Here is a 44,839-nt window from a genome sequence, read left to right as displayed (position 1 = left end):
TTTTATGGCTGTGATGGGTTCATTTGAAGCCAGCTACAAATAAATTCTGCAATTTGTTCAGGTTGATTAATATCTAATTGCTCCACAGTGATATCTATCGGTTTATCACTTGCCAAAGCAATAACATATTTATCAATCAAATCTGCGTAAGGCTTACCTACTGCCTCTCTATAAAGGGCAATTTTATTGATTGGTTCGTGCTTAAAACCCTCAACCAAAATCAGATCGATAGTTGAAGCGTCTAACCTGCTGGCAAGATAGTGAAGATCCAACGGTTTTTGCTCTGGCGTTTCTGTCATTAATGCCCAGCGGTAATCGCTAGCAACCAGGGTTTGGTGTGCACCCGCCTTACGCAACTCATAACTATCCTTACCTGGCGTATCAATATCCATATTGTGATGGGTATGCTTGATGAGGCCGACTCGAATTTGGCGCTGCTGTAATAAGGGGATCAGACTTTTGAGTAGTGTGGTTTTTCCTGTACCGCTATAGGCCGCTATCCCTAATAGCGGTGGTGTTTTACGGCTCATAACTCCCCTCTTTTACTCTGTTCCCATAAGTCACAGTCTGCAGGAGTATTCAGGTTACTGAATTGGTCTTTTTGCCCGCGAAACATTACGGGCTGAGCATTGATTCTCTCCATAAATATCATTAGCTTGCGATCGCCTTTTGCCAAATATTCTGCCAGAAGTGGTTTCAGACTAACATGCATGAGTACCAGTGTAGGGTGTGCCCGCTCACCATCGTAAACATAAGCTGCCAGAGCTTGCTGTTTTCCTTGCCAAAGTTGGGACACTAAATTGTCTGGCAGCGTAGGGACGTCGCAGGGAGCAAAAATAACCCATTCTGTAGCTGAATGGCTTAACCCTGAATGTATGCCTGCCAGTGGGCCGACAAAGCCGGTAATGATGTCGCTGATGACTGGAATGCCACTGTGTTGATAGAGAGCTTGGTTACGATTAGCATTAATCAGTAAATCTTCAACTTGAGGTTTTAGTTTATCGATTACATGTTGATACAGCGGTTTTCCATGAAGATATATTAATCCTTTATCATTTCCGCCCATTCTAGATGAACGGCCTCCCGCAAGAATAACGCCTGTAATATTAGGCCGCATTTCTATCACTCTCCTGTATTAAGCTAGCCTTAGAATTGTATCTTCAAATAGGTAAAGGGGTCAGGATTTACTTTTATTGACAATAGGCTCTCTTTCCCTAGGTGAGTATCCCTGTTACTTTACTTGCATATTTTTTGAATAGGATAACGTTGCTATGAAATGTCATCGTGTTAATGAACTGATTGAGCTTTTACATCCAGCCTGGCAGCAAGAACCCGATTTAAATCTGGTACAGTTTTTACAAAAGCTGTCAGATGAGGCTGGTTTTGAAGGTGAATTCTCAGATCTCACGGACGATATTCTTATTTATCATCTGAAAATGCGTGGTTCAGAATCAACAGAAGTGATACCTGGCCTCAAAAAAGATTATGAAGAGGATTTCAAAACAGCACTATTGCGTGCCCGTGGCATTATTAAAGATTAGTCATACTCCTGTCTGCGTAGATAGGGGCTTTAATGATACTATTTCTTATTCCCAGCAAGCCGCTGTCACTTATATAGACTGAATGTTGTTATGAACAGCTCTGCTTTTAATTTTCAGACATTGTCTCCAGACCTGATTATGGATGCCCTTGAAGCGGTTGGGTTACGAGTGGATTCAGGGTTAACTGCGCTTAACAGTTACGAGAACCGCGTCTACCAGTTTATGGATGAAGACCGTAGACGGTATGTGGTGAAGTTTTATCGCCCTGAGCGTTGGAGCCGTGAGCAAATTGTCGAGGAGCAGCGCTTCTCGCTTGATTTGGCTGAGTCGGAGATCCCCGTCGTCGCCCCATTGCAGTTAAATGGTGAAGCTTTGCATAATCATGGTGGTTTTTTCTTTGCCGTGTTCCCAAGTGTGGGTGGACGCCAGTATGAAATAGATAACCTTGATCAATTGGAGTGGGTCGGGCGCTTTCTCGGCAGAATCCATCAGGTGGGGAGTGATGGGATTTTTATTGCCCGTCCAACGATGGGGGTTGAAGAATATCTGACCGAACCTCGTGAGTTGCTGGCCAATAGTGTATTAGTGCCGGCGAAACAGAAAAATAAATTTCTGGCTGCAACTGATTTATTGATTGCTACCATTAAGCAGTATTGGCATACCGATTGGCAGTCTTTGCGGTTACATGGTGATTGCCACCCCGGTAATATTTTGTGGCGTGACGGGCCAATGTTTGTCGATTTAGATGACGCCAGAAATGGCCCGGCGGTTCAGGATTTATGGATGTTATTACACGGTGAGCGCCGCGAGCAATTAATCCAGTTGGATATCTTGCTGGAAGCTTATGGCGAGTTTGCTGATTTTGATCAGCGTGAGCTTGCACTGATTGAACCTTTACGCGCGATGCGGATGGTTTATTACCTTGCATGGGTCGCCAGACGTTGGCAGGATCCGGCATTTCCTAAGAGTTTTCCGTGGATGGCGGAGTCTGATTTTTGGTTACAACAGACTGCACTTTTCACTGAACAGGTTAAGCTGTTGCAGGCACCCCCTTTGCAGCTGATGCCAATGTACTAAAGCTAAGATAATGGAGATTTTTATTGTATGAAAAATGTATGGTTAGCGCTTGTTGGCATGGTGATGGCATTCAGTGTCTCTGCCGGACAATTTAAAGATGGCACCCAGTACCAGACGTTAAATAAACCCATCACAGGTGAGCCTCAGGTTTTAGAGTTTTTCTCTTTCTATTGCCCACACTGCTATCAGTTTGAGGAAGTTTATCATGTACCTCAGGCGGTAAAAAAAGCGTTGCCAGAAGGGACTAAGATGACTCGCTATCATGTTGAGTTCCTGGGGCCGCTAGGTAAGCAGCTGACCCAAGCCTGGGCTGTTGCGATGGCATTGGGTGTTGAGGAAAAAGTGACGCCACTGATGTTTGAAGGCGTACAGAAAACACAAACCATACAAACCCCTGATGATATTCGTAATGTCTTCATCAAGGCGGGTATTAGTGGTGAGGACTATGATTCAGCATTGAATAGCTTTGTGGTTAAATCATTGGTTGTTCAACAAGTAAAAGCGGCTGAAGATCTGCAATTACGTGGCGTTCCAGCGATGTTTGTTAATGGCAAATATATGATTAAAAATGATGGCATGGATACCAGCTCAATGGATGCTTATGTCAAACAGTATGCGGACGTTGTTAAGTTCCTGCTAACTCAGAAATAATGATATGAAAGAGGAGCTGGTTTTTTGCCTGCTCCTCTTTGTCTTATCTTAATCCGTTCCCGATATTTCAATTCACCTATTCTCCTTACTATCAAATCATCATCTTATCTAATGTGACAGTAATGCCTCGTGTGCCGATTAGATATTTATTTCAGAGCTATTTTTGGTGAAACCATCTATTTAAGTGATAGGTAAATGGTGTTATTTGTGTCGCTAAAATGACAAATAAGGGTCGTAGAAAGTAATAAAAAGGTGGGTGATTTTTCTCTGCCTTAAAGTAAATTTATTAACCTTATTGTAGTAACTGAATAAGTAATATCCACAAATCAGATAAAGAAATAATGACAAAGAAATAAAGAAACAATAATCGTAACACCATGATTAAACTAATTTAAAATATTGCATTATAGGAAATAACTTAGAAGATATAAATTCTACACGTTTTTACACACAAAGTTATCCACAGGTTAGATCTTAGGGGTCTTCATGTAAAATGTTCTCTTTTGCACAAGAATGGACGCTAAGATTCGTCTCTTGGCGTCAGCTATGGCATTCTTAGCGTCAGACCTTGCTGAATAAAGATGAAGAAACTCTATGGCCCAGATTGCAGAAAACCCATTGATCCTTGTTGACGGTTCCTCTTACCTCTACCGCGCTTACCATGCTTTTCCACCACTGACCAACAGCAGTGGCGAGCCAACGGGTGCGATGTATGGTGTATTGAACATGTTGCGCAGTTTGCTGCTGCAATATCGTCCAAGCCATGTGGCCGTGGTATTTGATGCTAAAGGCAAAACGTTTCGTGATGAACTTTTCGCGGAATATAAGTCCCATCGCCCACCGATGCCGGATGATTTGCGTGCGCAGATTGAGCCTCTTCATCAAATGGTTAAAGCAATGGGGCTACCTTTATTAGTGGTTTCCGGCGTTGAGGCCGACGACGTTATTGGTACGCTGGCGCAAGAAGCTGAAAAAGCAGGTCATGCGGTATTAATCAGTACCGGTGATAAAGATATGGCGCAATTAGTTACGCCAAATATCACTCTAATCAATACGATGAATAACGCCATTTTGGGGCCGCAGGAAGTGTGCGATAAATATGGCGTTCCTCCTGAACTGATTATTGATTTTCTCGCCTTGATGGGGGACTCATCCGATAATATTCCGGGTGTTCCGGGGGTCGGTGAAAAGACAGCTCAGGCTTTATTACAAGGTTTGGGTGGGCTGGATACGTTGTTCAGTCATTTAGATAAAATATCTACATTGACATTCCGTGGCGCTAAAACGATGTCCGCTAAATTGGAGCAGAATAAAGATGTAGCTTATCTCTCCTACCAATTAGCAACCATCAAAACGGATGTTGAACTGGATATTACCTGTGACCAGCTAACGGTTTCATCACCCGATAATGAACAACTGCTTCAGTTATTTAGCCGTTATGAGTTCAAACGCTGGTTAGTGGATGTGGAAGCCGGTAAGTGGCTGGACGGCAAAAAGGAGCGACCAACGGGTCAAACCAGCAATAAGTCGTTTGTTGCTGCGGAATCTGCCCCTGCGGTGGAAGTGACAGCGGTGTTATCACAAGAGAACTACCACACTATTTTGGATGAAAAATCCTTAATGGAGTGGATTGAGCGGCTTAAAAAAGCAGAGGTTTTCGCTTTTGATACTGAAACTGACGGTCTTGACACCCTCAGCAGCAATTTGATTGGTATGTCATTTGCTGTTGCACCAGGTGAGGCGGCTTATTTGCCATTGGCTCATGATTATCTGGATGCGCCAGCACAGCTTGATAGAAACTGGGTTTTAGCCACCTTAAAACCCCTGTTGGAAAATGAGAAAGCCTTAAAAGTCGGGCAGAACCTCAAGTTTGATCAAAGTATGTTGGCACGTTATGGCATTGAGCTGCGCGGTATCGCTTTCGATACCATGTTGGAGTCTTATGTTTTAGACAGTGTTGCTGGCCGCCATGATATGGACAGCCTTGCTGAACGTTACCTCAACCATAAAACCATTACTTTTGAAGAGATCGCCGGTAAAGGCAAAAACCAGCTAACCTTCAATCAGATAGCCTTAGAACAAGCTGGCCCGTATGCCGCAGAAGACGCGGACGTTACGCTTCAATTGCATCTGGTATTGTGGCCGAAGTTACAGCAGAGTGAAGGGCTGAAGCGGGTATTTCAGGAAATCGAAATGCCGCTGTTACCAATATTGTCGCGTATCGAGCGAACCGGTGTATTGATTGACCAGAATATATTGGCTGCACATTCAAAAGAGCTGACTATCCGCCTGGATGAGTTAGAAAAGCAAGCTCATGAATTGGCTGAAGAGCCATTCAATCTCGCCTCGCCAAAGCAGTTACAGGTCATTTTGTATGAAAAACAAAAACTGCCTATTTTGAAAAAAACCCCAGGTGGTGCGGCTTCAACCAACGAAGAAGTGCTGGCTGAGCTGGCGCTGGATTACCCTTTACCGAAAGTGATTCTTGAATATCGCGGTTTGGCTAAACTGAAAAGTACCTATACCGACAAGCTACCGCTGATGATTAACCCGGTTTCAGGGCGAGTCCATACCTCGTATCATCAGGCAGTTACTGCTACCGGGCGTTTATCTTCCCGAGATCCTAACCTGCAAAATATTCCTGTACGTAATGAAGAAGGGCGTCGTATTCGTCAGGCTTTTATTGCGCCCAAAGGTTATCGCATTATGGCGGCTGACTATTCGCAGATTGAACTGCGTATCATGGCGCACCTGTCGCAGGATAAAGGGTTATTGGCGGCATTTGCCGCTGGCAAGGATATCCACCGCGCAACTGCGGCTGAAGTCTTCGGGATGCCGTTAGAGAGTGTGACCAACGAACAGCGTCGCAGTGCTAAAGCGATTAACTTTGGCCTAATTTATGGCATGAGTGCATTTGGTTTGGCGCGGCAGTTGAATATCCCGCGTGGCGAAGCACAGCGCTATATGGATCTCTACTTTGAACGCTATCCGGGGGGGCTGGAATATATGGAGCGCACTCGCAAGCAAGCTGCTGAGCAGGGTTATGTCACCACACTGGATGGTCGCCGCCTCTATCTGCCTGATATTCACTCACGAAATGCTAACCGCCGCAAAGCCGCTGAGCGCGAAGCGATCAATGCCCCGATGCAAGGGACGGCTGCTGATATTATCAAGCGAGCGATGATTGCAGTCGATGCCTGGTTACAACAGGAACCGGAGCCGTTGGTGCGGGTTATCATGCAGGTACACGATGAACTGGTATTTGAAGTTCATGAAAGTGTGTTGGAAAGCGCTGAACAGAAAATCCGTGATTTGATGGAGCAGAGTATGCAATTGGCGGTGCCATTAAAGGTTGATGTCGGTGTGGGTTATAACTGGGATCAAGCTCACTAGTTGTATGGGTAAGTGGCGATAATTAAAGCATTTTATGTAATTAAGCTACATTTTAACGCGATTGTGGTGGGAAGATGGGCGCTGAATCGTGACAACTTGTGTAACTATACAACAAAAAATTCTTTTGCCCTGCGAAAAAATGATGTAGAGTTACAGATGTAGGGTACAGAGGTAAGATGTTCTATCTTTCAAACCTTTTACTTCACGTAATCGGATTTGGCTATATATTAGCCGCCCCAGTCATTTATTGACTGGGGCGTTTTTTATTGGGCTTTTGCGGGCAAGATATGCGTGAGACAGCCCTTGCGGGCTGCTGATTACAATGAACTACTCGCCTTCGTCGTCATGCTCATCAGCCATGACTTCCGGTGGGATCTCGCTAAACCAGGTATCCAGTTTTTCCCGCAATTTATCGACACCAATCTTTTTCGGTGATGAGAATGCTTCCACCTGAATATCGCCCATAAAAGGAATAATGGCTTCTCGCACCATGTTCAATTGTGCCTTGCGGGCACCAGAGGCCAGCTTATCGGCTTTGGTCAGTAAGAGAAGAACCGGCGTGCCGACCGCGACCGCCCAGGTAATCATCTGCTGGTCTAAATCTTTCAGCGGATGGCGAATATCCATCAATACAACCAAACCTTTCAGGCAGTTACGCTTTTGCAAATACTCACCCAAGGCACGCTGCCACTTGAGTTTCATCTCTTCCGGAACTTCGGCATAACCGTATCCTGGTAAGTCGACCAGACGGATACCATCAACCACTTCAAATAAGTTGATCAGCTGAGTACGGCCAGGAGTCTTACTGGTTCTGGCCAGACCTTTCTGGTTAGTTAACGTATTGAGTGCGCTCGACTTACCGGCGTTTGAACGGCCAGCGAATGCCACCTCAATACCTTCATCGCGTGGCAAATGACGGATGTCCGGAGCACTGATGACGAAGTGGGTCATATGATAGTTATAGTTTCTGATAGTCAAAATTTGTCGTCTCCGTGAGAGATAGCTTACATCCGGCGATTATAACTGCATCAGGGTCAAAAAAGGGGGTTTATCTTTTCGCGAATTTTTGATGGCTTTTCTGCGTCAAATTACAGTTTTGTGAGTTGGCGGTCATTGTAGAGCAAAGGAATGTCCTATTATTGAATAATTGTTAAGGAAAGCTTTATATAATTTAGTTGTTATTCTTAACCCTTATTGTTGTTTTTTGTTTTATTTTTTTAAATAAAAACAACATGATATATAGGTTTCTATCAGTGCGGGATGTGCTGGCAAGGAGCGCTATCACTTAGGATGAGGGGCTTATGCTTAAGAAGCGTGATGGATTACGATGAGTCAGGGACAACGGTCGGAGTGCTGTGCGAATCGCCTTCAGGGTAGGAGGGATGGCAAGGATGACGTATTGCAGGAGGGAGAAACCAGGATGTTACGTAAGTGCAGGGAGTGCGCTGTAAGGATATCCTTCCGCAGAAGGTGCGAAAAAAGGCGACAGGTTAATCTGCCGCCTTTTTTCTTTCTCTTCTTTCTGCTAGATTCCGGCCCAATCCTATACTCAAAAAATTTCAAGATGCAGAACGGCGGCAAGCGAGAGAGAAATCCTGCCAGGAGCAGAGATTTGAACGCTGCTTGTGGCGACCTCGTAGAGGTATCGCCAACACATCTGCAACTTGAAAGATGACAGGTATATACTAAATCCGATCCCACACTCATTTACCCATTTAAGAGCACAGGTTATGAAGCAGCCAAACAAAGCACCACACGCCAATATTGCGGCCCCGAAGAAAGGTACCGCGACACCAAAGCGTATTAAAAAGACCCGTGTAGAGCTTGATATTGAAGCCCGTGAGCGTAAACGTCAGAAGAAACACAGTGGTAATCGCTCAGGTGCCAGAACTAACGTCGATGAGAGTAATAAGAAGGGCCAGAACCAGACTCAAGAAAAAGATCCACGTATTGGTAGTAAAGTGCCTGTACCACTGGTGGTTGAGAGTAAGGTTAAAGCTAAGCCAACCCCTAAGCCGGTAGCTAAAGTTGAAGCCAAGCCACGTCTGACACCGGAAGAAGAGTTGTCCAAGCTAGAAAACGATGAGCGTCTGGATGGATTGCTGGATAAGCTTGATAATGACGAAGTCTTGAGCAAAGAAGATCAGGCGTATGTTGATTCGACATTGGATCGTATTGATACCCTGATGGAGAAATTGGGTATTGAGTTGGGCGACGATGAAGACGACGAAAAGCCAGAAGAGAAACAGGAAGATATCTTACAGTTACTGAAACGCGGTAATCCAAAAGACGCATTCTAAGTTATGGATTGGGTGATCCCGATAATAGCCTTACTACTTACATGTTATCTAGTGTGGTTATTGGGTAAACTATGGCGGCTGTCGCAACGGAAATCACGGTTGCGCGGTGCTACTGCGGCCAGACAACGAAAACTTCTGCCCTTTCACCGGCCGGGTAGGCGAAAAAATCGGAAGGAATGAGTATGTCTGAGCACGCTATGTCTGAAAACGCGATAGTTTGGGATCTGTCCCTGATTCAAAAGTATAATTATTCAGGGCCGCGTTACACTTCGTATCCAACAGCCCTTGAATTTAGTGAAAATTACAACGAAACCGCTTTTCAGCAGGCGGTGAAGTGCTACCCGCTGCGGCCATTGTCGCTGTATGTGCATATCCCGTTTTGCCATAAGCTTTGCTACTTCTGCGGTTGTAATAAGCTGGTGACGCGTCAGCAACATAAAGCAGATGAATATCTGGCGGTTCTGGAAAAAGAGATCCGTCAGCGTGCGGCATTATTTGTCGGGCGTCAGGTCAGCCAGATGCACTGGGGTGGCGGTACGCCCACCTATCTGAATAAAACACAAATTACTCATTTGATGAATCTGCTGCGTGAGAACTTTGATTTTCTGCCCGGTGCGGAGCAGTCAATTGAGGTCGATCCGCGTGAAATTGAGCTGGATGTGCTGGATCATCTACATGCTGAAGGGTTTAACCGCCTGAGCATGGGAGTGCAGGATTTCAATAAAGAGGTCCAGCGCTTGGTGAATCGCGAGCAGGATGAAGACTTTATCTTCGCCTTAATTGCGCGTGCCAAAGCCCTTGGCTTTAATTCAACTAATATTGATTTGATTTATGGTTTGCCAAAACAGACGCCAGAGAGCTTTGCTTTTACCCTAAAGCGGGTAGCCGAGTTAAATCCTGATCGCCTGAGCGTGTTTAATTACGCCCATTTGCCAAGCTTGTTTGCCGCTCAACGTAAAATTAAAGATGCGGATCTGCCGAGCGCTGAACAGCGGCTGGATATTTTGCAGCATACCATCAGCTTCTTAACCGAATCCGGCTATCAGTTTATCGGGATGGATCACTTCGCTCGGCCAGATGATGAGCTAGCTGTTGCCCAGCGGGAAGGGAAATTACACCGTAATTTCCAAGGCTATACCACGCAGGGCGAGAGCGATCTGCTCGGTTTGGGTGTTTCTGCTATCAGTATGTTGGGTGACAGTTACGCGCAGAATGAAAAAGATCTGAAAACCTACTATACCTGCGTGGAACAACGTGGCAATGCGTTGTGGCGTGGCCTGGCGATGACCGAAGATGATTGCTTGCGCCGTGATGTGATTAAAACACTGATTTGTAATTTCCAAATCAGCTATCAGCCGGTTGAACAGCAGTATGGTATTAATTTCGCGGATTATTTTGTTGAAGATTTTGCGCTGTTAGCGCCATTCGAACAAGACGGGCTGGTGGTGCGGGATGATAAGGGCATTCGGGTGACACCGCGTGGGCGCTTACTCATTCGTAATATCTGTATGTGCTTTGATATCTATTTACGCAAACAGGCGCGTAAGCAGCAATTTTCCCGCGTGATCTGATCATGCTCCCCTCAGCGGTGATAATCGCCGTGAGGGGAATTCTAATGTCAGAATTACTCCATTCCTAACTCTTTTAGCTTTCGAGTCAACGTGTTCCGGCCCCAACCTAACAAGCGCGCAGCTTCCTGCTTATGGCCCTGAGTATGGCGCAATGCGGTGGTTAGCAGCGTGCGCTCCATCTCGGGCTGGGCTTCAGACAACAAATCCTGATGACCTGACCGTAATGCGTGATCCGCCCATTGTGCCAACAGTGTGGCCCAGCTGTCTGGTGTGCGTTGGCCAGCAACCTCTGGGGCACTGGTTTCAAACAGTTCGGAAGGCAGATCCTGCACCAGCACTTCTTGCCCTGCCGCCATCACAGTTAGCCAGCGGCAGGTATTTTCCAACTGGCGCACGTTACCCTGCCAGGGCAGGCGGGTTAATGCGACTTCAGTGTCAGGATGCAGGATTTTGGCCTCCACCCCCAGCTCTTTGGCGGCCACTTGCAAGAAGTAACGCGCCAGACGCGGAATATCTTCACGGCGTTCACGCAGTGGCGGCAAATGCACCCGAATCACATTCAGACGATGGAATAAATCCTCGCGGAATTTCCCCTCCTGAACCCGAAGCTCCAGATTCTGGTGGGTCGCGGCAATGATGCGCACATCCACCTTGACTGGCGCATAACCGCCAACCCGATAAAACTGCCCATCCGCCAGCACCCGTAGCAGACGGGTTTGCACATCCAGCGGCATATCACCGATTTCATCCAAAAACAGTGTGCCGCCGTCAGCTTGTTCAAAGCGGCCCTGACGCACCTGATTGGCCCCGGTAAACGCGCCTTTTTCATGGCCGAACAGCTCAGATTCAATCAAATCTTTTGGAATAGCCGCCATATTCAGCGCGATAAACGGCGCTTTGGCCCGCGGGCTATGGCGATGTAAGGCATGTGCGACCAACTCTTTACCGGTACCGGATTCGCCATTAATCAGTACGCTGATCGAGGAGCGTGACAAGCGGCCAATGATGCGAAAAACATCCTGCATTGCCGGTGCTTCGCCGATGATATCCGCAGTTGGGCCGCTGGCCGGTTGTGTGCGTGCCGGTTGCTGTTGTTCCTGATAATGACTGATAGCCCGCTCAACCAGCGCGACCGCCTCGTCAATATCAAAAGGTTTAGGCAGATAATCAAACGCCCCCTGTTGATAGGCGCTGACCGCAGCATCCAAATCAGAATGGGCGGTCATTATGATGACCGGGAGCATCGGATGGCGCTGTTTGATCTGCTTGAGCAGGGCTAATCCATCCATGCCGGGCATGCGAATATCGGATAACAATACATCCGGCGTTTGCGTCGCCAGTGCATCCAACACCTGATTGCCACTCTCGAATGTTGTACAGTTCAGGCCCGCTCCAGTCAGTGCGCGTTCAAGCACCCAGCGGATGGAGCTATCGTCATCGACGATCCAGACTATCCCTCGTTGCATAGAAACCTCACTGGCGAATAGGCAGGTAGACCGAGAATTCGGTGTGCCCTGGCCAACTGTTAAATTCAATTTTACCCGAATGCTGATCGATAAGACTGCGGGCAATCGACAGGCCAAGGCCGGTGCCACCTTCGCGACCACTGACCATCGGATAGAACACGGTATCTTGTAATTGCGTCGGTACACCAGGGCCGTTATCTTCAATATCGATGCGGGCGCTCAAACGGTAGCGCAGACCGTGCAGTGTTATCTGAAAAGCAGTACGGGTACGCAGTGTAATGGTGCCGCCAGCGTCACCCAGAGCCTGTAATGCATTGCGGGTGATATTGAGCAGCACTTGTTCAATTTGGTCGGGGTCGTGCGCCAGCTCTGGCAGGCTGGGGTCGTAATCACGGATTAATATCACGTTATCCGGTTTTTCCAGCGAGACTAATTGGCAAACTCGCTCCGCCACCTGATGAATACTTTGCGTAACATGCAAACCGGGGCGCTGTGGCCCTAACAGGCGATCAACCAGATTCCGCAGGCGATCGGCTTGCTCGATGATCACTTTGGTATATTCCAGCAATGCCGGATCAGGCAGTGCTTTTGACAATAATTGTGCCGCACCACGCAGGCCGCCAAGCGGGTTTTTAATCTCATGAGCCAGCCCTCGCACCAAGTCACGCGCGGCAACTTGCTGAGCATGTTGCAACTGCTCTTGGCTTAATCGGCGTTGATTATCCATCGGTGCCATTTCCATCAGCACAAACCCCTCCGGCAGCGACTGCGCCGTCAGAGAGAGAATATGTGCGCGACCATCAACGACTAATGTCACTTCATTATCGGTAAAACCTTGCCCCGCAATCAGGCTTTCCCGCATTAAGTCAATATTGAGGGAAAAATAACCTAATAAATCGGGCAGGGGTGTACCAAAAAGTTTACGGGAACTTTGCGCCAGAAGTTGCTGCGCAGCGGGATTGGCATAATGTATAGCCAAATCATCATCTAATAGAAGAATACTATTGATGAGAGAATTAAGTATCTGCCCAGCATCGGGCAGCGTGCCTGTTGCCATTACGCAGACTCCTGCACATGTTTGGTGCAATTATGCCCTTTTTACTTGAATTATTTAGGGCACATACTTGTGGGCATATCCTAATCGGTTCAGTTGTAACTGAGCCAGAGGAATGATGACGAAAACGAAATGTGGGGAAAAAAGCCCATCCGGAGATGGGCCAAAAGTTTCCACGGCAACAACCCGTCATCTTTCAAGTTGTAGGTGTGTTGGCTGCTCTTACTCACCCTGCGGGTCAGCGCTTACCGCCTTCCTATACCTTGAAATCTATTGGGTAAAATACAATTAAACGCTGTAGTACAGTTCGAACTCCACTGGGTGCGGAGTCATACGAACGCGGTCCATTTCTTCTTTACGCAGTTCAATATAAGCATCGATAGCGTCGTCAGTGAACACGCCACCACGGGTCAGGAACTCGCGGTCTTCGTTCAGTGCAGCCATAGCTTCGTCCAGTGAACCTGCAACTTTTGGAATTTCAGCTTCTTCTTCCGGTGGCAAGTCATACAGGTTTTTGTCCATCGCATCACCAGGGTGAATCTTGTTGATGATGCCATCAAGGCCAGCCATCAGCAGTGCGGCGAAGCACAGGTATGGGTTAGCCGCAGGGTCTGGGAAGCGCGCTTCAATACGACGCGCTTTCGGGCTGGCAACCACAGGGATACGGATAGAAGCTGAACGGTTACGGGCAGAATAAGCCAGCATGACCGGTGCTTCATAACCTGGGACCAAACGCTTGTAAGAGTTGGTGGTTGGGTTGGCTAAGGCATTGATTGCTTTAGCATGTTTGATGATGCCACCGATGTAGAATAGTGCCATTTCAGACAGGCCAGCGTATTTATCGCCGGCGAACAAGTTAGTGCCATTTTTGGACAAAGACATATGGCAGTGCATACCTGAACCGTTATCACCGAACATCGGTTTTGGCATGAAAGTCGCCGTTTTACCGAATGCGTGTGCCACGTTGTGCACTACATATTTGTAAATCTGAATTTCATCGGCTTTTTTGGTCATGGTATTGAAGCGAGTAGCCACTTCGTTCTGACCGGCGGTTGCCACTTCGTGGTGATGCGCTTCGACGACCAGGCCCATTTCTTCCATAGTCAGACACATGGTAGAACGCAAGTCCTGTGAAGAATCGACCGGAGGAACCGGGAAGTAACCGCCTTTCACTGCCGGACGGTGGCCTTTGTTGCCGCCTTCGTATTTGGTGCTGGAGTTCCATGCGCCTTCGATGTCATCGATAGAGACGTGGGAGCCACGGATGCTGCTACCAAAACGAACATCGTCAAACAGGAAGAATTCTGGTTCTGGCCCAAACAGCACGGTATCTGCGATACCTGAAGATTTCAGGAACTCTTCTGCGCGTTTTGAGATTGAACGTGGGTCGCGATCATAGCCTTGCAGGGTACCTGGCTCAAGAATGTCACAACGGATAATCAGTGTGGAGTCTTCGAAGAACGGATCCATAACCGCGGTGCTGGCATCTGGCATCAGTACCATGTCGGATTCGTTAATGCCTTTCCAGCCACCAATCGAGGAGCCATCAAACATTTTGCCTTCTTCAAAGAAGTCAGCGTTGACCTGATGAGCAGGAATAGTGATGTGCTGCTCTTTCCCTTTGGTATCGGTAAAGCGCAAATCAACAAATTTCACTTCGTGCTCATTCAGCATCGTCAAAACATGTTCAGCGGACATACTTATATCTCCTGGATTTGTCATAGTCGTCGTGGAACGATTATCGTTTTATCCCCTTCGAACTTAAAGTTGCAGGGTTGTTAGCTGCGTTCACTCACCCAAATCACTTACCTAAGTAAGCTCATTGGGATTCATTCATTTGCTGCCTACCTGCAACACCAATTTCTTTGGGTATATATATAGTGTTCAGTTATTCATGCTAAACTGCGTCATAAAATCTATTGCGAAATCTATGCCAACTTTCCAAACGCCCCGTTTATGCCATATCATAGGGGTCTGCTGATAGTCAGTATGCACCAGGATAGTTATATTGCACTATTTTGGTGCTTCATTTGCGCCGTTGGGCACTGTATTGGTGCAAAAGTGGGCCAAGAGGCTGTTTTTGCACCGTGAAAGGGATCACAAACACACCGCCGTCAGGTTGTTTATAAGAGAAGTTTGTGATCTTGTTTAGTCCCTCGCTTAATACGTGTACAATAGCGCGCTATTTCTAAATGCCTGAGGCAAAAAAGCTGTGATCGAGAATCTGCGTAACATCGCCATTATTGCGCACGTTGACCATGGGAAAACTACCCTGGTCGATAAGTTGCTACAACAATCTGGTACGTTCGGTGAACGTGCTGAAGCAACTGAACGTGTAATGGACTCCAACGATTTGGAGAAAGAGCGTGGGATAACCATCCTCGCGAAAAATACCGCCATTAACTGGAAAGACTACCGCATCAACATCGTGGATACCCCAGGACACGCCGATTTCGGTGGTGAGGTTGAGCGTGTAATGTCTATGGTTGACTCTGTGCTGCTGGTCGTCGACGCAATGGATGGCCCGATGCCGCAGACCCGTTTCGTGACCAAAAAAGCCTTTGCTCATGGTCTGAAACCAATCGTGGTTATCAACAAAGTTGACCGTCCGGGCGCGCGTCCTGATTGGGTTGTCGATCAGGTGTTCGACCTGTTCGTAAACCTGGATGCAACCGACGAACAACTGGACTTCCCTATCATTTACGCATCAGCATTGATGGGTATTGCGGGTGAAGATCACAATGATATGTCGGCAGACATGACTCCGCTGTATCAGGCAATTGTCGACCATGTGCCTGCGCCAGACGTAGACAGCTCTGGTCCGTTGCAGATGCAAATCTCCCAGTTGGATTACAACAACTACGTAGGCGTAATCGGCATTGGCCGTATCAAACGTGGTGTTGTGAAACCTAACCAACAAGTGACCGTTATCGATAGCGAAGGCAAGACCCGCAACGGTAAAGTCGCTAAAGTGCTGGGCCACATGGGTCTGGAGCGTATCGAAGCGACTATGGCTGAAGCTGGCGACATCGTGGCTATCACCGGTCTGGGCGAGTTGAACATCTCTGACACTATCTGCGATGTTAATGCTGTTGAAGCTTTACCAGCACTGTCTGTAGATGAACCAACCGTTACCATGTATTTCTGCGTTAACACCTCTCCGTTCTGTGGTAAAGAAGGCAAGTACGTGACTTCACGTCAGATCCTTGACCGCCTGAACAAAGAGTTGATCCATAACGTAGCACTGCGTGTTGAAGAAACTGAAGATGCTGATGCATTCCGCGTATCTGGCCGTGGTGAACTTCACCTGTCGGTTCTGATCGAAAACATGCGTCGCGAAGGTTTCGAACTGGCTGTATCTCGCCCTAAAGTTATCAACCGTGTTATTGACGGTCGCAATCAAGAACCGTTTGAAAGCGTAACTTTGGATATCGAAGAGCAGCACCAGGGCGCAGTAATGCAAGCTATGGGCGAGCGTAAAGGTGACGTGAAGGACATGGTTCCAGACGGCAAAGGTCGTATCCGTCTGGATTATATGATCCCAAGCCGTGGCTTGATTGGCTTCCGTACTGAATTCATGACTATGACTTCTGGTACTGGCCTGCTGTACTCCACATTCAGTCACTACGATGATGTGCGTCCGGGCGAGATCGGTCAACGTCAAAACGGCGTACTGATCTCTAACGGTCAGGGCAAAGCTGTCGCATTCGCATTGTACAAACTGCAAGACCGCGGCAAGCTGTTTATTGGTCACGCGACTGAAGTGTATGAAGGCCAGATCATCGGTATTCACTCACGTTCTAACGACCTGACTGTAAACTGCCTGACCGGTAAGCAACTGACCAACATGCGTGCATCCGGTACTGACGAAGCAACCACTCTGGTTCCTTTCTTGAAGAAAACGCTGGAACAGGCACTGGAATTCATCGATGACGATGAATTGGTAGAAGTTACCCCGCAATCAATTCGTATCCGTAAGCGTCACCTGACGGAAAACGATCGTAAGCGTGCAGGTCGTGGTCCTAAAGAAGGTTAATTCTTCTTGGTACTGCTGATACTTAGGGCGCGAAAAGCGCCCTGAGTTCTATCCCCTTCGTCCTTGAAGCTGCAACTGTGTTAGCTTCGCTCACTCACCCGAATCACTTACCTGTGTAAGCTCATCGGGATGAATTCACTTGCCGCCTTGTTGCAACTCCAATGTCTTTGGGGATACTTTTTATTTTTTTCCGCTGCGGTAAAATATTATTTTTCCTGACTGACCCCTCCTTTTTCTTCCTCTCTCTGTTCAGCTTTCTTTTTTCCCGTTACAGTGAAACTCACCATCTAATTGGGAGAGCGCTATGCTGTATATCTTTGATCTAGGGAATGTGATTGTTGATATCGACTTTAAACGCGTTTTGGGTGTCTGGAGTAAGTTAAGCAGTGTTCCGCTGGCGACATTGAGCGAACGCTTTACTATGGGCGAAGTATTCCAGCAGCATGAACGAGGGGAAATCAGTGATGAGGACTTTGCGCGTCAGCTCAGTGATGAGATGGGGCTATCCCTAAGCTTTGAACAGTTTGCTGAAGGCTGGCAGGCGGTATTTGTCGCGTTGCGACCGGAAGTCGTCGCGATTATGCATAAACTGCGTGAGGAAGGGCATCGCGTTGTGGTGTTATCTAATACCAATCGCCTGCATTGCAATTACTGGCCACAGCACTTCCCTGAAGTTGCTGCCGCCGCTGACCACATGTATTTGTCGCAGGATTTGGGGATGCGTAAACCGGAAGCCAGAATCTATCAACATGTACTCCATGCTGAAAATGTTCCGCCAGAGCAGGCTGTATTCTTTGATGATATTGAAGCAAATATTGTTGCCGCCAGAATTGAAGGTATGACCGCTATTCATGTCACTGACCGAAAGGTTATTCCTGCTTATTTTTCCTGATAAGTTCTTTCTCCTGACGTTAATGGGTTAGCCTTAAACATCACGCTGGCCCATAACCGAGTCTAAACACCGGTATTGACTGAGAGATAAACATGGCGAGTTTTCTGCGTTTTCGCTTATCTGCGTCTTTAAAACCCTTCATTACGTTCGGACGAATGCTTTACACCCGAATTGATAAAGACGGGTTAACCATGCTGGCTGGGCATTTGGCCTATGTATCATTGCTTTCTTTGGTGCCATTGGTAACGGTGATCTTCGCCTTGTTCGCTGCTTTTCCAATGTTTGCTGATATCAGCATAAAATTGAAAGCCTTCATCTTTGCCAATTTTATGCCTGCTACCGGTGACATTATCCAAAATTATCTTGAGCAGTTTGTCGCAAACTCAAATCGGATGACCGTTGTGGGGACTTGCGGCCTGATTGTCACTGCGTTACTGCTGATTTACTCAGTGGACAGCGTGCTCAATATTATCTGGCGCAGTAAAACTCAGCGTTCACTGGTATTTTCATTTGCGGTTTACTGGATGGTTCTCACACTGGGGCCGATTCTGGTGGGGGCCAGCATGGTCATCAGCTCATATCTGTTGTCATTGCACTGGCTGGCTAATGCGCAAGTGGGTAGCATGATTGATGAGGTGTTGCGAGTATTCCCTCTGCTGATTTCCTGGCTCTCTTTTTGGTTGCTATATAGTGTGGTACCCACAGTGCGGGTGCCCGCACGCGATGCATTTATTGGGGCACTGGTTGCGGCGTTACTATTTGAATTGGGTAAGAAAGCGTTCACGATGTATATCACGTTGTTTCCCTCTTATCAGTTGATTTACGGGGTGTTGGCTGTTATCCCGATTTTATTCCTCTGGGTTTACTGGAGTTGGTGCATTGTGTTGTTGGGCGCGGAAATTACCGTAACGCTGAGTGAATATCGCACCGAACGCTATCAAGTAAAAACTGCGGAAAGCCGGAGTCAGGAGATATAAAGCATTATGATTGCATTGATTCAACGAGCGCTGAACGCAAGTGTCATGGTTGGCGGGAATGTCGTCGGTGAAATTGGCCCAGGATTGTTGATATTACTGGGTGTTGAGCAAGATGATACTGAGCAAAAAGCGCAGCGTTTATGTGATCGGGTGCTGGGGTATCGGATTTTTGGTGATGAGAATGACAAAATGAATCTCAACGTCCAGCAGGCTGGTGGGAGTGTGCTGGTGGTTTCGCAATTTACACTGGTGGCCGATACGCAAAAAGGTATGAGACCGAGCTTTTCTCGCGGTGCTATTCCCGCAGAAGCTGACAGACTTTATCAGTATTTTGTTGCTCAGTGCCGCGAGCGTGGTGTAAAAACGGAAACGGGATTATTTGCCGCAGACATGAAAGTTAGCCTGGTAAATGATGGTCCGGTGACGTTTTGGTTGCAGGTATAGGGATAAACTCAGTCACTTGGGCTATGAAATATCCCCATCGCCCTTCAATATTCCGGGGTGTTGACTGCTTTTGCTCATCTTCAGTTACTGAATTATCTAAGTTCCTGGGGATAGGCTTTATTGATAATTTTAAAGAGAGATCGCTTCTATGTATCACTTGCGTGTACCCACAACAGAACAAGAACTCAAAGATTATTATCAATTTCGTTGGGAAATGCTACGCAAGCCGCTACACCAACCGATTGGCTCCGAAAAGGATGCTTATGACGCAATGGCCCATCACCAAATGGTGGTAGATGAACAGGGTAAACCTGTTGCCATTGGCCGTTTATATATCAATGCTGATAATGAGGCCGCCATTCGCTTTCTGGCGGTGGATCCGTCTGTTCGTGATAAAGGGTTAGGGACGTTGGTCGCCATGACGTTAGAGTCGGTGGCGCGGCAGGAAGGCGTGAAGCGCGTAGTGTGTAGTGCGCGCGAAGATGCGGTAGATTTCTTCGCCAAGTTAGGTTTTGTGAGTCAGGGCGAGATTACGGCCCCGCAAACCACGCCAGTGCGCCACTTCCTAATGATCAAACCGGTAGTCACGATGGATGATATCTTGCATCGCCCTGATTGGTGTGGCCAGCTGCAGCAAGCCTGGTATGACCATATTCCGCTCAGTGAAAAAATGGGGGTGCGCATTAGCCAATATACCGGCCAGCGTTTCGTGACCACCATGCCGGAGGCGGGTAATCAGAATCCTCATCACACCTTATTCGCTGGCAGCCTTTTTTCCTTAGCTACCCTGACTGGCTGGGGGTTGATATGGTTATTGCTGCGCGAGCGTCACTTGGGGGGCACGATTATTCTTGCTGATGCCCATATTCGCTACAGCTCGCCAGTTACCGGGCGGCCAAGAGCCGTTGCCGAACTCAGTTCTTTAAGTGGCGATTTGGATCGTCTGGCCCGTGGCCGCCGTGCCCGCGTGCAGTTAGACGTTAACCTATTTGGGGATGAAAATCAGGGGGCTGTCTTTGAAGGTACTTATATGGTGCTGCCTGTTGCCGCCGAAGAGCATACGGTGAGTTAATTAAATCTCGCTTGTCTAGCCCGCTCTTATTATATAATATGAGCGGATGCCATTCCATTCTAGTTGTTATTTTAATAAATTTTAAAATTTTCTTTCTTAATTTTTTCTATAAACTGCATTTCAATGCTTAGATATTCTACAGACTATATGCAGTCTATGGCAGTAACTACTGGTTATATTAAATCTATTACATTTAAAATGAGTAATTAATGCACTGGACGATAGTGGGTAATCGTTATTTAATAAACTAACAGTTGCTGTTAATTACACAACACAATTAACGTTTGAATTTATTATTAAATGACTAACTATAAGTTAATCGGATTTTAGCTGATGTATCCAAGGCATAATAGATCATGCTATAACTTTATAGGAGTAAATTAAAATGAATAAGGATTGGCATAAACAAGATATTTTAGCGGCTATACGGAAAGAAAAAGGTTCTCTTTCAGCATTATCAAGAGAGAATGGGTTGTCGCCAAGTACATTATCAAATGCATTGACACGCCCGTGGCCAAAAGGTGAAATGATTATTGCAGATGCAATTGGAATATCTCCCCAAGAAATATGGCCAAGCCGGTTCACCGATTATAGAGGGCGTATAATCATCAGAAGATTAAGGAAAAACTAAACGTAATAAGGAGAATACAATGGAAAAATATTATTAGACTCGCTTGAAGCATTAATTCGGTTTTGGGATAACAGTTCAGAGCCTTGGGCGGTAAAAGATAATCAGTCAAAGTATATCTATGGTAATCCTAGATTATATAAATTATTAGCTTTACCTAATCAATATAGTTTGGAAGGGCGATTAGATGGTGAGTTACCTACACCAATATCAGAATTTCAGGCTGAGTTTCAACTGCATGACCGCAAGGTTGAACTATTACAGGATCGTATCACCTCAGTTGATATACAGTTATATGATGGGTGTTCATATTTCACACCTTTCTTTTTTGATAAATACCCATTAATAGATGAAAATGGCGTATCACAAGGTGTTATTTGTCATGGAAGGCCAGTGCAAGATATAGTGTTAGCCCGTATAAGTAAAATAAAAGTACCCACAACACTTCTTTTCACACCGCCATCAGATACATTCACAAACAGAGAGTGGGAGGTGTTGTTTTATATTTTACATGCCATCCCAAGCAGTGAAATTGCTAAAAATCTTCATTTATCATCACGTACAGTCTGTAATATAACTCAAAGCATCTATAGCAAGGCGGGTGTTACCAGTAAAAATCAGATCATAGAATATTGTTGTGAGAATAAAATCAATAATTATGTGCCACAAAGCTTTTTCGAGTATTCAGGTTCATTCCCACTTGCAGAATAAGTGCGGATAAAACTTAAGGAGGAAACAGCAATGGAGAAAACACTATCAAATTCACTTGAGGTATTAATCCGGTTTTGGGAGCACAGTTCAGAGCCTTGGGAGATAAAAGATAACCAATCACGATATGTTTACGCAAATCATAGATTCAACAAATTTTTAGACTTACCTGATAAATACAGTGTCGAAGGGCGGTTTGATGGTGAACTTCCCACCCCAATCGCAAAATTTCAGGATGAATTTCAGCGACAAGATCGTCAGGTGGAGCAATTACAAGACCGTATAACCTCGGTTGAGATACATTTACTTAATGGACTTTCCTATTTAACGGCTTATTTCTGCGATAAATATCCATTAATAGATGAAAACGGTGTGTCCCAAGGGGTGATTTGCCATGCCAGACCAGTGAACGATATAGTCTTAGCTCATTTGAATAAAATAAAAACCCCTGGCTCACTGGTCTTTACCCCGCCATCACAATTATTTACTAAAAGAGAGTGGGAAGTCTTGTTTTATATTTCACATCACTTCTCCAGCACTGAAATTTCTAAGAAGATACATTTATCACCTCGATCAGTCGATAATATAATCCAAAATATCTATAGGAAGGCCGGTGTTACCAGTAAAAAACAGGTTATCGAATATTGTTATGAGCAGAAAATTAATAATTATATACCACAAAGTTTTTTTGAATGTTCAGGTTCCTTTTCACTTATATGAGAGGGGGCGTTTAAGGAGAAAACGGCAATGGAAAAAAAACTATCAAATGCACTTGAAGTATTTATACATTTTTGGGAGCACAGTTCAGATCCTTGGGTGGTAAGAGATAACCAATCAAGATTTGTTTATTCGAATCCTAGAAATCATAAATTATTAGGCTTACCGGATAATTATAGTTTGGAAGGGCGGTTAGATGGAGAAATGCCTACACCAATGGCGGAATTTCAGGATGAGTGGCAAGAGCATGACCGTAAGGTGGAGTTATTACAAGACCGCATAACAACAGTTGAAATACATGTATGGGATGGGAGTTCTCACCTTCAGCCTTACTTTTGCGATAAGTATCCGTTAATCGATGAAAATGGTGTATCTCAGGGGGTTATTTGCCATGTTAGACCAATACAAGACATAATTTTAGCTCATTTGAATAAGATAAAAGTACCGACCTCACTTATCTTTACTCCGCCATCGGAGTTATTCACCCAAAGAGAATGGGAAGTCCTTTTTTATATATTACATGCTTTCTCAAGTTCAGATATTGCTAAAAAACTCCATTTATCACCCCGCTCAGTGTGCAATATCACCCAAAATATCTACCGGAAGGCCGATGTTACCAGTAAAAAACAGGTTATCGAATACTGTTATGAGAAAAAGATTAATAATTATATACCTCAAAGCTTTTTCGAATATTCAGGTTCTTTTCCCCTTGCTGGGTAAAAGAGTTTAAAATTAAGGAGAAAGTATCAATGGAAAAAACACTATCAAACTCACTTGAAATATTAATCCGGTTTTGGGAAAAAAGTTCAGAACCTTGGGGGATAAAAGATAATCAATCCAGGTTTATTTATGCAAACCATCGATTTAATAAATTTTTAGACCTACCTGACAAATACAACGTCGAAGGGCGATTTGATGGTGAACTTCCTACCCCAATCGCAGAGTTTCAGGATGAATTTCAGCGGCAAGATCGTCAGGTGGAGTTATTACAAGACTGTATGACCTCGGTTGAAATACATTTTCTTGATGGACTTTCCTATTGCACCGCTGCTTTCTGTGATAAATACCCTTTAATCGATGAGAGCGGCGTATCTCAAGGGGTTATGTGTCATAACAGACCGGTACACGATATAATGTTAACCCGATTAAATAAGATAAGCGTGCCCACCTCACTGGTATTTACTCCGCCATCACAGTTATTCACCAAAAGAGAGTGGGAAGTGTTATTTTATATTTTACATCACTTCTCCAGCAACGAAATTTCTAAGAAGGTTCATTTATCGTCCCGGTCTGTGTGCAATATCACCCAAAATATCTACCGGAAGGCCGATGTTACCAGTAAAAAACAGGTTATCGAATACTGTTATGAGAAAAAGATTCATAATTATATACCTCAAAGCTTTTTCGAATATTCAGGTTATTTTCCCCTTACTGGGTAAAAGAGTTTAAAATTAAGGAGAAAGTATCAATGGAAAAAACATTATCAAACTCACTTGAAGTATTAATCCGGTTTTGGGAAAAAAGTTCAGAACCTTGGGCAATAAAAGATAATCAATCAAGGTTTATTTATGCAAATAGTAGAGTTTATAAATTATTTAACTTACCTGATACATATAGCTTAGAAGGTCGGTTAGATGGTGAGATTCCTACACCATCAGCAGATTTCCAGGATGAGTTTCAACAACAGGATCGTCGAGTCGAACTATCACAAGATCGTATAACATCAGTAGATATTCAGTTATACGATGGACGTTCATATTTCACACCTTATTTAAGTGATAAATACCCTTTAATTGATGAGGATGGTATATCCCAAGGGGTAATTTGTCATAGCAGACCGCTGCACGATATAATTTTAACCCGATTAAATAAGATAAACGTGCCCACCTCACTGGTATTCACTCCCCCATCACAGCTATTCACCAAAAGAGAGTGGGAAGTGTTATTTTATATTTTACATCACTTCTCCAGTAACGAAATTGCTAAGAAGATTCATTTATCGTCCCGGTCTGTGTGCAATATAACCCAAAATATCTACCGGAAGGCCGGTGTTACCAGTAAAAAACAGATTATCGAATATTGTCATGAGCAGAAGATTCATAATTATGTACCACAAAGCTTTTTCGAATATTCAGGTTATTTTCCACTTGCAGGATGAAATAGTTTAAAGTTAAGGAGAAAGTAGCAATGGAAAAAAAATTATCAAACTCACTTGAGGTATTCATCCGGTTTTGGGAGCACAGTTCAGAACCTTGGGTAGTAAAAGACAATCAATCACGATATGTTTATGCAAACCATCGATTTAATCGATTATGCAACTTACCTGATAGATATTGTGTGGAAGGGTTATTGGATGGTGAAATACCCATGCCATCCGCAGAGTTTCAGGATGAATTTCAGCGGCAAGATCGGCTAGCGGAATTATTACAGGATCGAATAATGACACTTGAAATTAATGAATGGGATAGCCTTTCTTATCTTACCCCTTTTTTTGTCTGATAGGTATCCATTAATAGATGAGAACGGGGTGTCTCAGGGGGTTATTATTCATGGCAGACCAGTACACGATACAATGCTAACCCATTTAAATATAAAATCACCTATCTCAATTACATTTACTCCCCCATCACAGTTATTCACCAAAAGAGAGTGGGAAGTGTTATTTTATATTTTACATCACTTCTCCAGCAACGAAATTTCTAAGAAGGTTCATTTATCACCCCGGTCCGTGTGCAATATTACCCAAATATTTACCGGAAGGCCGGTGTTACCAGTAAAAAGCAGATTATCGAATATTGTCATGAGCAGAATATTCATAATTATATACCACAAAGCATTTTCGAATATTCAGGTTCTTTTCCCCTTGCTGGGTAAAAGTGTTTAAATTTAAGGAGAAAATAGCAATGGAAAAATCACTATCAAACTCACTTGAAGTATTCATCCGGTTTTGGGAGCACAGTTCAGAACCTTGGCTTGTGAAAGACAATCAATCACGATATGTTTATGCAAATAATCGAACTAATAAATTATTCAACTTACCTGATGGATATTGTGTAGAAGGGTTGTTGGATGGCGAGATACCCATGCCAGCCGCAGCGTTTCAGGATGAATTTCAGCGGCAAGATCGCCAGGTGGAGTTATTACAGGATCGTATAACAACGCTTGAAATTAATGAATGGGATGGTCTTTCTTATTTCACCCCTTATTTTGCTGATAAGTATCCATTAATTGATGAAAACGGCGTGTCTCAGGGGATTATTTGTCATGGTAGGCCAGTACACGATACAATACTCACCCGCTTAAATAAAATGAAAGCACCCGACTCACTTATATTTACACCCCCATCGCAGTTATTCACCCAAAGAGAATGGGAAGTGTTATTTTATATTTTACATCACTTATCCAGCAACGAAATTTCTAAGAAGATTCATTTATCGCCCCGGTCTGTTTGCAATATCACCCAAAATATCTACCGGAAGGCCGGTGTTACCAGTAAAAAGCAGGTTATCGAATATTGTCATGAGCATAAGATTAATAACTATGTACCACCAAGTTTTCTCGAATATTCAGGCTCCTTCCCTTCGGTGTAACCGATGCGGCTTGTGCCGATTACGCTAAATCTTACGTAATCGGCAGTTATTCTTAATTGTTCTCTCGCGAAGGTGCATTAATCGTTCTTATTGTCTTGCCACGTTTTGCACCTCACCATGCTCTATTATCTGACTTACTTGCTGCCCGTGGCTGTCAGTGGCCTGTAGTGAGCCGTTAATCGTCGTTTTTAGTGCAGTATCTGTAGCTAGATTGCCTTTTATCTGCAATTTCAAATTGCCCAAACCTTGCAGTGGTAAGGCCGGCCAGCCCCAATTTTGCAAGATATCAAGATTGACAGCGCGGCCAGTCAGTATCAGTGATAACGATCGGGCTGGTGTTTGGTCAATACTGCCGGTCGCCTCCAACAAACCCTCTTTGGTAAAAGCACTTAAATCACTAAACGTAATATGTTGTTCATTCGCATTTAGGGCCAATGACGGGCGGCGAACATCATTTTTATTGAAGGTAGCATTACCGGCATTCAGCATCAGCGATCCAGACCATATCCCCCATTGATGGTTTTTTGCCAGCAGTAAGTGAGTGCCCGACGCATCCAGTGACGTAATCTGGAATGGGAAGTCAGGACTGATATCAATCAATAAATTGCGGTTAGCACTCAGCTTGCTAACATAGACCTCAGACAACCAGTTGGGGAGCGTTTGTTGCCATTGCTGTTTCCAGTCTGAGGGCAAGGTATAAACTAATGCCACGAGAGTCAGCTCATCCAGCTGTAGACGATGAGTATCGCGTGCCCAATTCCCCTGAGCCCTTAACAGGCCATCTTGCCAGCGTGTTGAGAACTGATTAATTGCCACGCCAGCCGGCGATAAAGAAAATGTTGCGATGGGGTCAATCAGATGAATATTACCTTTGATAATATCGCCTGCATTGAAGGCCAGTTCGCCATCATCAGTTTGCCAATCACTTTGCTTAAAGGTGATATTTTTCAGTGTGAGATCTAAATCATTAAATGCCCAGTTTTTCCCTTCAACACGCGCATCAATCAAATCAAAGCGTTTTAATGTAATTGGCGGCAACTGTAAGAATGTCTGCCAGACATGCTCTAACGTGGCCGCGGTTTGCAGGCGGATATTGCTCAGACGTAACCTTTCAACCAGCCAGCTACCATCCGCTGACTGGCTGGCATTCCCGGTCAATTCCCCTTGTGCGATATTGGCTCCAAAATTAGTCAGGGTCAGGGCATTTTTCTCAACTGAGCCTTGTAGATAGAGTTGTTGAGCGGTGATGCCGTTGACGGTCAGGGAACCGGCACTGAACTGAAATTGCGTCTTTTCGCCAAGGCTATTGCCCGGTTGCGGCTGCCACGGCACCAAGCCGCCATTCACTTTTTGAGCGGTAATCTGCCATTGAGTAGCTGAATTTTTCGGCTCAATAGTCGTATTCAACGCCATATTGGTTAGCTGTAATGTATCGGCTTGTAGCGGCAGCGGTGATGCGGTGTTATTGAGGATTAAGCTACCATTTTGCAGTTGTAGATTGAGAAAATGGTGCGGCTCGGTGAGTTGCCGCCAGCTCAGGCCAAGCAATGCCTGCTGGGCGATAAGAAAGGGGGGTTGGTTGGCCTTCCCAAGAGTGATATTACTCAAACTGATTTGCCCCGGCGCTGACCATGAATGGTCTATTTTCCCCAGAGAGAGGCGATATTCGCTGTTATCACTCACCCAGCGGCTCAGCCAACTGGCGGCCCAACGGGTCTGGATCAATACGTAGCACAGCACCACAGACAGCACCAGTAGCAGTAATAACGTTAACAGCACTTTCCCGAGAAATTTCATCCGGTTTTTCCACGCCTTCGGTGATTCGGAACCCTGTTTATGCCGTAATTTGCCCGTTAGCTCAATAGACAATCCATTATCTATTGATAAAAAATGGCCAGTATCGTTTACGACTGGCCATTTCATTGATGCATTAACCAAAGATTATTTTTCTTGTGGGAAGAGCAAGTTAAGCACAATGGCAGTAATACCACCGGCGGCAATCCCGGAAGAAAGCAGTGTTTTGATCCAATCTGGCGCAAATTGCAGAATTAGGGGTTGCTGTGCTACACCCATACCAACCGCCAATGACAACGCCATAATCATAATCGCGCGGCGATTAAGGGTTTCGCGTGACACAATACGCACACCTGAGGCGGCAATCGTACCGAACATCACAAGGGTGGCCCCACCCAGCACCGGCTCTGGGATATGCTGCACAAAACCGGCAACGGCTGGAAACAGGCCCAGCACAATCAGCATCAGCGCGACAACAAAACCAACATAACGGCTGGCAACACCGGTCAACTGGATAACACCATTGTTCTGGCCAAAGCAGGAGTTAGGGAAAGTATTGAACACCGCTGACAGCATCGAGTTCAAACCATTCGCCAGCACGCCGCCTTTTAGCCGTTTCATATACAACGGGCCATGAACCGGTTGCTCTGATACATCTGATGTTGCAGTAATATCGCCGATGGTTTCCAGTGAGGTCACCATAAAGATCAACATCAGCGGCACCAGCAGGTTCCAGTCAAAAGAGAGGCCATAATAGAGCGGTGTTGGAATGGTAATCAGCGCGGTATCCACCACCGGGCGGCTTTCTGGCAACATATCCAGCGACCAGGCCAGCAGATAACCCACGGCCATAGCAATAACTAAAGAGGCGACTCGCAGGTACGGATTGCGCTGGCGGTTCAGCAAAATAATCACCACTAAGACTGCACCCGCTAATAACAGGTTTTTTGGTGCGCCAAAGGTATGATCACTTATTGCACCATAACCGCCACCAATAGATGTCAGCCCGACCTGAATCAATGACAAGCCAATAATCATCACCACAATGCCGGATACCAGCGGGGTGATAATACGGCGTGCCAAATGTAGAAAGCGGGAAAGTATAATTTCGGTACAGGACGCAATCATCAGCGTACCAAATAGTGCTGCCATCATGGTTGGGATATCAGCGCCACCATTTTTCAGCGCCAGGCCACCCATAATTAACGGCGCAACAAAGTTAAAACTGGTACCCTGAATCGATAACAAGCCAGAGCCAACTGGTCCCCAGGTCTTAATTTGCAACAACGACGCCAGGCCGGATGCAAACAGCGACATGCTAATAATGCGTTGGGTATCTTCCGCTGGTAATCCCAACGCCTGGCAAATCAATAAGCCGGGAGTTATCACTGCAACAAACATCGCCAATAGATGCTGGCAAGCGGCGAACAATGTTTGGGCGAGGGGAGGGCGGTCTTCTAAACGATAAATCAATTCGCTGGGGCGAGTGGTTGCCTGCTGTGGTGTATCAAGCTCGGCGGATTGCGTAGACATGGAGTGGCATTTCCGGATCGGCAAAGAGGGCATTTTAATGATCTGCCTCACAAAAGCAATCGGTTGCGCAGTATTTCTTTAAATAATTCTATTCGTTACCGCTTCGCATTTTTCTACGACTAAACTTGTAATTGGCGGCGTTTTTTTTTCTAATCCCCTTCTTAACTGTTTTGGCGTTTTTAAGGAACTGTCTAACGTCATATTTTTATTCGATATTTCAATCGCATGGAGTACCAAGATGTTTCATCTCGATACCTATGGCACGCTAGTCGCGGCCTGTTTGGTTTTATTATTAGGCCGAAAACTTGTACAAACTGTCTCATTCCTAAAAAAATACACTATTCCTGAACCGGTAGCCGGTGGCTTGCTGGTCGCTTTTTTGATGCTGTTGATGCAGAAGACCCTCGGTTGGGAAATCAGTTTCGATATGTCGCTGAAAGATCCCTTGATGCTGGCATTCTTTGCAACTATTGGATTGAATGCAAATCTGGCCAGTTTACGTACCGGTGGCAAAGCCCTAAGCGTATTTATCTTTGTGGTCATCGGGTTACTGCTGATGCAGAATGCAATCGGTATAGCGCTTGCTAAATTGATGGGGCTAGACCCACTGATGGGGCTATTGGCAGGTTCAATTACCTTATCGGGTGGACACGGAACAGGGGCTGCGTGGAGTAAACTATTTACTGAGCGTTATGGCTTTGAAAACGCAACTGAAGTTGCTATGGCCTGTGCAACATTTGGTTTGGTACTGGGCGGTTTGATTGGCGGCCCGGTTGCCCGCTATTTGGTGAAGCACTCTTCTACGCCAGATGGCACACCAGACGATAGCGAAGTCCCGTCCGCATTTGAAAAACCATCAGCAGGCCGGATGATCACTTCGTTGGTATTAGTCGAAACCATAGCTATGATTTCGATTTGCCTGATGGCGGGTAATGTTATTGCGGGCTGGTTGCAGGGAACGATGTTTGAGCTGCCAATCTTTGTCTGCGTGCTATTTGTCGGGGTTATCCTCAGCAATACGCTATCGGCAATCGGTTTCTATAAAGTGTTTGATCGAGCGGTATCCGTGTTGGGCAATGTTAGTCTGTCACTGTTTTTGGCGATGGCATTAATGAGCCTGAAGCTCTGGGAACTGGCTTCACTGGCCTTACCGATGTTGGTGATTTTGTCCGTTCAGGCACTAGCAATGGCGCTGTACGCTATTTTTGTTACTTATCGTGTTATGGGCAAAAACTATGATGCAGCGGTGCTGGCGGCGGGTCATTGTGGCTTTGGCCTGGGTGCAACACCCACTGCAATTGCCAACATGCAAGCGATCACTGACCGTTTTGGTCCGTCTCATCTGGCGTTTTTGGTTGTGCCGATGGTAGGTGCGTTCTTTATTGATATCGCCAATGCAATCGTCATTAAGCTTTATCTATTACTGCCGATATTCCCGGCGGTGGTGGGGTAACTGCATTTGGGGGGCTGGCCTGGCCCCTTATTGATTAAGCATTAGTGTAACGTACTCGCTCTGGCAGCCAGCGTTCTATCAATGCCTGCGCGTGTTCAGGATATTGCTGATGCAGATGGCGGGCAACCCGTTGCACTTCGGGAATCATCGCCTGATCACGCAGTAAATCGGCCACTTTAAATTCAGCACTCCCCGTCTGGCGTGTTCCTAGCAATTCGCCTGGACCCCGGATTTCCAAATCCCGCTGAGCGATAACAAAACCGTCATTACTGTCGCGCAGCACTTGCAAACGCCTCTGAGCCGTTTTGCTAAGTGGCGTTTTATACAGCAGAACACAGTGTGAAGCGACAGCACCACGGCCAACACGGCCACGTAACTGATGCAATTGCGCTAACCCTAATCGCTCTGGATTATCGATAATCATCAAACTGGCGTTAGGTACATCAACCCCAACTTCAATCACCGTAGTGGCAACCAGTAACTGCAATTCACCTTGTTTAAAGGCCAGCATAACCGCCTGTTTTTCTGGCCCTTTCATGCGGCCATGAACCAAACCGACTTTAATTTCTGGCAAAGCGATTTTCAATTCCTCACAGGTGACTTCGGCTGCTTGCACTTCTAACAACTCAGACTCTTCAATCAGCGTGCAGACCCAATAGGCTTGCCGACCCTCTTCCAGACAGGCATTTTTAACCCGCTGAACCACATCACTGCGGCGGGTATCAGGGATCGCAACCGTTGTGACCGGTGTTCTACCGGGGGGGAGTTCATCAATCACTGAAGTATCAAGATCAGCATAGGCAGTCATAGCCAGTGTTCTTGGGATTGGGGTTGCGGTCATAATTAACTGGTGTGGATGGAAGCCTTGCTCCTCGCCTTTCTCCCATAAAGCGAGCCGTTGATGAACCCCGAAACGATGTTGTTCATCAATAATAACCAGCGCCAAGCCAGAAAACTGCACCTGTTCTTGAAACATTGCGTGAGTGCCGACAACCATCGAAACCTGACCACTGGCGACGGCTTCTTGCTGTGCTATACGTGCTTTACCTTTTTGTTTCCCAGCCAGCCAGCCGACCTCCAGCCCTAGTGGTTCCAGCCATTGGCGAAACGTGGCGGCATGTTGTTCTGCCAGCAATTCCGTTGGAGCCATGAGTGCGACTTGCTTGCCGTGAGCAATGGCCCGCAGCGCAGCCAGCGCCGCAACCAATGTTTTACCAGAACCCACATCCCCTTGAATCAACCGCATCATCGGGAAGTTATGGGTCATATCCTGCTCAATCTCCGCCACTACCCGCCGTTGAGCGCCGGTTGGGGTAAATGGCAGGGCCGCCAGAAAACGTTGCTTGAGTTGTTCTTCGGCCAGTAACGGCAATGCGCGGTAGCTTTGTGCCCCCGCCCTAACAGCCAGCATACTAAGGTTGTGGGCCAGCAGTTCTTCCATGATCAACCGCCGCTGTGCCGGGTGTTTACCTTGCTCTAAATCCGCTAGCTGAATATCTGCTGGTGGACGATGCAGCGTATGAATTGCTTCCGGCAGGCTGATCAGTGAGCGGCTTAATTCGATGGGCAATAATTCGGCAATAACAGAGGTATCTAGCATTGCCAGCGCCTGATCGATTAGTTTGCGCAGCGTTGCCTGACGAATACCCTCAGTGGTGGGATAAATCGGTGTTAGCGACTCTTGTAATTCAACGCCAATATTCTCGCCATGCACCCGATATTCTGGGTGAATGATTTCCGGGCCGGTATTACCCCGTTTAGCTTCGCCATAGGCAATCACATGCTTACCTGGAGATAAGCTATTTTTCATCGCGGCATTGAAATTGAAAAAGCGCAGGGTGAGCACACCGCTACCATCGCTGATTTGGCAGGTCATCATGCGGCGGCGGCCAAAACTGATATCTGAACGGAGAACTTCCCCCTCAACAGTGACCGAAAGGCCGGGCATCAGATCGCCAATACGGTACAGGCGGGTGCGATCTTCATAACGTAGTGGCAGGTGAAGCAGCAGGTCTTGGATAGTTTCCAGACCCATTTTAGCCAGCTTTCCCGCCTGACTAGCGCCAACACCGGAAAGTGTACTCAGGGGTACGGCATCCAGTAGGCGACCTTTCATCTAAGACTCCGTGGATTGCATGGCAGACCACCATTGCGCATCGGCAATGACCTGACCCTGCTCATCAATATGGGGTTGAGCCAGCCCTTTACGTTTAGCAACGTGCGCCAATACTGGGTAGCCGCCCTCAAACAGTAGTCGCTGTTGTTCATTTTCTGACAAAACACTCTGGGTTCGCTGATACATGCCCGCATTTTGCCGCTGCCGTTGGGCTTCATATAAAATTAACGCCGAAGCGACTGAAACATTAAGCGATTGCACCATGCCGATCATCGGAATAATGATGTCTTGATCCGCCAGTGCCAGAGCTTCTTCAGAGATACCGGTTTTCTCCTGCCCCATCAAAATACAGGTTGGACGGGTATAGTCGATTTCACGGAAATCAACAGCTTTATCAGACAGATGAGTCGCCAGTATTTGCATATCTTGTGATTTAAGATGAGCAATGGCACCGGCAATATGAGTGTGTGTTTTGACCTGTACCCAACTATTGCTGCCAGCAGCAGAGGAGAGCCGCGTGTACATTTGAGTCGTTGGCCAAATAGCATGAACTTGATGGATACCAACAGCGTCGGCAGTGCGAATAATTGCAGAGACATTATGAGGTTTATGCACTTCTTCCAGGCAAACCGTTAGGTCTGGCTGCCTGGTCGTAAGCATTTCACATATACGCGCATAGCGTTGAGGATTCATAGGCGCTAATTGCGATTACGACTGACTTTAACTACATCGGGCATGATACGAATTTTACGCATAATGTTAGCCAGATGGACTCGGTCACGGGTAGTCAGGCGAATAAAGGCGCTGTATACCCGGCCATCTTTCTCTTCTGTATTCAGGCTCTGAATATTAGATTCGGCTGCATTAATTGCTGCGGTCAGGTTCGCCAGAGCCCCTTGCTGGTTGAACATATCGACTTTAATTTCAGCAATAAACTCTTGCTCAGTCTCTTTGTCCCACTCAACCGCCATAAACTTCTCAGGTTCTTTCTGGTAGCCACGAATATTACGGCAGGATTCGTGATGGATAACCAACCCCTTACCCGGGCTGATATGCGCAATAATAGGATCACCTGGAATCGGGCGACAGCACTTGGCAAAGGTGATAAGTACACCATCAGCACCTCTGATTGCCAGATTCCGCGTCCCGGACGTTGCCAGCGAGGATGGGTCACCCAGCAGGTTTTTAGCCACCACCACACTCATGGCATTACCTAAACCAATTTCTGCCAGTAAATCATCCAGTGTCGCCAGCTTCATGCGATCCAATTCATGTTTGATATTTTCTTCAGAAATATCAGACAATTTACGGCCATTTCCTAAGGCATGATTCAGCAATCGGCGGCCAAGGCTTACCGATTCGTCACGTTTAAGATTTTTCAGCAATTGGCGAATTTTGGCTCGCGCTTTAGAGCTAACAACAAAATTCAGCCAGGCGGCATTAGGCCGTGCGCCAGGCGCTGTAATTATCTCCACCGTCTGGCCACTGCTCAGTGCTTGAGAAAGCGGATAGGGCTGGCGGTCAACGCGCGCGCCGACACAGGCATGACCAATATCGGTATGCACGGCATAAGCAAAATCGACAGGCGTTGCACCGGCAGGAAGTTCGACAATGCGGCCTTCTGGGGTGAAAACGTAAATCTCATCAGGGAATAAATCAGATTTTACACTTTCGATAAATTCAAATGAGCTGCCCGCACTTTGCTGTAACTCCAACAAACTTTGCATCCAGCGCTGAGCGCGGATCTGTGCGGTGGTGCCGGACTCACCTTGCTCTTTATAAGCCCAGTGTGCAGCAACCCCCATTTCAGCCATCTGATCCATATCTTCAGTACGGATTTGCACCTCAACCGGCACCCCATGAGGGCCGATTAATGAAGTATGCAACGATTGATAGCCGTTAGCCTTAGGGATGGCAATATAGTCTTTAACTCGGCCAGGACGCGGTTTATACAGGCTATGAGCCTGACCCAACACCCGATAGCACGTATCGACTTCTTTGACGATAACCCGAAAAGCATAGATATCCATGATAGAGTGGAAACGCTGTTCTTTCAGGTTCATCTTGCAATAGATGGAATAAAGATGCTTTTCACGGCCACTGACGCGGCACGGAATCCCCGCTTCTGTCAGACGCCCTTCAATCTCCGCCAGAATTTTTTGAATCATCTCTTTGCGGTTACCACGCGCGGCTTTCACTACTTCTTTAATCACGCGGTAGCGATTGGGGTAGAGCGCTTCAAAACCCAGCTCTTCCAGCTCAGTTTTTAAATGATGAATACCCAGCCGATGGGCGAGTGGGCTATATATTTCAAGGGTTTCGCGAGCAATGCGGCGGCGCTTATCTGGGCGTAAAGAACCCAGCGTTCGCATATTATGGGTGCGGTCAGCCAGTTTGATCAAAATGACGCGGATATCCTGCACCATCGCCATGATCATTTTGCGGAAATTCTCCGCCTGGGCTTCTTTCTTATCACGGAAGTTCAGTTTATCGAGTTTAGAAACACCCTCGACCAGCTCGGCTACGCTTTTCCCAAACAACTGCTCCATATCTTGATATGTGGCAGGTGTGTCTTCAATGACGTCATGTAACAGCGCCGCCATTAAGGTTTCGTAATCGAGCCGCATCTCCGCGAGAATACAGGCCACAGCAACCGGGTGAGTGATATATGGCTCACCACTGGAGCGTGTCTGACCCTCGTGAGCATCACGCGCGACAAGATATGCCTGTTTGAGGCGCTTAATCTGCTCCTCTGGCAGGTAACGTTGAATCAGCAGATTCAGGCTTTCAAACAGGTACAAGGCAGACTCGCTGTCTAATTAACGACGACCTTCAGCAATAGCAGTTACCGCTTGGATCTCTGCGGCTTCCTGCTCTTGCTGCTCCTGGCGTTCACGCACATCGAGAATCTGATTAGTAATCAGGCCTTCTTCGATTTCACGCAACGCAATCACAGTAACTTTATCGTTTTCTTCTGGAACCAGTGCGTCTTTACCGCCGGACTGGATTTGACGTGCCCGACGAGCAGCGACCAACACCAGGTCAAAACGGTTACCAATTTTCTCTACAGCGTCTTGAACAGTTACGCGTGCCATAATTCTGCTACTCCACAGGTGACGAAATGACGGGGCATGATACTGAAACTCGGTTCAGTCTGCCAATAATTTGGTGATTAAAGCGTCATGCCGCTGTTTCTGGCGGCCTAAACGCAGTCTTTCCGCGCGAATAATGGTTTTCAGATCAGATAAAGCCAGATTGAAATCATCATTCACGATTAAATAATCATATTCTGCATAATGGGTCATTTCCGCGACAGCTTGCGCCATTCGTTTTGCAATAACCTCTTCACTATCCTGCCCACGGCCGCGTAAACGGCGATCCAATTCTTCTTTGGATGGGGGCAAAATAAAAATACTGCGTGCAGTCGGCATTTTTGCACGAATTTGCTGCGCGCCTTGCCAGTCGATATCTAAAAATACATCGACGCCGGTTGCAAGAACCTGCTCAATAGCCAGACGTGAGGTGCCATAGTAATTTTCAAATACTTTGGCATGCTCAAGAAAAGCATCGTCATCAATCATCTGGCAAAATTCTTCTTTAGAAACGAAGAAGTAATGTTCACCGTGATTCTCACCCGGACGTTTAGCACGCGTGGTATGGGAAATAGAAACCTGCGTGTCGTACAACGGTTGTGTTTTTAACAAAGCCTGAATCAGGCTTGATTTCCCTGCCCCACTGGGCGCGGAAACGATGTATAGCGTGCCTTGGACCATGATGACGTTTCAGTTGATTAGGTTGATATATAGAAAGCAGAAGTGTGAATCTCCGCACAGTATACACGGGTGCTGCGTGTCATGCAGCGTTACAACACATTTCACCTGAATGTTTCGTCAGTAAACAGCCCTGTTTTGTGATTTTGTGGGGAGTATTGCGTAATTTCAGCTTATTACAGCAACGCTAAATGTATTTAGCGGCAGTCTGCGCATTTTTCTCTTTTGGCCTTCGACGGATGAAGTATTTTACGTTTTACTTCCTGCGACCAAGGAAGGACACCAATGAACACACAGAATCTAAAGATAATAAGCCTACTTATTTTGGTTTGCATGACGTGGGGCGTCAGAGCGGAATCTGGTTGCCCTGAATGGACATCCGACAGGATGACACTGGAGATTAAAGAATTAACGAAGCAGTTAGGTAAGTGGGACATAGCTTATCATCAGCAAGGTCATAGCCCGATTGCGGATGATGCTTATGATCAATTGGTGGCGAAGTTACATCAATGGCAATTATGTCATCTGCCACATGGTAAGCAGGAGAATAAGCAGCCAATCCTGGGTAACGGGCAGTTTTCACATCCCGTTGCTCATACTGGGCTAAAAAAACTTAAAGATGAAGCTACGCTAGTTAGCTGGATGAAAGGGCGGAAAAATCTCTGGGTACAACCAAAAGTAGATGGTGTTGCTGTATCTCTGGTTTATGTCAATGGAGAGCTGACACAACTTATCAGCCGGGGAAATGGTTTAAAAGGTCAAAACTGGACTGACAAAGCGACATTTATTTCTGCCATTCCTCAATTCATTGTGGCTGCTCCCCCGTTGCTAACTCTACAAGGGGAGCTATTTTTGAAAATGGAAGGTCATCAACAAGCACAATCCGGTGGAGTCAATGCCAGAGCTTCTGTTGCGGGCGCTCTAATGCGTAAGTCTCCTTCTCTACTACTGCCCCAACTGGGTATTTTGATTTGGGCATGGCCTGACGGCCCTAAAAGTATTGTGGAGAAGGGGAAGCTATTACGAATAATGGGGTTTCCCCTGACTGCTGAATACAGTAAATCTGTTACTTCAAGTATGGATGTTACCCGATGGCGTCAGTTTTGGTTTAAATCACCACTGCCGTTTGTGACGGATGGAATCGTTATTAGGCAGGAAGAAGAACCCGCAGGTCGTTATTGGCAGGCAACGCCCGGCCCGTGGTCCGTTGCATGGAAATATCCACCTCAACAGCAAGTTACCGAAGTTGAAAATATTCATTTTACGATAGGCCGCACAGGTAGAAGCAGCGTTGTTTTACAGGTATCACCAATCAAAATTGATGATAAATGGGTTAGGCGAGTCAATGTCGGCACTATTGCTCGTTGGAAGCAACGGGATATTACGTTAGGTGACCAAGTCACTATTGCTCTGGCTGGGCAAGGAATTCCGCGGCTGGAAAACGTTATCTGGCGTGCCACCCAGAGAGATAGCGTAGTTCCGCCAGATTGGCATCAACTCCATCAATGGAGCTGTTTTCGGCCCTTACCGCAGGCATGTGAGGCTCAGTTTTTATCACGCTTAATATGGCTCAGTGGCCCACAAGGGCTGGATATTAAAAATGTAAGTGGTGGGCTTTGGCAACCGTTGATCCAACAGGGGCTTGTTAACGACTTGGTGGGGTGGCTGTCACTCACAACCGAGCAGATTGCTGGCGTTCCGGGAATAGGGCATAAGCGGGCTGAAAAAATCTATCAGCAGTTTCAGCAAACGAGGCAGAAACCCTTTTCCGATTGGTTACAGGCATTAGGATTTCCACTTAAGGGGCTGAATGAGACCCAGTGGCAAATTTTACTGGAACGGAGCATGGCTGAATGGACCTCAATGGCCGGTATCGGGCAGGCTCGGGCAAAACAGATTAAGCATTTCTTGCATCACCACGAGGTACAAGTTATGTCTAATTTCTTATCAAAACAGCATATCGCAGGTTTTCATCCCATAGAGTAACAATCTCTATGGGAAAAGCTTAATGGTCCGGGTGCTCGTATTTGAATATCGGCAGGCCAAGCCGGAACCTTAAAGCAAGTAATCGAGCACTTAGTCCGGTCGCAAGTGTAATGATCACGACCCAGTTATGGGAAAGTGGCGTATATTGCAGTGCAATATAAATCCAGGCTGCGGCAAACGAGATACCGGCATAGATCTCTTTTTGAAAGACTAAAGGAATACAGTTGCAAAACATATCGCGCAGCACTCCACCAAAGACGCCGGTAATCACTGCGGCAATAGCGGCAATAATGGTACTGTGGCCCATATCGAGAGCAATCTGTGCACCAATAATTGAGAAAACAATCAGGCCGATAGCATCAAGTACTAAAAATAGGTGGCGTAAGTGTTTCATTAGTGGAGCCATCCAGGTTGTAACTATTGCGGCAATGGCAACAATCACAATATATTCAGGGTGTTTTACCCAGCCAAGTGGATAATGGCCCAGCAGCATATCTCTGACCGACCCGCCACCAATAGCGGTTGCTGATGCAATAATAATAACGCCAAACATATCCATTTGACGGCGACCAGCAGCCAGTGCCCCGGTCATGGCTTCAGCGGTAATACCAATAATATAAAGAACACTGAGTAGCATAATGAGTCAAATTTTAACCGACAACAAAGACCGCATGGTAATCACTAAGCCAGGCTGTCGCGACTGAGATTTTCTAAGTTATACAATTTGGATTAGTTAAACTAATCTTTTATTTTATTATCTTATTGATATGTATGGTTAATATAATTTAATATAAACAATATAACATTATTAAAATTGCAAATAAATCACGTTTATTCGTATTGTAACCGCTTGATTATAGCCTGTAGTGATTATTTCTGTTCGATTGCAGAGTTAGTCAGTGGATGGTAATTTTCTCTCTGTTTGTCTTTTATTTCGGTGAGTTTTTTCATGGTAAAACAGGTTAGTTATTTTCAATATAGAACGCTATTATTTACCGGTATTGTTATCTTCGGGGCGTTATTGAGTGGTTGTGTTGATCATGTGCACCATGAAATTACAGCCACTAAAGTACCGGCTCAAATATGTACTAAAGGCCAACAGATGACACAAACGATGCTCTACTTTGGTTTGAACCGGCCTCATGGTCCAGTTATTTCATCCACTGAATGGCAGTCTTTTGTTGATAATGATGTGGCCAGCCTCTTCAAAGAGGGCCTGACAGTTATTGATGCTAAAGGGCAATGGTTGGGAAATGATGGCACTGTAGCCAAAGAAAACAGTAAGGCGCTGGTGCTGATCCATAAAGATGACAAAGAAACTGCTATTGAAACTTTGCGTACTCGCTATAAACAGTTGTTTGCTCAAGAATCGGTTATGCGGGTTGATACTCGTGTTTGTGTGGATTTCTAACAGTAGGTATTGAGCCAGAGCTACTGGCCTTTTATCTCCAAACGTGAGGTAAAAGGCCAGTGTTATCATTGTCTTTATGCGTTGCGAACAAGTTTGTTACAAGACAAGCCCTGTAATGGCAGCAGAAAGTAAACTAACTAAAGTTGCACCGTATACCAGTTTTAATCCGAATCGTGAGACCACATTGCCTTGCTGCTCATTCAGCCCTTTAATGGCACCAGCTACAATTCCAATTGAAGCAAAGTTAGCAAAAGAGACTAAAAAGACCGAAAGGATACCCAAACCTCGTGGCGACATCTCGGCTGCAACTTTTTTTTAACTCGATCATGGCGACGAACTCATTTGCTACTAACTTAGTGGCCATAATGCTACCAGCATTTAATGCATCCTGAGCTGGAATACCAATCAGTAAGGCCAGAGGATAAAATAGATATCCCAAAATTTCTTGGAAACTGATACTGAATAAAGCACTAAATAAAGCATTAACGGCAGAAATTAGAGCAATAAACCCAATTAACATTGCGGCTATAATCATGGCGATTTTAAACCCGGCCAGGATATATTCACCAAGCATCTCAAAGAAATTTTGATCTTCGTGGAGCTTATTTAACTTTAATTCAGGCTCTTCTGCCACCGGATACGGGTTAATAATAGAGAGTATGATAAATGTACTGAACATGTTCAGTATTAATGCGGCAACTACAAATTTTGGCTCCAGCATCGTCATATAGGCACTGACAATCGACATAGATACTGTCGACATTGCTGTAGCGGCCATTGTGTACATTCGGCGTGGTGAGATATCGGCAATAATCCCTTTGTAGGCAATGAAATTTTCTGATTGCCCCAGAATCAGAGTGCTTACAGCATTAAACGACTCCAATTTCCCCATACCGTTTACTTTAGACAAGAGCGTACCGACCACCCTGATAATCAACGGTAATATACGAAAATGCTGCAAAATACCAATCAGCGCGGAAACAAAAATGATAGGGCAAAGAACGTTAAGGAATATAAATGCCAAGCCTAGTTCATTCATGTTGCCAAAAACAAAGCTAGTGCCTATAGCAGCAAACTTCATTAAGGCTTCAAATAATCCAGCGAAATACTGTATGGCACTCAGCCCACTTTCTGAATGTAGAAAGAAATAAGCGAGAGTAATCTCTATAACTAATAACTGAAAGATAAAACGTAGTCTAATACTCTTACGATCACGACTGACAAGCAAGGCCAGTATTGCAATAGCGGCTAACGCCAAAAGAAAATGCAAAATTTGCAGCATAAAAAATCCATCAGGGATAAAACACAGTGAGTATTTATCCATAGTATTCAGTTTTTTTCATCATTTATCCAGCGGGTGACTCACTATTTATCTGCCAGCCTAAATCAGCCTATCAGGGCCAATTTAGCTCTTCCGTAAGGGGGGAATAGGCAGAAATAGTTCTTTATGTGTTCAACTGACTCATTGGATGGAATATGAATATGATTAATTTGCCAAGTTGCCGCCCTTTCACCGAAGCCGGGCACTTATCTCAAATATCAGCTTATTATGAAGAAGGTCGCCATACCCTATGGATGCTACTTCGTGCTAATCCACGCCCTTGTTTCAATCTGGAGCTAATCGAAAATATTATGACATTGGCTCAGGCCGCTAAGGAGTCGAAATTACCTTTTGATTTCTGGGTAACTGGCTCGGTGGTGCCAAATATGTTTAATGTTGGAGGTGATTTAAGCTTTTTTGCACAAATGATTAGGAATCACAAACGAGAGGCTCTAATGGCGTATGCACGCGCTTGTGTTGATTGTGTGCACGCAGCCTCTAGAGGGTTTGATACTGGGGCGATATCAATTGCGATGATTGAAGGCAGTGCATTAGGGGGGGGATTTGAAGCTGCGCTGGCTCATCATTTTGTTCTGGCCCAAACCACCGCCAGAATGGGATTTCCTGAGATTGCGTTTAATTTGTTTCCTGGTATGGGGGGATACTCGCTTGTTGCCAGGAAAGCAGGAATGAGAGTAGCCGAACAGCTGATTTGGTCTGGTGAATCTCATGCCGCTGAATGGTATGAGAGCCGAGGGTTAGTCGATAAGCTATTTCAGCCGGGTGATGCGTATATTGCAACACGTACTTTTATCGATACGATCCGACCAAAACTAAATGGTATGCGTGCGATGATGAGAGTACGCCAGCGTGTTTTACAATTAACGCGTTCGGAGCTAATGGATATTACTGAGGATTGGGTTGATTCTGTTTTTTCAATTGAGCCAAAAGATATTGCCTATATTGAGCGATTAGTCCTGTTACAGGATAGGCATACTTCGGTTATGCCTAAAGCGATATAGCGTGTTATTTAAGCCGTTAATTCGGTGAAAGATGTTGCGTCACCAGCCAATGCTCCAGTTCATCTGCGGGCATTGGTTTGGCGTAAAAGAATCCTTGTTTTTCATCAACACCGATAGAATCCAGGAATTGTTCTTCTCCTTTGGTTTCGACACCCTCCGCAATTACCCGCATCTTGAGTGCTTCAGCGACCACGATAATGGCTCTCACCAAAGATTGTGAAATAGGATTATTATCAATATCACGAACAAAACTTTGATCCAGCTTAATAGCATCAATAGGAATACGAGCTAATTGTGATAGTGAAGAATAGCCAGTACCAAAATCATCCAGATGAACCTGAGCACCCAAGTGCCGCAACTGTTTCATGATGTTGATAGCTGCACTTTCATCTTCAATTAAACAACTCTCAGTTAGCTCGACATCGACTAAACTGGACTCTAACTTACTGATCTCAAGTGATTCAATAAAGCTGGTTACAATAGCTTCATCAATTAATTGGCGGGCAGAAACATTGACTGCAACTCTTAGATTGATCCCACGTTCTTTCCAATCAACAGCTTGTTGCATCGCGGTTTGCAGTACCCATTTGCCTAATGGCCCAATTAATCCTGACTCTTCCGCATAAGAGATAAATTTACCCGGAGCAATTAAACCACGCTCAGGCGAATGCCAACGAACTAATGCTTCGACACTGTGTACTTTACCGGATTTGTTGGATATTTTGGGCTGATAGAAGACTTTTAACTGATGCTGTTCCAGACCTTTACGTAAATTGGTATCAAGCCATATATATTCAGAGACTTTTTTATTCATCTCTTGTGAGAAAATTGAGTAGGTTTGTTTTCCATGTTCTTTCGCGGTATACATAGCGGTATCTGCACTACGGATTATATTTTCCAATGTATCCCCGTGTTCCGGGCATAGTGCTATACCGATAGAGCAACCTGTATACACTTCTATTAACCCAATTCGGAAAGGTAATTTCATTCGGGTAAGAATTCGCTGTGCCGTTGCTTCAAGTCTACTCAAGGTAGCATTTTCGACCAGAACAATAAATTCATCACCACCCAGTCTGGCAAGCATTTCGTTATCATCTAAACAACTTAAAATAGCTAATGAAACATCTTTCAGTAACCGGTCACCGAACATATGGCCGTAGTGGTCATTCACTTTTTTGAAGTTGTCGAGATCGAGATAAATAATACCTACTGAGGTATCAGAACGTGTCTGAATTGCACTGTTAATGCGCTCATGAATAGCGTGGCGATTCGGCAGGCCAGTAATCATATCGGTATTAGCCAAGATCCTGAGCCGCTCTTGGGCACGCCTTTCTTTCGTAATATCTGTACCTGAACAGATTAGATAACGCTCATTTTTTCCACTACCGCTGTGAACGAACTTATTACGGAATAAGAAGAGACGCTTTCCTTTTACGGTATTAACCCAACGTTCAACTTCATAAGATGCTCCTTGTTGGAAGAACCGTTCAATATTTTTGCGTGATGATGCGGCCTCTTTGGGCGTCATAAACAAGTCGTAGACATTTTTACCAATAACATCTTGTTCTTTTTTCCCGGTATATTCTTCGCTCAGGCGATTAAAACGTTGAACAAAACCATCTTTATCGAGAATAACAATAACGGAATTGGCTTCAGAAACCACCTGCTCAGCAAAGGAAAGCCCCATCACTAAATCGCGAGCGACCGCTTCGGTATCGGCATAGGCAGAAGCGGTGCCTCCCCACTCTTTGTCGTTAATTTTACGGCCAACAAGATGCAAATGTAGTGGATTACCATATATCTCAATCTCAACATGCAGACTGGAAGTAATACCGGTTAAGCTGCGGATTTTCATGGTTTGAACTGAATTAAGGGGAATCGCAATATTTGTTGTCCCTTTAATTGCAGACAATTCCAGAGCCTGACTATCAAAAGCAAGCCGCCAAAAAGGGCTATGAGTACCAAAGTAGGTATTGAGGATCGACGTGTCTTGGTCTTGGAACATATGCGATCCCCTAAAAGTGTATATGTGTCTTTTACTTACCTTCGTCAGAGATTTAGAAAGGCTATAGCTGCCCTTCCCTGTGATAATCATCATCCTGACCTATAGGGCATGACTCTATCCGGAGCGCCCAACGATTAAAGTATATGTGTAATTTATTCATACCTGATCGTAGATATTAGCGATAATCATATTAAATGCTCTTGGTACTTTCAGGTTGTTTAGGTATGGATGTGAATGAACAAAATCCCGCCGCGCAGAATTGGATGGTGAGGGAAGGCTCTTTTCACTATATCGTTTGGCACAGGCCGAGT

The 44,839-nt window shown here is 45.6% G+C and carries 37 protein-coding genes and 3 pseudogenes; 24 read left to right on the top strand and 16 right to left on the bottom strand.

The window, feature by feature from the left end; translation table 11 throughout:
* Nucleotides 1–2: 2 nt before the first annotated feature.
* On the bottom strand, nt 3–530 hold the full coding sequence (gene mobB, locus YALDO0001_RS14725; RefSeq protein WP_042547331.1) for a molybdopterin-guanine dinucleotide biosynthesis protein MobB: 528 nt from the start codon (nt 528–530) through the stop codon (nt 3–5).
* Entirely contained in the window at nt 527–1,117 is a 591-nt protein-coding gene (mobA, locus tag YALDO0001_RS14720) for a molybdenum cofactor guanylyltransferase MobA (protein ID WP_042840172.1), read from the bottom strand. Before mobA ends, mobB begins: the two co-directional genes overlap by 4 nt.
* Nucleotides 1,118–1,271: 154 nt before the next feature.
* On the opposite strand from mobA, the gene YALDO0001_RS14715 reads away from it, so the two are divergent.
* From YALDO0001_RS14715 to spfP, 5 genes and pseudogenes are all read left to right on the top strand, one after another.
* Nucleotides 1,272–1,541, top strand: coding sequence for a YihD family protein (locus tag YALDO0001_RS14715; RefSeq protein ID WP_004704220.1), 270 nt, complete (start codon nt 1,272–1,274; stop codon nt 1,539–1,541).
* A 90-nt stretch (nt 1,542–1,631) separates the two neighbouring features.
* The gene (locus YALDO0001_RS14710) at nt 1,632–2,618 is read left to right on the top strand and encodes a serine/threonine protein kinase (RefSeq protein ID WP_004704219.1); all 987 of its coding nucleotides are present in this window, start codon (nt 1,632–1,634) and stop codon (nt 2,616–2,618) included.
* 27 nt (nt 2,619–2,645) lie between these two features.
* Nucleotides 2,646–3,269 (top strand): thiol:disulfide interchange protein DsbA, encoded by a 624-nt coding sequence (gene dsbA / locus YALDO0001_RS14705; protein WP_004704218.1) that lies wholly within the window; start codon nt 2,646–2,648, stop codon nt 3,267–3,269.
* 594 nt (nt 3,270–3,863) lie between these two features.
* Nucleotides 3,864–6,662 (top strand): DNA polymerase I, encoded by a 2,799-nt coding sequence (polA, locus tag YALDO0001_RS14700; protein ID WP_004704217.1) that lies wholly within the window; start codon nt 3,864–3,866, stop codon nt 6,660–6,662.
* A 176-nt stretch (nt 6,663–6,838) separates the two neighbouring features.
* Nucleotides 6,839–6,883: pseudogene (gene spfP / locus YALDO0001_RS22660) on the top strand (small protein SpfP); the annotation flags it as partial.
* A 106-nt stretch (nt 6,884–6,989) separates the two neighbouring features.
* On the opposite strand, the gene yihA reads toward spfP, so the two are convergent.
* Complete coding sequence (yihA, locus tag YALDO0001_RS14695) at nt 6,990–7,640, bottom strand: ribosome biogenesis GTP-binding protein YihA/YsxC (RefSeq protein WP_042547327.1); 651 nt, start codon at nt 7,638–7,640, stop codon at nt 6,990–6,992.
* 752 nt (nt 7,641–8,392) lie between these two features.
* On the opposite strand from yihA, the gene yihI reads away from it, so the two are divergent.
* Together yihI and hemN are read left to right on the top strand one after the other, a co-directional pair.
* A complete protein-coding gene (gene yihI, locus YALDO0001_RS14685) occupies nt 8,393–8,962 on the top strand; it encodes a Der GTPase-activating protein YihI (protein ID WP_004704215.1) in 570 nt (189 codons plus the stop codon).
* Nucleotides 8,963–9,159: 197 nt separating this feature from the next.
* Complete coding sequence (hemN, locus tag YALDO0001_RS14680; RefSeq protein ID WP_042840173.1) at nt 9,160–10,533, top strand: oxygen-independent coproporphyrinogen III oxidase; 1,374 nt, start codon at nt 9,160–9,162, stop codon at nt 10,531–10,533.
* Between the two features lie 53 nt (nt 10,534–10,586).
* Here hemN and glnG read toward each other — a convergent pair whose 3' ends face one another.
* From glnG to glnA, 3 genes are all read right to left on the bottom strand, one after another.
* Complete coding sequence (glnG, locus tag YALDO0001_RS14675) at nt 10,587–11,999, bottom strand: nitrogen regulation protein NR(I) (RefSeq protein WP_004704213.1); 1,413 nt, start codon at nt 11,997–11,999, stop codon at nt 10,587–10,589.
* A 7-nt stretch (nt 12,000–12,006) separates the two neighbouring features.
* Nucleotides 12,007–13,056 (bottom strand): nitrogen regulation protein NR(II), encoded by a 1,050-nt coding sequence (gene glnL, locus YALDO0001_RS14670; RefSeq protein ID WP_004704212.1) that lies wholly within the window; start codon nt 13,054–13,056, stop codon nt 12,007–12,009.
* A 285-nt stretch (nt 13,057–13,341) separates the two neighbouring features.
* Nucleotides 13,342–14,751, bottom strand: coding sequence for a glutamate--ammonia ligase (glnA, locus tag YALDO0001_RS14665; RefSeq protein ID WP_004704211.1), 1,410 nt, complete (start codon nt 14,749–14,751; stop codon nt 13,342–13,344).
* Nucleotides 14,752–15,265: 514 nt separating this feature from the next.
* On the opposite strand from glnA, the gene typA reads away from it, so the two are divergent.
* From typA to YALDO0001_RS14605, 13 genes and pseudogenes are all read left to right on the top strand, one after another.
* A complete protein-coding gene (gene typA, locus YALDO0001_RS14660) occupies nt 15,266–17,089 on the top strand; it encodes a ribosome-dependent GTPase TypA (protein ID WP_004704210.1) in 1,824 nt (607 codons plus the stop codon).
* Between the two features lie 304 nt (nt 17,090–17,393).
* A complete protein-coding gene (yihX, locus tag YALDO0001_RS14655) occupies nt 17,394–17,981 on the top strand; it encodes a glucose-1-phosphatase (protein ID WP_004704209.1) in 588 nt (195 codons plus the stop codon).
* A 92-nt stretch (nt 17,982–18,073) separates the two neighbouring features.
* Nucleotides 18,074–18,958 carry a virulence factor BrkB family protein gene (locus tag YALDO0001_RS14650; protein WP_042840169.1) on the top strand — a complete coding sequence of 295 codons (885 nt, stop codon included), beginning with the start codon at nt 18,074–18,076 and terminating at the stop codon, nt 18,956–18,958.
* A gap of 6 nt (nt 18,959–18,964) precedes the next feature.
* Complete coding sequence (gene dtd / locus YALDO0001_RS14645; RefSeq protein WP_004704207.1) at nt 18,965–19,402, top strand: D-aminoacyl-tRNA deacylase; 438 nt, start codon at nt 18,965–18,967, stop codon at nt 19,400–19,402.
* A 148-nt stretch (nt 19,403–19,550) separates the two neighbouring features.
* A complete protein-coding gene (gene fabY, locus YALDO0001_RS14640) occupies nt 19,551–20,474 on the top strand; it encodes a fatty acid biosynthesis protein FabY (protein WP_004704206.1) in 924 nt (307 codons plus the stop codon).
* Nucleotides 20,475–20,859: 385 nt separating this feature from the next.
* Complete coding sequence (locus YALDO0001_RS20305; RefSeq protein WP_071986415.1) at nt 20,860–21,105, top strand: helix-turn-helix domain-containing protein; 246 nt, start codon at nt 20,860–20,862, stop codon at nt 21,103–21,105.
* Nucleotides 21,106–21,132: 27 nt separating this feature from the next.
* The gene (locus tag YALDO0001_RS14635) at nt 21,133–21,813 is read left to right on the top strand and encodes a helix-turn-helix transcriptional regulator (protein ID WP_042840168.1); all 681 of its coding nucleotides are present in this window, start codon (nt 21,133–21,135) and stop codon (nt 21,811–21,813) included.
* A 30-nt stretch (nt 21,814–21,843) separates the two neighbouring features.
* Nucleotides 21,844–22,530 (top strand): helix-turn-helix transcriptional regulator, encoded by a 687-nt coding sequence (locus tag YALDO0001_RS14630; protein ID WP_004704204.1) that lies wholly within the window; start codon nt 21,844–21,846, stop codon nt 22,528–22,530.
* A gap of 27 nt (nt 22,531–22,557) precedes the next feature.
* Complete coding sequence (locus YALDO0001_RS14625) at nt 22,558–23,247, top strand: helix-turn-helix transcriptional regulator (RefSeq protein WP_004704203.1); 690 nt, start codon at nt 22,558–22,560, stop codon at nt 23,245–23,247.
* A gap of 29 nt (nt 23,248–23,276) precedes the next feature.
* On the top strand, nt 23,277–23,966 hold the full coding sequence (locus YALDO0001_RS14620) for a helix-turn-helix transcriptional regulator (RefSeq protein ID WP_004704202.1): 690 nt from the start codon (nt 23,277–23,279) through the stop codon (nt 23,964–23,966).
* A gap of 29 nt (nt 23,967–23,995) precedes the next feature.
* The gene (locus YALDO0001_RS14615) at nt 23,996–24,685 is read left to right on the top strand and encodes a helix-turn-helix transcriptional regulator (protein WP_004704201.1); all 690 of its coding nucleotides are present in this window, start codon (nt 23,996–23,998) and stop codon (nt 24,683–24,685) included.
* 29 nt (nt 24,686–24,714) lie between these two features.
* A pseudogene (locus YALDO0001_RS14610) lies at nt 24,715–25,401 on the top strand (helix-turn-helix transcriptional regulator).
* 29 nt (nt 25,402–25,430) lie between these two features.
* Nucleotides 25,431–26,117, top strand: coding sequence for a helix-turn-helix transcriptional regulator (locus YALDO0001_RS14605; RefSeq protein WP_042840167.1), 687 nt, complete (start codon nt 25,431–25,433; stop codon nt 26,115–26,117).
* 87 nt (nt 26,118–26,204) lie between these two features.
* Here the strand turns inward: YALDO0001_RS14605 and YALDO0001_RS14600 are convergent, their stop codons facing one another.
* On the bottom strand, nt 26,205–27,914 hold the full coding sequence (locus YALDO0001_RS14600; RefSeq protein ID WP_004704197.1) for an AsmA family protein: 1,710 nt from the start codon (nt 27,912–27,914) through the stop codon (nt 26,205–26,207).
* A 144-nt stretch (nt 27,915–28,058) separates the two neighbouring features.
* The gene (locus tag YALDO0001_RS14595) at nt 28,059–29,444 is read right to left on the bottom strand and encodes a uracil-xanthine permease family protein (protein WP_004704196.1); all 1,386 of its coding nucleotides are present in this window, start codon (nt 29,442–29,444) and stop codon (nt 28,059–28,061) included.
* A gap of 238 nt (nt 29,445–29,682) precedes the next feature.
* Here YALDO0001_RS14595 and gltS point away from each other — a divergent pair, with 238 nt between their 5' ends.
* Nucleotides 29,683–30,897 carry a sodium/glutamate symporter gene (gltS, locus tag YALDO0001_RS14590; protein WP_004704195.1) on the top strand — a complete coding sequence of 405 codons (1,215 nt, stop codon included), beginning with the start codon at nt 29,683–29,685 and terminating at the stop codon, nt 30,895–30,897.
* A 34-nt stretch (nt 30,898–30,931) separates the two neighbouring features.
* On the opposite strand, the gene recG is transcribed toward gltS, so the two are convergent.
* Genes recG through gmk form a run of 5 tightly spaced genes read right to left on the bottom strand, consistent with a single transcriptional unit; the run spans nt 30,932 to nt 36,786 of the window.
* On the bottom strand, nt 30,932–33,013 hold the full coding sequence (gene recG / locus YALDO0001_RS14585) for an ATP-dependent DNA helicase RecG (protein ID WP_004704194.1): 2,082 nt from the start codon (nt 33,011–33,013) through the stop codon (nt 30,932–30,934).
* Nucleotides 33,014–33,706, bottom strand: a complete 693-nt coding sequence (gene trmH, locus YALDO0001_RS14580; protein ID WP_004704193.1) for a tRNA (guanosine(18)-2'-O)-methyltransferase TrmH — start codon at nt 33,704–33,706, stop codon at nt 33,014–33,016.
* A gap of 5 nt (nt 33,707–33,711) precedes the next feature.
* Entirely contained in the window at nt 33,712–35,814 is a 2,103-nt protein-coding gene (spoT, locus tag YALDO0001_RS14575; RefSeq protein WP_004704192.1) for a bifunctional GTP diphosphokinase/guanosine-3',5'-bis pyrophosphate 3'-pyrophosphohydrolase, read from the bottom strand.
* Nucleotides 35,815–35,832: 18 nt separating this feature from the next.
* Nucleotides 35,833–36,108, bottom strand: a complete 276-nt coding sequence (gene rpoZ / locus YALDO0001_RS14570; RefSeq protein ID WP_004392061.1) for a DNA-directed RNA polymerase subunit omega — start codon at nt 36,106–36,108, stop codon at nt 35,833–35,835.
* Between the two features lie 54 nt (nt 36,109–36,162).
* Nucleotides 36,163–36,786, bottom strand: coding sequence for a guanylate kinase (gene gmk, locus YALDO0001_RS14565; protein WP_004704191.1), 624 nt, complete (start codon nt 36,784–36,786; stop codon nt 36,163–36,165).
* A gap of 282 nt (nt 36,787–37,068) precedes the next feature.
* Here gmk and ligB point away from each other — a divergent pair, with 282 nt between their 5' ends.
* A complete protein-coding gene (gene ligB, locus YALDO0001_RS14560) occupies nt 37,069–38,769 on the top strand; it encodes an NAD-dependent DNA ligase LigB (RefSeq protein ID WP_042840165.1) in 1,701 nt (566 codons plus the stop codon).
* 19 nt (nt 38,770–38,788) lie between these two features.
* On the opposite strand, the gene YALDO0001_RS14555 is transcribed toward ligB, so the two are convergent.
* Nucleotides 38,789–39,406 carry a trimeric intracellular cation channel family protein gene (locus tag YALDO0001_RS14555; RefSeq protein WP_004704189.1) on the bottom strand — a complete coding sequence of 206 codons (618 nt, stop codon included), beginning with the start codon at nt 39,404–39,406 and terminating at the stop codon, nt 38,789–38,791.
* Nucleotides 39,407–39,718: 312 nt separating this feature from the next.
* Here YALDO0001_RS14555 and YALDO0001_RS14550 point away from each other — a divergent pair, with 312 nt between their 5' ends.
* On the top strand, nt 39,719–40,180 hold the full coding sequence (locus YALDO0001_RS14550; protein ID WP_004704188.1) for a DUF3574 domain-containing protein: 462 nt from the start codon (nt 39,719–39,721) through the stop codon (nt 40,178–40,180).
* Nucleotides 40,181–40,276: 96 nt separating this feature from the next.
* Here the strand turns inward: YALDO0001_RS14550 and YALDO0001_RS14545 are convergent.
* A pseudogene (locus YALDO0001_RS14545) lies at nt 40,277–41,462 on the bottom strand (NupC/NupG family nucleoside CNT transporter).
* Nucleotides 41,463–41,656: 194 nt separating this feature from the next.
* Here YALDO0001_RS14545 and YALDO0001_RS14540 point away from each other — a divergent pair.
* A complete protein-coding gene (locus YALDO0001_RS14540; RefSeq protein WP_004704186.1) occupies nt 41,657–42,523 on the top strand; it encodes a crotonase/enoyl-CoA hydratase family protein in 867 nt (288 codons plus the stop codon).
* A gap of 16 nt (nt 42,524–42,539) precedes the next feature.
* Here the strand turns inward: YALDO0001_RS14540 and pdeR are convergent, their stop codons facing one another.
* The gene (pdeR, locus tag YALDO0001_RS14535; protein WP_004704185.1) at nt 42,540–44,528 is read right to left on the bottom strand and encodes a cyclic di-GMP phosphodiesterase; all 1,989 of its coding nucleotides are present in this window, start codon (nt 44,526–44,528) and stop codon (nt 42,540–42,542) included.
* Nucleotides 44,529–44,839: the final 311 nt, after the last annotated feature.

The organism is Yersinia aldovae ATCC 35236 (assembly GCF_000173735.1).
Lineage (GTDB): Bacteria > Pseudomonadota > Gammaproteobacteria > Enterobacterales > Enterobacteriaceae > Yersinia > Yersinia aldovae.
Note: the sequence above shows the minus strand (reverse complement) of the source record. Positions and strands in the feature narration are given on the sequence as shown.

Bases quoted from the DNA above. Each gene is read 5' to 3' on its own strand.
- mobB (WP_042547331.1), bottom strand. From the start codon at position 530: ATGAGCCGTAAAACACCACCGCTATTAGGGATAGCGGCCTATAGCGGT.
- mobA (WP_042840172.1), bottom strand. From the start codon at position 1,117: ATGCGGCCTAATATTACAGGCGTTATTCTTGCGGGAGGCCGTTCATCT.
- YALDO0001_RS14715 (WP_004704220.1), top strand. From the start codon at position 1,272: ATGAAATGTCATCGTGTTAATGAACTGATTGAGCTTTTACATCCAGCC.
- YALDO0001_RS14710 (WP_004704219.1), top strand. From the start codon at position 1,632: ATGAACAGCTCTGCTTTTAATTTTCAGACATTGTCTCCAGACCTGATT.
- dsbA (WP_004704218.1), top strand. From the start codon at position 2,646: ATGAAAAATGTATGGTTAGCGCTTGTTGGCATGGTGATGGCATTCAGT.
- polA (WP_004704217.1), top strand. From the start codon at position 3,864: ATGGCCCAGATTGCAGAAAACCCATTGATCCTTGTTGACGGTTCCTCT.
- yihI (WP_004704215.1), top strand. From the start codon at position 8,393: ATGAAGCAGCCAAACAAAGCACCACACGCCAATATTGCGGCCCCGAAG.
- hemN (WP_042840173.1), top strand. From the start codon at position 9,160: ATGTCTGAAAACGCGATAGTTTGGGATCTGTCCCTGATTCAAAAGTAT.
- glnG (WP_004704213.1), bottom strand. From the start codon at position 11,999: ATGCAACGAGGGATAGTCTGGATCGTCGATGACGATAGCTCCATCCGC.
- glnL (WP_004704212.1), bottom strand. From the start codon at position 13,056: ATGGCAACAGGCACGCTGCCCGATGCTGGGCAGATACTTAATTCTCTC.
- glnA (WP_004704211.1), bottom strand. From the start codon at position 14,751: ATGTCCGCTGAACATGTTTTGACGATGCTGAATGAGCACGAAGTGAAA.
- yihX (WP_004704209.1), top strand. From the start codon at position 17,394: ATGCTGTATATCTTTGATCTAGGGAATGTGATTGTTGATATCGACTTT.
- YALDO0001_RS14650 (WP_042840169.1), top strand. From the start codon at position 18,074: ATGGCGAGTTTTCTGCGTTTTCGCTTATCTGCGTCTTTAAAACCCTTC.
- dtd (WP_004704207.1), top strand. From the start codon at position 18,965: ATGATTGCATTGATTCAACGAGCGCTGAACGCAAGTGTCATGGTTGGC.
- fabY (WP_004704206.1), top strand. From the start codon at position 19,551: ATGTATCACTTGCGTGTACCCACAACAGAACAAGAACTCAAAGATTAT.
- YALDO0001_RS20305 (WP_071986415.1), top strand. From the start codon at position 20,860: ATGAATAAGGATTGGCATAAACAAGATATTTTAGCGGCTATACGGAAA.
- YALDO0001_RS14630 (WP_004704204.1), top strand. From the start codon at position 21,844: ATGGAGAAAACACTATCAAATTCACTTGAGGTATTAATCCGGTTTTGG.
- YALDO0001_RS14625 (WP_004704203.1), top strand. From the start codon at position 22,558: ATGGAAAAAAAACTATCAAATGCACTTGAAGTATTTATACATTTTTGG.
- YALDO0001_RS14620 (WP_004704202.1), top strand. From the start codon at position 23,277: ATGGAAAAAACACTATCAAACTCACTTGAAATATTAATCCGGTTTTGG.
- YALDO0001_RS14615 (WP_004704201.1), top strand. From the start codon at position 23,996: ATGGAAAAAACATTATCAAACTCACTTGAAGTATTAATCCGGTTTTGG.
- YALDO0001_RS14605 (WP_042840167.1), top strand. From the start codon at position 25,431: ATGGAAAAATCACTATCAAACTCACTTGAAGTATTCATCCGGTTTTGG.
- YALDO0001_RS14600 (WP_004704197.1), bottom strand. From the start codon at position 27,914: ATGAAATTTCTCGGGAAAGTGCTGTTAACGTTATTACTGCTACTGGTG.
- YALDO0001_RS14595 (WP_004704196.1), bottom strand. From the start codon at position 29,444: ATGTCTACGCAATCCGCCGAGCTTGATACACCACAGCAGGCAACCACT.
- gltS (WP_004704195.1), top strand. From the start codon at position 29,683: ATGTTTCATCTCGATACCTATGGCACGCTAGTCGCGGCCTGTTTGGTT.
- recG (WP_004704194.1), bottom strand. From the start codon at position 33,013: ATGAAAGGTCGCCTACTGGATGCCGTACCCCTGAGTACACTTTCCGGT.
- trmH (WP_004704193.1), bottom strand. From the start codon at position 33,706: ATGAATCCTCAACGCTATGCGCGTATATGTGAAATGCTTACGACCAGG.
- rpoZ (WP_004392061.1), bottom strand. From the start codon at position 36,108: ATGGCACGCGTAACTGTTCAAGACGCTGTAGAGAAAATTGGTAACCGT.
- gmk (WP_004704191.1), bottom strand. From the start codon at position 36,786: ATGGTCCAAGGCACGCTATACATCGTTTCCGCGCCCAGTGGGGCAGGG.
- ligB (WP_042840165.1), top strand. From the start codon at position 37,069: ATGAACACACAGAATCTAAAGATAATAAGCCTACTTATTTTGGTTTGC.
- YALDO0001_RS14555 (WP_004704189.1), bottom strand. From the start codon at position 39,406: ATGCTACTCAGTGTTCTTTATATTATTGGTATTACCGCTGAAGCCATG.
- YALDO0001_RS14550 (WP_004704188.1), top strand. From the start codon at position 39,719: ATGGTAAAACAGGTTAGTTATTTTCAATATAGAACGCTATTATTTACC.
- YALDO0001_RS14540 (WP_004704186.1), top strand. From the start codon at position 41,657: ATGAATATGATTAATTTGCCAAGTTGCCGCCCTTTCACCGAAGCCGGG.
- pdeR (WP_004704185.1), bottom strand. From the start codon at position 44,528: ATGTTCCAAGACCAAGACACGTCGATCCTCAATACCTACTTTGGTACT.